This window comes from Pandoraea iniqua (genome assembly GCF_902459685.1).
Lineage (GTDB): Bacteria > Pseudomonadota > Gammaproteobacteria > Burkholderiales > Burkholderiaceae > Pandoraea > Pandoraea iniqua.
In genome coordinates this window covers 344476-401197 of the sequence record NZ_CABPSF010000004.1, presented here as the reverse complement: position 1 = coordinate 401197, position 56722 = coordinate 344476, and the positions used below count along the sequence as shown (strand labels likewise).

52 protein-coding genes and 1 tRNA gene (2 of these 53 running past the window's edge) are annotated in these 56722 nt (G+C 61.9%); 23 read left to right on the top strand and 30 right to left on the bottom strand.

Annotated features, from left to right (window positions below):
- Window positions 1-282: the 3' portion of a transcription elongation factor GreB gene (gene greB / locus PIN31009_RS17490; RefSeq protein WP_058378107.1), read on the top strand. 279 nt of this gene lie to the left of the window's left edge; only the last 282 of its 561 coding nucleotides appear in the window; its start codon lies beyond the left edge, outside the window; its stop codon occupies window positions 280-282.
- A 79-nt stretch (window positions 283-361) separates the two neighbouring features.
- Here the strand turns inward: greB and PIN31009_RS17485 are convergent, their stop codons facing one another.
- From PIN31009_RS17485 to PIN31009_RS17470, 4 genes are all read right to left on the bottom strand, one after another.
- Window positions 362-2782, bottom strand: a complete 2421-nt coding sequence (locus tag PIN31009_RS17485; protein ID WP_150684556.1) for a RelA/SpoT family protein — start codon at window positions 2780-2782, stop codon at window positions 362-364.
- A 63-nt stretch (window positions 2783-2845) separates the two neighbouring features.
- Window positions 2846-3052 carry a DNA-directed RNA polymerase subunit omega gene (gene rpoZ, locus PIN31009_RS17480; RefSeq protein ID WP_039397582.1) on the bottom strand — a complete coding sequence of 69 codons (207 nt, stop codon included), beginning with the start codon at window positions 3050-3052 and terminating at the stop codon, window positions 2846-2848.
- Between the two features lie 100 nt (window positions 3053-3152).
- Window positions 3153-3830 (bottom strand): guanylate kinase, encoded by a 678-nt coding sequence (gene gmk / locus PIN31009_RS17475; RefSeq protein WP_058378105.1) that lies wholly within the window; start codon window positions 3828-3830, stop codon window positions 3153-3155.
- A gap of 5 nt (window positions 3831-3835) precedes the next feature.
- A complete protein-coding gene (locus PIN31009_RS17470; protein WP_174996097.1) occupies window positions 3836-4765 on the bottom strand; it encodes a YicC/YloC family endoribonuclease in 930 nt (309 codons plus the stop codon).
- 179 nt (window positions 4766-4944) lie between these two features.
- Here PIN31009_RS17470 and rph point away from each other — a divergent pair, with 179 nt between their 5' ends.
- Genes rph through hemW form a run of 3 tightly spaced genes read left to right on the top strand, consistent with a single transcriptional unit; the run spans window position 4945 to window position 7519 of the window.
- Window positions 4945-5673 carry a ribonuclease PH gene (gene rph / locus PIN31009_RS17465; RefSeq protein WP_058378103.1) on the top strand — a complete coding sequence of 243 codons (729 nt, stop codon included), beginning with the start codon at window positions 4945-4947 and terminating at the stop codon, window positions 5671-5673.
- Between the two features lie 2 nt (window positions 5674-5675).
- The gene (gene rdgB, locus PIN31009_RS17460) at window positions 5676-6293 is read left to right on the top strand and encodes an RdgB/HAM1 family non-canonical purine NTP pyrophosphatase (protein ID WP_058378102.1); all 618 of its coding nucleotides are present in this window, start codon (window positions 5676-5678) and stop codon (window positions 6291-6293) included.
- 5 nt (window positions 6294-6298) lie between these two features.
- Window positions 6299-7519, top strand: coding sequence for a radical SAM family heme chaperone HemW (hemW, locus tag PIN31009_RS17455; protein WP_150791122.1), 1221 nt, complete (start codon window positions 6299-6301; stop codon window positions 7517-7519).
- Between the two features lie 113 nt (window positions 7520-7632).
- Here hemW and PIN31009_RS17450 read toward each other — a convergent pair whose 3' ends face one another.
- Window positions 7633-9384: an acyl-CoA synthetase gene (locus PIN31009_RS17450; RefSeq protein WP_150791121.1), complete on the bottom strand. Its 1752-nt coding sequence runs from the start codon at window positions 9382-9384 to the stop codon at window positions 7633-7635.
- Between the two features lie 314 nt (window positions 9385-9698).
- Between PIN31009_RS17450 and PIN31009_RS17445 the strand changes: the two genes are divergently transcribed.
- Window positions 9699-9788 (top strand) — tRNA-Ser (locus tag PIN31009_RS17445).
- 199 nt (window positions 9789-9987) lie between these two features.
- On the opposite strand, the gene PIN31009_RS17440 is transcribed toward PIN31009_RS17445, so the two are convergent.
- The 7 genes from PIN31009_RS17440 to PIN31009_RS17410 form a co-directional block, all read right to left on the bottom strand.
- Window positions 9988-10593: a hypothetical protein gene (locus PIN31009_RS17440; protein ID WP_150791120.1), complete on the bottom strand. Its 606-nt coding sequence runs from the start codon at window positions 10591-10593 to the stop codon at window positions 9988-9990.
- A gap of 343 nt (window positions 10594-10936) precedes the next feature.
- Entirely contained in the window at window positions 10937-11770 is an 834-nt protein-coding gene (locus tag PIN31009_RS17435; RefSeq protein ID WP_150791119.1) for a hypothetical protein, read from the bottom strand.
- A gap of 140 nt (window positions 11771-11910) precedes the next feature.
- Window positions 11911-12882, bottom strand: coding sequence for an MvdC/MvdD family ATP grasp protein (locus PIN31009_RS17430; protein WP_150791118.1), 972 nt, complete (start codon window positions 12880-12882; stop codon window positions 11911-11913).
- Window positions 12883-14282: 1400 nt separating this feature from the next.
- Window positions 14283-15641 (bottom strand): MFS transporter, encoded by a 1359-nt coding sequence (locus PIN31009_RS17425; RefSeq protein ID WP_150791117.1) that lies wholly within the window; start codon window positions 15639-15641, stop codon window positions 14283-14285.
- A gap of 94 nt (window positions 15642-15735) precedes the next feature.
- Window positions 15736-16413 (bottom strand): aspartate/glutamate racemase family protein, encoded by a 678-nt coding sequence (locus PIN31009_RS17420; RefSeq protein ID WP_150791116.1) that lies wholly within the window; start codon window positions 16411-16413, stop codon window positions 15736-15738.
- Window positions 16414-16467: 54 nt separating this feature from the next.
- Window positions 16468-17928, bottom strand: coding sequence for an MFS transporter (locus PIN31009_RS17415; RefSeq protein WP_150791115.1), 1461 nt, complete (start codon window positions 17926-17928; stop codon window positions 16468-16470).
- Window positions 17929-18172: 244 nt separating this feature from the next.
- Window positions 18173-19024, bottom strand: coding sequence for a MurR/RpiR family transcriptional regulator (locus PIN31009_RS17410; protein WP_246185727.1), 852 nt, complete (start codon window positions 19022-19024; stop codon window positions 18173-18175).
- Between the two features lie 187 nt (window positions 19025-19211).
- On the opposite strand from PIN31009_RS17410, the gene PIN31009_RS17405 reads away from it, so the two are divergent.
- The 5 genes from PIN31009_RS17405 to PIN31009_RS17385 all read left to right on the top strand — a co-directional run bounded on the left by PIN31009_RS17405 (window position 19212) and on the right by PIN31009_RS17385 (window position 24208).
- Window positions 19212-19988, top strand: a complete 777-nt coding sequence (locus PIN31009_RS17405) for an IclR family transcriptional regulator (protein ID WP_174997246.1) — start codon at window positions 19212-19214, stop codon at window positions 19986-19988.
- Window positions 19989-20022: 34 nt separating this feature from the next.
- On the top strand, window positions 20023-21669 hold the full coding sequence (locus tag PIN31009_RS17400) for an OPT/YSL family transporter (RefSeq protein WP_150791112.1): 1647 nt from the start codon (window positions 20023-20025) through the stop codon (window positions 21667-21669).
- Window positions 21670-21715: 46 nt separating this feature from the next.
- On the top strand, window positions 21716-22657 hold the full coding sequence (locus PIN31009_RS17395; protein WP_150791111.1) for a DUF1177 domain-containing protein: 942 nt from the start codon (window positions 21716-21718) through the stop codon (window positions 22655-22657).
- Between the two features lie 10 nt (window positions 22658-22667).
- Window positions 22668-23357 carry an AroM family protein gene (locus PIN31009_RS17390; protein WP_150791110.1) on the top strand — a complete coding sequence of 230 codons (690 nt, stop codon included), beginning with the start codon at window positions 22668-22670 and terminating at the stop codon, window positions 23355-23357.
- 74 nt (window positions 23358-23431) lie between these two features.
- On the top strand, window positions 23432-24208 hold the full coding sequence (locus tag PIN31009_RS17385; protein ID WP_150791109.1) for an alpha/beta hydrolase family protein: 777 nt from the start codon (window positions 23432-23434) through the stop codon (window positions 24206-24208).
- Window positions 24209-24267: 59 nt separating this feature from the next.
- Here the strand turns inward: PIN31009_RS17385 and trxB are convergent, their stop codons facing one another.
- From trxB to PIN31009_RS17370, 3 genes are all read right to left on the bottom strand, one after another.
- Window positions 24268-25212, bottom strand: a complete 945-nt coding sequence (trxB, locus tag PIN31009_RS17380; RefSeq protein ID WP_150791108.1) for a thioredoxin-disulfide reductase — start codon at window positions 25210-25212, stop codon at window positions 24268-24270.
- Between the two features lie 69 nt (window positions 25213-25281).
- Entirely contained in the window at window positions 25282-26202 is a 921-nt protein-coding gene (locus PIN31009_RS17375) for a GntR family transcriptional regulator (RefSeq protein ID WP_150791107.1), read from the bottom strand.
- A gap of 1 nt (window position 26203) precedes the next feature.
- Window positions 26204-26959 (bottom strand): glutaredoxin domain-containing protein, encoded by a 756-nt coding sequence (locus PIN31009_RS17370; RefSeq protein WP_174997244.1) that lies wholly within the window; start codon window positions 26957-26959, stop codon window positions 26204-26206.
- 362 nt (window positions 26960-27321) lie between these two features.
- On the opposite strand from PIN31009_RS17370, the gene PIN31009_RS17365 reads away from it, so the two are divergent.
- The 9 genes from PIN31009_RS17365 (at window position 27322) to PIN31009_RS17325 (ending at window position 35795) form a co-directional block, all read left to right on the top strand.
- On the top strand, window positions 27322-28290 hold the full coding sequence (locus PIN31009_RS17365) for an ornithine cyclodeaminase family protein (RefSeq protein WP_150791105.1): 969 nt from the start codon (window positions 27322-27324) through the stop codon (window positions 28288-28290).
- Window positions 28277-29470 carry a PrpF domain-containing protein gene (locus PIN31009_RS17360; protein WP_174997242.1) on the top strand — a complete coding sequence of 398 codons (1194 nt, stop codon included), beginning with the start codon at window positions 28277-28279 and terminating at the stop codon, window positions 29468-29470. The genes PIN31009_RS17365 and PIN31009_RS17360 overlap by 14 nt, the downstream gene beginning before the upstream one ends.
- 59 nt (window positions 29471-29529) lie before the next feature.
- On the top strand, window positions 29530-30858 hold the full coding sequence (locus PIN31009_RS17355; RefSeq protein WP_150791103.1) for a dicarboxylate/amino acid:cation symporter: 1329 nt from the start codon (window positions 29530-29532) through the stop codon (window positions 30856-30858).
- 87 nt (window positions 30859-30945) lie between these two features.
- Window positions 30946-31716 carry a trans-aconitate 2-methyltransferase gene (gene tam / locus PIN31009_RS17350; RefSeq protein ID WP_150791102.1) on the top strand — a complete coding sequence of 257 codons (771 nt, stop codon included), beginning with the start codon at window positions 30946-30948 and terminating at the stop codon, window positions 31714-31716.
- A 20-nt stretch (window positions 31717-31736) separates the two neighbouring features.
- Window positions 31737-32378 carry a glutathione S-transferase family protein gene (locus tag PIN31009_RS17345; protein ID WP_174997240.1) on the top strand — a complete coding sequence of 214 codons (642 nt, stop codon included), beginning with the start codon at window positions 31737-31739 and terminating at the stop codon, window positions 32376-32378.
- Between the two features lie 10 nt (window positions 32379-32388).
- Entirely contained in the window at window positions 32389-32769 is a 381-nt protein-coding gene (locus PIN31009_RS17340) for a Rid family hydrolase (protein WP_150791100.1), read from the top strand.
- Window positions 32770-32811: 42 nt separating this feature from the next.
- Complete coding sequence (locus PIN31009_RS17335) at window positions 32812-33942, top strand: NAD(P) transhydrogenase subunit alpha (RefSeq protein WP_150791099.1); 1131 nt, start codon at window positions 32812-32814, stop codon at window positions 33940-33942.
- A 15-nt stretch (window positions 33943-33957) separates the two neighbouring features.
- Window positions 33958-34356 carry an NAD(P) transhydrogenase subunit alpha part 2 gene (locus PIN31009_RS17330; protein ID WP_150791098.1) on the top strand — a complete coding sequence of 133 codons (399 nt, stop codon included), beginning with the start codon at window positions 33958-33960 and terminating at the stop codon, window positions 34354-34356.
- Complete coding sequence (locus PIN31009_RS17325) at window positions 34353-35795, top strand: NAD(P)(+) transhydrogenase (Re/Si-specific) subunit beta (protein ID WP_150684617.1); 1443 nt, start codon at window positions 34353-34355, stop codon at window positions 35793-35795. The genes PIN31009_RS17330 and PIN31009_RS17325 overlap by 4 nt, the downstream gene beginning before the upstream one ends.
- 85 nt (window positions 35796-35880) lie before the next feature.
- On the opposite strand, the gene PIN31009_RS17320 is transcribed toward PIN31009_RS17325, so the two are convergent.
- The 9 genes from PIN31009_RS17320 to PIN31009_RS17285 form a co-directional block, all read right to left on the bottom strand.
- The gene (locus PIN31009_RS17320; protein ID WP_174997238.1) at window positions 35881-36657 is read right to left on the bottom strand and encodes a GntR family transcriptional regulator; all 777 of its coding nucleotides are present in this window, start codon (window positions 36655-36657) and stop codon (window positions 35881-35883) included.
- A 67-nt stretch (window positions 36658-36724) separates the two neighbouring features.
- Window positions 36725-38113, bottom strand: coding sequence for an MFS transporter (locus PIN31009_RS17315; protein ID WP_246185726.1), 1389 nt, complete (start codon window positions 38111-38113; stop codon window positions 36725-36727).
- Window positions 38114-38182: 69 nt separating this feature from the next.
- Window positions 38183-39331, bottom strand: a complete 1149-nt coding sequence (locus tag PIN31009_RS17310) for an FAD-dependent monooxygenase (protein WP_150791096.1) — start codon at window positions 39329-39331, stop codon at window positions 38183-38185.
- Window positions 39332-39365: 34 nt separating this feature from the next.
- A complete protein-coding gene (locus PIN31009_RS17305; protein WP_281355877.1) occupies window positions 39366-40163 on the bottom strand; it encodes a maleate cis-trans isomerase family protein in 798 nt (265 codons plus the stop codon).
- Window positions 40160-40672 (bottom strand): acyl-CoA thioesterase, encoded by a 513-nt coding sequence (locus tag PIN31009_RS17300; protein WP_150791095.1) that lies wholly within the window; start codon window positions 40670-40672, stop codon window positions 40160-40162. The genes PIN31009_RS17305 and PIN31009_RS17300 overlap by 4 nt, the downstream gene beginning before the upstream one ends.
- Window positions 40669-42390, bottom strand: coding sequence for an AMP-binding protein (locus tag PIN31009_RS17295; protein ID WP_150791094.1), 1722 nt, complete (start codon window positions 42388-42390; stop codon window positions 40669-40671). Before PIN31009_RS17295 ends, PIN31009_RS17300 begins: the two co-directional genes overlap by 4 nt.
- 28 nt (window positions 42391-42418) lie before the next feature.
- Window positions 42419-42676 carry a hypothetical protein gene (locus PIN31009_RS28425; RefSeq protein ID WP_343039038.1) on the bottom strand — a complete coding sequence of 86 codons (258 nt, stop codon included), beginning with the start codon at window positions 42674-42676 and terminating at the stop codon, window positions 42419-42421.
- Entirely contained in the window at window positions 42673-43320 is a 648-nt protein-coding gene (locus PIN31009_RS17290; RefSeq protein ID WP_343039037.1) for a VOC family protein, read from the bottom strand. The genes PIN31009_RS28425 and PIN31009_RS17290 overlap by 4 nt, the downstream gene beginning before the upstream one ends.
- Before the next feature lie 57 nt (window positions 43321-43377).
- Window positions 43378-44664, bottom strand: coding sequence for an alpha/beta fold hydrolase (locus PIN31009_RS17285; protein ID WP_150791093.1), 1287 nt, complete (start codon window positions 44662-44664; stop codon window positions 43378-43380).
- Between the two features lie 184 nt (window positions 44665-44848).
- Here PIN31009_RS17285 and PIN31009_RS17280 point away from each other — a divergent pair, with 184 nt between their 5' ends.
- Window positions 44849-45553 (top strand): TetR/AcrR family transcriptional regulator, encoded by a 705-nt coding sequence (locus PIN31009_RS17280; RefSeq protein ID WP_150791092.1) that lies wholly within the window; start codon window positions 44849-44851, stop codon window positions 45551-45553.
- Window positions 45554-45583: 30 nt separating this feature from the next.
- Here the strand turns inward: PIN31009_RS17280 and PIN31009_RS17275 are convergent, their stop codons facing one another.
- The 6 genes from PIN31009_RS17275 to PIN31009_RS17250 all read right to left on the bottom strand — a co-directional run bounded on the left by PIN31009_RS17275 (window position 45584) and on the right by PIN31009_RS17250 (window position 52469).
- Window positions 45584-46765, bottom strand: a complete 1182-nt coding sequence (locus tag PIN31009_RS17275) for an alpha/beta hydrolase (RefSeq protein ID WP_150791091.1) — start codon at window positions 46763-46765, stop codon at window positions 45584-45586.
- A 156-nt stretch (window positions 46766-46921) separates the two neighbouring features.
- Window positions 46922-48313 (bottom strand): FAD-binding oxidoreductase, encoded by a 1392-nt coding sequence (locus PIN31009_RS17270; protein WP_150791090.1) that lies wholly within the window; start codon window positions 48311-48313, stop codon window positions 46922-46924.
- A gap of 127 nt (window positions 48314-48440) precedes the next feature.
- Window positions 48441-48653 carry a DUF1059 domain-containing protein gene (locus PIN31009_RS17265; RefSeq protein ID WP_150685075.1) on the bottom strand — a complete coding sequence of 71 codons (213 nt, stop codon included), beginning with the start codon at window positions 48651-48653 and terminating at the stop codon, window positions 48441-48443.
- Between the two features lie 90 nt (window positions 48654-48743).
- A complete protein-coding gene (locus tag PIN31009_RS17260) occupies window positions 48744-49652 on the bottom strand; it encodes a CoB--CoM heterodisulfide reductase iron-sulfur subunit B family protein (protein ID WP_150791089.1) in 909 nt (302 codons plus the stop codon).
- Complete coding sequence (locus PIN31009_RS17255) at window positions 49649-50614, bottom strand: succinate dehydrogenase/fumarate reductase iron-sulfur subunit (protein WP_174997236.1); 966 nt, start codon at window positions 50612-50614, stop codon at window positions 49649-49651. Before PIN31009_RS17255 ends, PIN31009_RS17260 begins: the two co-directional genes overlap by 4 nt.
- Before the next feature lie 61 nt (window positions 50615-50675).
- Window positions 50676-52469, bottom strand: coding sequence for an FAD-binding protein (locus PIN31009_RS17250; RefSeq protein ID WP_150791087.1), 1794 nt, complete (start codon window positions 52467-52469; stop codon window positions 50676-50678).
- A 247-nt stretch (window positions 52470-52716) separates the two neighbouring features.
- Here PIN31009_RS17250 and PIN31009_RS17245 point away from each other — a divergent pair, with 247 nt between their 5' ends.
- From PIN31009_RS17245 to acnB, 3 genes are all read left to right on the top strand, one after another.
- On the top strand, window positions 52717-54018 hold the full coding sequence (locus PIN31009_RS17245; protein WP_087724841.1) for an MFS transporter: 1302 nt from the start codon (window positions 52717-52719) through the stop codon (window positions 54016-54018).
- Window positions 54019-54157: 139 nt separating this feature from the next.
- The gene (locus PIN31009_RS17240; RefSeq protein ID WP_174996105.1) at window positions 54158-54943 is read left to right on the top strand and encodes an AraC family transcriptional regulator; all 786 of its coding nucleotides are present in this window, start codon (window positions 54158-54160) and stop codon (window positions 54941-54943) included.
- A gap of 220 nt (window positions 54944-55163) precedes the next feature.
- Window positions 55164-56722 carry the 5' portion of a bifunctional aconitate hydratase 2/2-methylisocitrate dehydratase gene (gene acnB / locus PIN31009_RS17235; RefSeq protein WP_150791086.1) on the top strand. The gene runs 1027 nt beyond the window's last position, so the window shows 1559 of its 2586 coding nt (coding positions 1-1559); its start codon is at window positions 55164-55166; the stop codon falls past the right edge of the window.

Below are 56722 nucleotides of genomic sequence, written 5' to 3'. Positions count from 1 at the left end.
CGGCTCGACAATGCCGAGGTCGTCGACACGCGCCGGCAAGAGAACGTCGATCAGGTGTTTTTCGGCGCCGAAGTCACTTATGCCGACGGCAAGGGCGACGAGCACACCATCATGATCGTGGGTATCGACGAGGTCGATCTCGACCGGGGCCGCGTCAGTTGGATCTCGCCGATGGCGCGCGCCATCACCAAAGCCAAGGTCGGCGACACCGTGCCCCTGCGCACACCGGCCGGACTCGAACAGATCGAGATTCTGGACGTGCACTATCCGCCATCGGAATGACGGCAGCCCAAGGTCACTAAAGGGAAATCATTGAAACGCCGACGCAGCGCCAGACTGGCGTGCGTCGGCCGTCATTTCATCAGAAGGGACCGCGCTCGCGGGCAATACGCATCGCGTGATTGGCGTGCAACTCTTCCTGATGCCGTTCACTCGGGCGCTCGCGGGCCACACGCATCACGTCCGGATTCACGCGGATACGGCGCATCACGTTGGCAAGATGCACCCGATCGCTCACCTGAATCAGGAAGCGCAGCGTGGCCGACTCGTCCGGCACCACTTCATCCATGCCGATGTGCACGATGTTCGCGTCCGACGCCGTGATATCGGCCGCCACGCGCGAGAACACGCCACGGTTGTGATGCACCAGCACCTTGATGCCGACATCGAACATGCGGCCCGGCAGCGGTGCCCAGGCCACGTCGATCCAGCGCGTCGGATCTTTGCGATGGATACGGCGCGCGACCGGACAATCGGTCGTGTGGATCGCCATGCCGAGGCCGATGCCGATATACCCCATGATCGCGTCGCCCGGAATCGGGCGGCAGCAGGCAGAGAACTGCACCGACATGCCTTCCGTGCCCGTAATGAGCACCGGCGGGCCGACATTCTCGTCGCCGGTACGCGGGGCATCCGGATCGTCCGGGCTGTCGTCGTTCTCGCCTTCCTTGCCCGACGAGAGCACCGCGAGGCGCTTGGCCATGACGGCCGCCACACGGCGTCCGAGGCCGATGTCGGCGAAGATGTCCTGACGATCCTTGTTGCCGGTCCACTGCGTGAGCTTGTCCCAGATCTCCGGTGAAATCTCGCTCATGGTCAGGCCGTAGCCCTTCAATGCCTGCTCGACCAGACGCTCGCCAAGCTGCACCGACTCGGCAAAGCGCATCGTCTTGAGGTAATGCCGGATCACCGAGCGCGCCTTGCCGGTACGCACAAAGCCCAGCCACGCGGGGTTGGGCTTCGAATACGGGGCGGTAATCACTTCCACGATGTCGCCGTTCTTCAACTCGGTGCGCAGCGGCAGCAACTCGTTGTTGATCTTGACGGCCACGCACTGGTTACCCAGATCGCTGTGCACCGAATAGGCGAAATCGAGCGCCGTGGCGCCGCGCGGCAACGCCATGATGCGCGCCTTGGGCGTAAAGACGTAGACGGCGTCGGGGAACAGGTCGATCTTGACGTGTTCGAGGAATTCGGTCGAATCGCCGGTCTCGCTCTGAATATCGAGCAGCGACTGCAACCATTGATGTGCGTACTTCTGCACATCATTCATATCGGCGCCGCCGTTCTTGTACAGCCAGTGCGCCGCCACGCCCGCTTCTGCAATTTCGTGCATGTGGCGGGTGCGGATCTGAAACTCGATGGGCGTACCGAACGGGCCGACGAGGGTCGTGTGCAACGACTGGTAGCCGTTGACCTTCGGAATGGCGATGTAGTCCTTGAACTTGCCCGGCACCGGCTTATACAGCGCGTGCAGGACACCGAGCGAGAGATAGCACTGCGGATTCGATTCAACGACGATGCGGAAGCCGTAGACGTCGAGCACCTGCGAGAACGAGAGCTGCTTTTCCTGCATCTTGTTGTAGATGCTGAACAGCGTCTTCTCGCGGCCGAAGACGTCGGCACTCACGCCGCCTTCCTTGAGGGCTTTCTCGACCGCGTCGAGAATCTTGCCCACCACCTCGCGCCGGTTGCCGCGCGCGGCCTTGACGGCCTTATCGAGCACGGCGTAACGACGCGGATGGTAATTAGCGAAGCTCAGATCCTGAAGTTCGCGATAGGTATTGTTCAGGCCCAGCCGGTGGGCGATGGGCGCATAGATGTCGAGCGTTTCGCGTGCCACGCGGCGACGCTTCTCGGTCGACGTGACGCCCAGCGTGCGCATGTTGTGCAGCCGGTCGGCGAGCTTGACGAGGATGACGCGCACGTCTCGCGCCATCGCGAGCAGCATCTTGCGGAAACTCTCCGCCTGCGCTTCCTCGCGGCTGCGAAACTCCATTTTGTCGAGTTTCGACAGGCCGTCGACCAGTTCGGCGACTTTCGGACCGAAACGCTCAGCGAGTTCGGCCTTCGTCACGCCCTGATCTTCCATCACGTCGTGCAGCAGCGCAGCCATGATCGACTGTGCGTCGAGCTTCCACTCGGCACAGATCTCGGCAACGGCGACGGGATGGGTAATGTAAGGCTGTCCGCTCTGGCGATATTGGCCCAAATGGGCTTCGTCGCTGAACTGGAAGGCTTCTTTGATTTGCGCGAGTTCGCTTTCCTTGAGGTACTCCCCAAGCATGCCCTTCAGACGGGCAATCGATACGACCTCGTGCTTACGCGGCTGCTCGGGCGTCGCGGTCGGACCGAAGAGGTGCCGATACGACTGTTCGAGCAGTGCGTCGATGTACTGCCGCGTGGCGCTTTCGCCCTTTTTCTTCTTGCGCTCGGGCTTGGGCTCCCCCGCTTTGGGTTCATCCGCAGCGATGGACGTAGCCGGTGATTTCGCGTGACTCATACGTGTACCTGCATCGTCGAGCGGCCCGGAACGTCACATCGCATTAGTGCTGTCTCCCGAAAATCAGAGCGGCACTTTCTTGAGCATCTCGATGCCCACCTGACCCGCTGCGATTTCGCGCAGCGCGACGACGGTCGGCTTGTCCTTGTTGTTCTCGAGCTTCGGCGTGTGACCTTGCGCCAGTTGGCGGGCGCGGTAGGTCGCAGCGAGTGCGAGCTCGAAGCGATTCGGGATTTGTTTCAGGCAATCTTCAACGGTAATTCGGGCCATAAGGAGGTTCCTTCTCAATATAGGGCGTATTCTATCGCAGCCGGCGAACACTCGCGCAAAACGCGAATGCCAGCCAGCGCGCAGCGATACGTAAAACGGGTTATTCGTCTTCCTGCGGCGAGTGAATGCCGAGTTCGATGAACAGTGATTCGTGACGCGCGCGCTGTGACGTGAAGCCCAAACGCGTGGCCGTAACCACCGATTGCAGCTCCGCCAGCGCACGCTGAAAGTCTTCATTGATGATGATGAAGTCCGCTTCCGGCGCGTGAGCCATCTCGCCACCGGCCGCCAGCAAACGGCGCGTGATGACGTTCGGTTCATCCTGACCGCGCTTCTTCAGGCGTTCCTCAAGTGCCGCGATCGACGGCGGCAGAATGAAGATACCCACGGCGTTGATAAAGCGCTTGCGCACCTGCTGCGCGCCTTGCCAATCGATTTCCAGCAGCACGTCGTGACCGTCGCGCATCTGCTCTTCGATCCACACGCGCGACGTGCCGTAGTAGTTACCGTGCACTTCGGCGCTTTCGAGGAATTCCCCCTGCTTGCGGCGTGCGACGAAATCTTCTGCGCTCAGAAAGTGATATTGCACGCCGTCCTCTTCACCGGGACGCGGCGGGCGTGTGGTGCTCGAGATCGACAGACGGATCTCGTCGTCCTGCGCGAGCAGTGCGTTCACGAGCGTGGATTTGCCCGCGCCCGAGGGGGCGACCACCATGAACAGATTGCCGGGATATTCGGCATGCAAGGCGGTTTGCGGGATGGGCGATTGCGGGGACATGCGAGTTACTCCAGGTTCTGCACTTGCTCGCGCATCTGCTCGATGTAGAGCTTGAGCTCCATCGAGGCATCGGCAAGTTCTTTCGAGGCGGCCTTCGAGCCGAGCGTATTCGCTTCGCGATTGAGCTCCTGCATCATGAAGTCCAGCCGTTTGCCCACCAAGCCCCCCTTATCGAGGATGTGGCGGGTTTCCTTCAGGTGAGCATCGAGGCGCGTGAGTTCTTCGGCCACGTCGATGCGCACGCCATACATCGTCACTTCCTGACGAATACGATCGGCAATCTCTTCCTTGCCCGGTGCCGCAGCCCCCTCGGGAATCACGATGCCCAGCGCTTCATGCAGACGATCGACGATCTTCTGCTGATGGCGCGCGACCAGTTCCGGCACGAGCGGTTGCAGGCCCGTGAGGATCGTTTCCATGCGTTCGATACGCTCGATCAGGCTTTGCTTGAGTTGCGCGCCTTCGCGCTTGCGCACTTCGACGAGATCGCCGATGGCGGCGCGGCCTGCATCGATGACAGCTTCGCGCAAAGCTTCGGCCGTGACCGACTCTTCGCCGAGTACGCCCGGCCAGCGCAGAATTTCACCGGTGCGCATCCGTTCCGCATCGGGAAAGAGCGCGAGCACCTGTTGTTCGAGGTCGGCGAGCTGGCGCACAGCGTCGATATTCAGCGCGCCGTTCACACCGCTTTCGGGGCGTTGCACGTTGATGCGGATGTCGACCTTGCCGCGCGAGAGCTTGGCAGTCAGCCCTTCGCGCAGTGTCGGCTCGCACGCGCGCGCCTCTTCCGGCATACGGAAAGCCAGATCGAGAAAGCGCGAATTGACCGTGCGCAATTCGACCGACACGCTCGCGCCTGCGGCTCCATCGGCATGCGCAATGTCGCGCGTGACGCTGGCGTAGCCGGTCATACTATAGATATTGTTGTCTTTCATCGGGGTGACCGGTACCACGCGCCCATGACACTTTGTCAGCGGGACGGAAGCAGCAGCCGGTTTTGCATGCATGGATGAAATGGGATTATCGCATTTTCCGGCCGAAGGGCTGGCGAATCGCGTTTAGCGATACCATTCGGGTATTGCTGCATAAATTCACCCTCGCAGGACACTCACACATGACGCAAATCACCCGCCCGGACGGCCGTGCGCAAAACGCACTGCGCCCCGTGCGCATTACCCGCCAATACACCCGTTACGCCGAAGGCTCCGTGCTCATCGAATGCGGCGAAACCAAGGTCATCTGCACCGCCAGCGTCGAAGAAAAGGTGCCGGGCTTTCTGCGCGACTCCGGTCAGGGCTGGCTCACGGCCGAATACGGCATGCTGCCGCGCGCCACGCACACCCGTAGCGACCGCGAAGCCGCACGCGGCAAGCAAAGCGGGCGCACGCAGGAAATCCAGCGTCTGATCGGCCGCTCGCTGCGCGCTGTGTTCGATCTCGAGAAATTCGGCCCGCGCACCATCCAGATCGACTGCGACGTGCTTCAGGCCGACGGCGGCACGCGTTGCGCCTCGATCACCGGCGCATTTGTCGCCGCACACGACGCCGTGTCGAAACTCATCGCCGACGGCAAGCTCGAAGCATCACCCATCCGCGCCCACGTGGCAGCCGTGTCGGTCGGCATGTATCAAGGCCAACCGGTGCTCGACTTGAACTACGCCGAAGACTCGGCCTGCGACACCGACATGAACGTCATCATGACGAGCGAAGGCGGTTTCGTGGAAATTCAGGGCACGGCCGAAGGCACCCCGTTCACGCGCGAACAAAGCAACGTGCTGCTCGATCTGGCGGATGCGGGCATTCGTCAGTTGATCGACGCGCAAAAGCGCGCGCTGGGAGTGTAACGATGGCCATGCAGAAGATCGTGCTGGCGTCGAACAACCCGGGCAAATTGCGCGAGTTTGCGTCGCTGTTCGAGCCGCTTGGCATCGAACTCGTGCCGCAGGGCATGCTCGGCGTGTCGGAAGCGGAAGAGCCGCACGTGACCTTCATCGAGAACGCGCTGACCAAGGCACGTCACGCGGCGGCCGCCACCGGCCTGCCCGCGCTCGCGGACGATTCGGGGTTGTGCGTGCCGATTCTCGGCGGTGCCCCCGGCGTCTATTCGGCGCGCTACGCCGCGCGTGCGGGTCGTGAAAAGTCGGATGCCGCCAACAACAAGCATCTGATCGAACAACTCGCGCCCCACGCCGACAAACCCGGCTATCGCGATGCGTATTACTTCGCTGCGCTGGTGCTGGTGCGTCATGCCGAAGATCCGCAGCCGATCATTGCCGAAGGCCGCTGGGACGGTGAAATCGTCGACACCCCGCGTGGCGCACACGGTTTCGGATACGACCCGCACTTCCTGATTCGTTCGTTGAATCAGACCGCTTCGGAACTCGATCCTGCCGTGAAGAACGCCCACAGCCACCGCGCTCGCGCGCTGCGTGTGCTGCTCGAAAAGCTGGGCCGGGAGGCGTGAGCGGTATGACTGAATCCACGATGTCCGTACAGAACTTCCTGCGGCCCGGCAAAATCAGCTTGCCGGCCTTGCCGCCGATGTCGCTGTACGTGCACTTTCCGTGGTGCGTGCGCAAGTGCCCGTATTGCGATTTCAACTCACACGAGTGGCGTGGCGCAGGCGGCGCGCAGGCGTTTCCCGAGCAGGCGTATCTCGATGCGTTGCGTCAGGATCTGGAGCAATCGCTGCCGTTGGTGTGGGGGCGCCCGGTGCATACCGTCTTCATCGGCGGCGGCACGCCCAGCTTGCTGTCGGCCGCCGGGCTCGACCGGCTGCTGTCGGACTTGCGCGCACTGCTGCCGCTCGACGCCGATGCCGAGATCACGATGGAGGCAAACCCGGGCACCTTCGAAGCCGACAAGTTCCGCAACTTCCGGGCGAGCGGCATCAACCGTCTGTCGATCGGGATTCAGAGCTTCAACAGCGAGCATCTGAAGGCGCTGGGCCGTATTCACGACGGTGACGAAGCGCGTCATGCCATTGAAATCGCACAGGCGAACTTCGACAACTTCAATCTCGACCTGATGTTCGCGCTGCCGAACCAGACGCTCGCGCAGTGTCAGCAGGACGTGGAAACAGCGTTGTCGTTCTCGCCGCCGCATTTGTCGCTGTACCACCTGACGCTCGAACCAAATACGCAATTCCACAAGTATCCGCCGACCGTGCCCGACGACGACACTGCGGCCGACATGCAGGACTGGATTGCTGAGCGTACGGCGACCGGCGGCTTCGAGCATTACGAAGTGTCGGCTTATGCGCAGCCGCATCGGCGCGCGAAGCACAACCAGAACTACTGGGAATTCGGCGACTATCTCGGCATTGGCGCGGGCGCGCACAGCAAGATTTCGTTCCCGCACCGTGTCTTGCGCCAGATTCGGCACAAGCATCCGCAACGCTTTATGGAAGCGGCCGCTGCTGGCAGCGCCGTCCAGGAAGAGAACGAAGTCGATGCGCGCGATCTGCCGTTCGAGTTCATGCTGAACGCGTTGCGACTCACCGGCGGAGTGAAAAGCGAGTTGTTCGCCGATCGCACCGGCTTGCCGATGTCGAAGATCGCGAAGGGGCTGACGGCCGCCGTCGAAAAAGGCCTGCTCGTTGACGACCCGCAGCGCATTGCGCCGACCGAGTTGGGACAGCGATTCCTGAACGACCTGCAAGGGATGTTTTTGGACCGATCGGGTAGCTAACTGCTGCTACCGTTAGTCGAAATCGTTGTAGAAATGCCCGCCACCTCATGAGAGATGTGGCGGGCATTTTTCATAGGGCGATCACGCATTGAGGCGACGACATCGCCCTGCCCTCACCCCAACGCCGTGCCAATCTCACGCAGCGCCTTTCGAATGATCTTGCCGGTGACGGTCATCGGCAGTTCCGGCAGGAACACGACCTTGCGCGGATATTCGTGGGCGGCGAGTCGCGTCTTCACGAAATTCTGAATTTCACGAGACAGTTCGTCCGACGGATCGAAGCCCTCGCGCAGCACGACGAACGCCTTCACGATTTCCGTACGAAGTTCGTCCGGCTCGCCGATCACGGCAGCGAATTGGACCGACGGATGCCGGATCAGACAGTCTTCGATGGGCCCGGGGCCGATGCGATAGCCTGCGCTGGTGATGACGTCGTCCGAGCGGCCAGTGAACGTGATGTAGCCCTGCTCGTCGACAAAGCCTGCGTCGCCGGTGAGCAGGAAGTCGCCGCGATATTTCTCCATCGTGGCGTCGGGGTTATGCCAGTAGCCGAGGAACATGACCGGGTTCGGCCGGGCAATCGCGATATTGCCGACCGCGCCGACCGGCAGCGGCACACCGTCGTCATCGACGATGGTCACGGCATGACCGCGCACGGCACGTCCGATGGCGCCGGGCAGCGCGGGGAATTCCGACGCGCACGACGACACCACCATGTTGCATTCCGTCTGCCCGTAGAACTCGTTGATGTCGACGCCGAGGTGTTCGCGTCCCCACGCCAGCAGTTCGGGGCCGAGCGATTCGCCCCCGCTGGCGACCGAACGCAGTTGCAGCGGCCAGTGCTCGCGCGGCGACGTAACGGTGCGCAGCATCTTGAGCGCAGTCGGCGGCAGGAACGTGTTGCGCACCCCGTGCCGCGCCATCAGATCGAACGCAGCGACCGGGTCGAACTTCTCGAAGCGTCGCGAGAGCACCGGCACGCCGTGATGCAACGCGGGCAGCAGCACATCGAGCAGCCCGCCGATCCAAGCCCAGTCGGCGGGCGTCCAGATCAGATCACCTTCATGCGGAAAGCCGTTGTGCGAGGTTTCGACACCGGGCAGATGCCCCAGCAACACGCGGTGCGCGTGCAGCGCGCCCTTCGGCTTGCCGGTGGTGCCCGAGGTATAGATGATCAGCGCGGGCGCGTCTGCGCGGGTCTGCACGGGCTCGAAAGCGGCTTCACGCCGTGCGATGGCTGGCCACAGGGCAAGCAAGCCATCTTCGGCGACGCCCCAGTCTTCGTCATCCGAGACGTGGTGATGGGCTTCGGGCAGATCGTCGTGGACGACATAGACGAGTCGCAGGTCGGGCAACTCGCCGCGAATGTCGTCGATTTTGCCGATGCTGGCGAGGTCCGTCACGAGGACGGCGGCACCGGAGTTTTGCAGCCGGTAGGCGAGCGCTTCGGGGCCGAACAACGTGAAGAGCGGCACGGCGATGGCGCCGAGCTTGTAGGCGGCGACGTGGGCAACGAGCGTGGCGGGCGACTGGGGCAGGAAAATGCCGATGCGATCGCCGGCCTTGACGCCATTGGCGCGCCATTCGTTGGCGAGCCGATTGGAGAGTTCTTTTAGTACGTCGAAGGTGAGACGTACGTGCACCCCGTCGGCGCTCTCGTGAATGAGGGCGAGGCGGTTGGAGCCGTCGGCCCACTTATCGCAGACGTCGACGCCGATGTTGTAGAGCGTGGGAATCTGCCATGCGAAGGTGGCTTCGCCGGCGGCATTCGGGATGCTTGGGGAATTTCGGGTATTGATCGCGCGCTCGCCACTGGCGTCATTTGACGTCTCGCGGGCGGCGTCGCGGGAGGTGTCGGCATCCATGCGGTGTCTCCGGGTCATGTCTGGCCTCGCACGGCACGCCGGGAGCGGTCACCGTACGTCTGGAAGCATGATGCATGCCGGACGCGGACAAAACAAGGGGGAGATGGGGGAACTCTTGGATTTAAGCGGGGTGTGAGGCGATTTTGGTGTGTTTGAGGCTTCACATCGGGAGTCGAGCGGGTATAATGCGCGCTGCCGTGCGGTACCGGACTGCGTCGGAAACCCGACGCCGATTCCCCCGGACCGCACGCTTCTCGAAGCCGTCGTTCCAGACGGCATCAACAGCCACGACAGTTGGTCGTGCGCAACGCCCCGGAGGCGTGCCAGAGTGGTTTAATGGACTGGTCTTGAAAACCAGCGAAGGGGTAACCCTTCCGTGAGTTCGAATCTCACCGCCTCCGCCAGAGTTCTTTGTTTTTCCCGGTAGTAGTTGCTAACTTTTGTGGGTGATGCCCGGCAATAATTTTTTGGGTCCCCCGCAAAATTGCTCACTTGCCCTCAACTAGGCTTCACTGCGAGCAACGATGACGACCGATAGCATGCAGGCCGGACGCCACCGCTTGCCTCCGCCCCAAAGCACGCGTCGCTTTACTCAGATATTCGTTATCTCTTCATCTCCCCCGTCAGGACATCTATGGGGACTACCTGATCCAGCTTTTCGTCGTAGGTGACTACAATCATGCGCCCCAGCGGAATTGTGGATTCGAGTCTATTGCGCATAGCTTCGCCCATTGTCCCCAGATTGACGTCTCTCAGCAGATCAAGGAAGCAATCCACACAACGTTCGTACTCTGCCATCGTAATCGGCTTCTTTATGAGCAACTTCAACCTAATCCCACTTGGTGTCTCGCCAACCAGAGAAAAGTAAAGCGAGTACGACTGAACCTCTTTCACCTTGCCCTGAGTACTCATCAACTTGACATCGGGAGCATGTGAACCTGCAACTTTCTGGTACAACTTCTTGAATTGCTCCTTCACCAACAAGTAGTGGTCCTTTCCCATTTCCTGAAAAAAACCACCAAAGTAAGCAGAAGCAACAAAGCCGATCACAAGAGTGGGCATAAGCCACTCAATACCAGCCATCGGGCCAGGTGGGGCCACTGCATGGACTTGAACTTCCACTTCCGGCCACGCCGTTGCTGTGCGGAATTCCTCGAAGCTGCCACTCGGCACCGTGTTTACGTGAATAATCGCGATATGTGGAGGCATATTTTTTGATTGGTGAGCTTTGTCGCGGGAATTTTGCGAAACATCCGGCAGACGGTTTTTATGTCGCGCCGGTCTTTAGGTCGGCACAAGATAGCAGCGGCAATGGCTCGCGTCGGATTTACCGCAAGGTTCATGTCTGCGTCGCCAGCCCGGCCTCAACACCCCACTACTCCGTTGATTTTTTGTTGTCGCCAATTAACTTCAGCTCAGCCGCCAATCCTATGCGTCGGCCATGAATTCATTGGGCTGAGGAAGTGCAGGTGACGCATCAGCACATGCCTCGTAAGTAAAGTTGGAGCATCGAGCCATCCCGTTGTACGCCGAACCGGCAGCGACCCAGACATTAGGATGAGTCCCCCCCAGCGGTCACGGCAGAGGAAGTAGATTCAGGTCCGGGACCACAATCATGCCGAATATGCTTTGGTGGCGTTCGAAGCGATGACCTTGAGGACCGCGACTGAGGAGTATTCAACTTCGCATCGAGTTTTTCTCGAAGCTCTGATTCGGCTTTTAGGCTAGATGCCAATTCTGCCTTCAGGTCATCAACAACCTTATCGTCTGACCGAAGTTTCATCCCCAGATTTGAAGTGATTTCGGTGCAACTCACAAGGTTGGAGTTCAAGCTGACGCCATTTATTCCGTTCGCTGAATTAACGGCCGCCTTTAGATCGCGATGAGATTCCGGGGTCTTCGGGAGTGAAATCGCAAAGACCCAAAGTAAGATTCCGCCGCAGCTCGAAATAATCACCCCCCTCAAGAACATCTTCTCAGCCAAGTACAACCAATTTGCCTTGAGGGTGAGTGAGGGTTCGTTCAGCCGCGCAAGTTCGATAAGATGCGCAGCCCATCTGCGGCGGAAATTCGAGCCCAAAAATCCGAAGCTCTCTAAACTCTTCGAATTAATCACATAGTGAGCTGCGTTTGTACGGACTTTTACTGCATAAATCGCTGAGAGAACCAAGTATCCCAACGCGATCGCGAAAATTATCAGCACCATCAATTTTTGATACAGTGAGCCGCCGAATTTTTCTATCAAAAATGCTGGAAGTGACACGAGAATGCTTGACGAAATTCCCAGACCGGCAAGATATGTTCCCGCCTTGTCTTCAAGGTTTTTCTTACGATCGATCTCACTTTTGTAAATAGCTTCCGACGCTGAAAGATAGCATTGCAGCATATCTTGCTCTGTCGACCTCTTTCCCCGAATTGGTGTCACGGCAGGCTCCCCGGTCGTCGCCCTTCTGTCCGGCCCGTAACGGCTAAGCTCATAAGGAGGGTATAGGACCTCCCACACGCACTTGAGAAAATCTCGCAAGCTCATTGTTTGGTGCCATTGAGAAGGGTGTCACAGAGCGCAGAGCTGATGGGTACTCTAGCCGTCTTCTCGAGCCACCCCCACTCACCATTTGGGTTGATCTCCAGAAAATAAAACTGCCCGGCATGTTCGACTAAGTCGATGGCTCCAAATGTGAGCCCCGCCCGAAAGACAAACTCCCTGCACAGATGCTCGATCGACTCTGGAAGGTCGCACGCCTCGAGACTAACGTTTGCCTCCCGAGTCCTCCAGTCCAACACGGCTTCTTCGTGTTCCCCATCGGACTGACCAATCCGTACGGTGAAAACTGTGTCGCCAATCACGGTAACTCGGTAATCAATCTTCGGCCATATCGCTTGTTGAAAAATGCATGGGGCGATCGACAAGGACTTGTCGTCGTGCAAATCTTCCGCAGTGATAACGTTGGAAAATACAAAGAAGTCCTGCTCCGGCTCCTCAATAAGCGGTGCGTAGAGTGATTTCACCACTAGTCGACCACCTTCGGCCTCACAAAAGTCGCGAATCTCATCACCAATATTTGAGATCAAAGTCCTGGGGACATTAAATCCAAGCTCAGCCGCAAGTTGGAGCTGGTGCAACTTGCTCTCCATTTGACTGGATCTCGCCGGCGGGTTGACCCAACGAACGTTTGGCAGGAGTTCAAGAGATTCGAGACATGAATACCACTGGTCGCTAACAAATTTTTGAATTGCTTCGGAAGGTTTCTGTTCCTTGGGAACAAAGTCATAAGGTTTTCCCGGGCGCCGACACCAAATTGCCGTCACACGGCTCGATAAATCGACGGTTTTCGCTCCTTTACCGACTACGAGTCTCGGCCCCGGCATCCGGACCGTCACACCATCTCTGAGGAGTTCTTCCGTGTTTATGCGTATGAACTCGGCATGACGCGCCTTAAGTTCGCGAACGACGAAATCGACTGTGATGTCCCACTTATTTGAGAGAATAACGATCATCGGATTCGCCTAGCGCCACATCCGCCTGTCCTTGGCGTCTTCGCCCTTTTCGATGTCGGCTTTCTTTGTCATGGGGCCGTTCGTACCAGCTTGGTCGATTGCAAATGGGGCATTGACGTCGCCAGTCCATCGAACCATGTCTTCGGCTTCATCGTACACATATGCTGAATCGGCAGTCGCCCGACCAGGCGACATACAAGGCTTCGCAAATTTCACCAAAAACGGAACAGTTGTCATCCCACACCATTTCATTGTCATTTATGTTTGATATCGCAAATCTTTTGGCAGCCAAAAAATAAAAACAAAGGATACCTATCGATCTGCCGCCAGAGCACCATCATACCTTGTGTCTCTATTAACTTTCCTAAAACTCGAAATTCTCTTTATTTACTTTGCATCCCGATGCAATGAAACGTGAGCTTTCCTAAAACAGTCGGCTGGCGCAGAATCCACAGCGCTTAACGGCATCAGCCTGCCCTCACTTGAACAATTTTTTTCTAACCGAACGGACCTTCAATGGGAATTCTTTGAACGACCGCACTGCGGAGGATGGGACCGGCTGGATGAGATTGGCCGGGCCTAACGAAGCATGGCAACATTGTAGATTCAAAAAATCTCACAACAAATGGTCATCACATTATCCTAATCTTATCTCGCAGGCAATTCCGCAGATAGCGTTCGGTGGTCACAATAGCTTCGTAACCGATTTGCTTCTATTCTGCATACGTATTGCCGACATCGTCAGATTTGTCCGCTCCCGCTTTTCCCAGCAAGTCTCGGCATTTGTACTTTTGTGGCTTTGGCAATCACGCGGCCAGACTGGACTCCTAAACATCGTTTGAATTTACTTAAGGCCGACTCGTCGGTCAGGCTCGTTTGTCACCAGGAATTTCCACATGGATTGTGGTCTGTTGATTGTCTTGCAATCCGATCAATTTTTGCCTTGAGCCAACGAATTACCTGAATTCGACGTTTCGCGTTAGGTGTTCCCTGTTGGGTTGCAAAGCAGCCGTGCGGTACGTCACGCTCACGGATCTTAAGAATGTCGGATGGACGCCGCCCGGCCAGACATGCTAGGTCGAGCGCGTCGCGCGGTGGCTTCCGAGCGTGTTCAGATTCACGCTTAGCGAACATCCCATGATCGCAGTCCCATATACGAGGGGTTAAGGAAAACTTTATTAAGTAAAGGCCTCCGCACTCAATGGCTTCGCTTAGGCTAATGTCCGTAGCGCTACCCGCTGCTCGGCCGCGGGAGTCGGGCGGCTACGGCTCCGACTTTACAGATAGGCCAAAGCAATCCCCCTGACTTTCACAAAGGGACAGGCACTCCCAATGCGGCCACTTCCGTGAGTTCGAATCTCACCGCCTCCGCCAGAGTTTCCTTGCGTTAAGCGCCCGCCTCAAACCAACGCCCCCACCCCACCCGCCTCTTCCCTCCGGCGCAGCCGCCACCAAATCAGCACGGCGACGAACGCTTCGAGCGCCGCCACGATCCAGAGGCCGCCGTTGAAGTTGCCCGTGGCGTCCTTGACGATGCCGAGCAAATACGGCGAGCCGAACCCTGCCAGATTCGCTACCGAGTTGATGAACGCCACACCCATCGCAGCAGCGCCACCGGCAAGGTAAGCATTCGGCAATTGCCCGAACACCGGGATCGCGCCCATCGTGCCCGACACGGCCACGACTAAACACAAGAACGCCGCGACGCCGTTACTTCCTGCAAACACCCCCACCCCCGCCAAACCGCACGCACCGATGAACACCGGAATCGCGCAATGCATCCGTGCCTCGCGACGCTTGTCCGCGCTGTATCCAATCGCAATCTGGAAGATCGCCCCGAACACGTACATCACGCCAACCAACAACCCGATATGCAACGGGTTAGTCGGCCCCAACGCCCGAACGATCGTCGGCGCGAAGAACGAGAGTGTCGCGTTCGCCGCGACGATGCCGAAGTAAATCCCCGTCAGCAGCCACAGCTTCGGGCTGCGCACGGCCAGCATGAAGCTGTGCTCGCGCTTGCCAGCACTTGCGCCGTCGCGATCCAGATCCGCTTGCAGCAGTCGCTTTTCCTGCTCCGACAGCCAACTGGCCTGCTCCGGCTTATCCACCAAGAACCACACGGCCAGCATGCCCGCGAGCACCGTCGGCACGCCTTCGAGCAGGAACAGCCACTGCCATCCCGCCCAGCCGTTCACGCCATGCATCCCGTTGAGGATCGCCCCAGCCAGCGGCGCCCCCACGACCGACGACACCGCCGACGCCGAGATGAACCACGCGAACGCCTTCGCACGCCGATGCGCCGGGAACCAGAACGTGAGATAGAGCAGCACACCCGGTTGGAAACCCGCCTCGAATGCGCCAAGCAGGAAACGCATCACATAGAAATACGCCGGCGAATGCGTGAACATCATCAGCACGCAAATCGTCCCCCAGCCCAACGTAATGCGTGCCAGCGTGCGTCGCGCACCGATGCGCAGCAATAGCCAGTTGCTCGGAATCTCCAGAAAGAAGTACCCGAGGAAGAAGATGCCCGCGCCGATGCCGTACACCGTTTCGCTAAAGCCCAGATCCTGCTGCATTTGCAGCTTCGCGAAGCCGACGTTCACGCGGTCGATCCACGCCAGCATCCACAGCACGAAGATGAACGGAATGATCCGCCACATGATCTTCTTGTAGATCGGGTCGAGCATTTGCTGACTCGGATTCGCGAAGACATTGGTCGCGCCGCCAGTCGGCGACACAGGTTGTTGGTTCATGGCATCTCCTGCCGGGTTCGGCATGCTCTCGTACGTTTTATTACGCGCCATCGACGGCGCGCGTGTTTGCGTTTTTAAGTCGCTTTAAGGGGTTTCAAGCCGCTTCATCAAGACGCATGGCGTGAAGCAAGGCACGACACGCAGCAGGCACTGGCCCGATCACCGGGATAGCGAAGCGCTCGCACAACGCCTGCGCCGCCTCCCCCAACGGCCCGCCGCCGATGACCACGGCCTGCGCACCGTCTTGCGCAATGCAGGCCTGCACTGCGCTGGCGAGACTGTTCTCCAGTTGCGCCGGCACATCCCCCAGCGCCAGCGGGTCGCCCGTCGTAAATCGCGATCCGGTGAAGCTCGCGCCAAGCCCGAGCTTGCGCACGTTCGCCGCAATCGAATCGGCCAACATCGGCGTCGTAGTGGCGATACCGAAACGGCGCCCGCCCTCTGCCGCTTCACGCACGGAGGCCGTGCCGATCCCTACGACCGGCACCTCCAGACGCGCACGCAAGGCCTCCATGCCCGGATCGCCAAACGCACCGACGATCACCCCATCCGCTTGCGACGCCAGCGCCACGATCTGCGGGTCATTTACCGCGTCCGCTGCCACGGCCAGATCCCGCTCGTTGACGATCATCGGGGCACCGCGCGACACCGTCGCCCCGATCACGGTCGGTGGCGACGCCATCACACTGGCGAAATACGATCGGGCGATGTCGACCATCATTTGCGTCGTCGCCGTCGACGTATTCGGGTTGAGGAGCAGTATTTGAGTCATGAAAATCTCGGCGAGTTAGAACTAGTCAAAACAAATCAAAGCACGTCAGGAAAATCAGGATGCAGGCGACGCCTCGGCAGCAGCACGCGCGGTGGCAGGCGTCGAATCGTTCGGTGCATCGCCCGGCGCATCGGGACCATCGATCGGCTTACCGAACGTCTCCGGCGCGAAGGTCAGCGCAATCGCGAACACCGCGTACATCGCCGCCATCATCCCGAACATGCCGCCGATGCCGTATTGGTCGAACACGCGTCCGGCGACCAGCGGCATTGCCGCGCCTGCCAGCGTGCCCAACGCGAGGATGAACGCCGTGCCGAATGCGCGCACTCGCGTCGGATAAAGCTCGGGGGCGTAAATCCAGATGGACGTATTGAGCAGCAGCACACAGAACTGGAAGGCCGCGCCGAACACGAGAATCAGCGGCTGCGATTTCGACAAAAAGCCGAAACACAAACCGATGACGCACGCCGCGATGGCACCGGCCGTCAGGACACGTTTGCGCGGAAAGCGGAAACCGAAATACGACGCCGTGATCGCACCGAGCAAGCTGCCTGACTGCATCACGATGGTGAACAGAAAGCTCTTGTTGAGCGTGTAGCCCTGCGCCATGAGAATCGTCGGCATCAGCGTGAGCACCGAAATCTGCGCGCCGTACGTCATGCAAACGGCGATTCCCACAGCGACAGTGCGCCGCGCCAGCGGTCCGACAAAAACTTCACGCAAGCGCACTTTCTCGGCGCGGTGCTCACCATCCGGCGCTTCGCTCAGATAGCGCTTTTCCCCACCGGCAGACTTGCCGAGCTTGCCGGACGCGAGAATGTTGAGCACACGATTGGCTTCCTCCACCCGGCCTTTGGAGAACAAGAAGCGCGGCGTCTCCGGAATGAAGCGGCGATACAGCAGCACGAAGAATGCTGGCAGCACCAAACAACCGAACAGCCAGCGCCAGCTATCCGGCCCCGGGAAGAACGCAAACACCGCGAGACCGAACGCTGGCGCCAGCATATTGCCGAGCCCGCCACCCGCGACGTTGATCGCGCCCACGGCCACGCCACGGAAGCGCGACGAGCAGAACTCCGCCAGCATCGTGACGGCAATCGAAATCTCGCCGCCCAGACCGAAGCCGACGATGAAGCGCCCTGCGGCGAGCATGCTGTAGTTCGTCGCCAAGGCGCAGATCAATGCCCCCAGCGTGAAGAGCATCAGGTTGATGCTCAGCATGGTGCGGCGTCCGTAGCGGTCGGCGATGTAGCCGGACCCCAATCGCCCGATCGCGGCGGCCCCGAACGTCAGCGTATTGAGAAAGCCGATCTGCGCACCGGAAAGGCCCCAGTACTCGCGCAGCAACGGCCCCACGAGACCGACGGCGTTCTGCTCGAAAACGTCGAACAACACCCCGAACAGAATCAGTGCGAGGATTTTCTTGTGTGACGGCGTCACGCCAATGTCGTCGAGCGCCCGTTCGAGCTGCTGCAACCTTGGTTCCGACGAGGATACGACCACTTCTGCGCCCATCGTAAAACTCCCTGCGCCTCAATTGGCGCCTTGCGACCGATTGCCTCGCCCTCTGATGAACCTTGTTCGGTTAATATTTTTTCAGATTATTTGTTTTTGAAAATTATTTTTCATATCAGGGTTTCACCGGACGTGCGAAGCCCTTGGCGAGAGACGCCAATCGCAGAGATCTATCGGGAAAAGTTAGGAAAAGCTCGATGCCCGGGGCGCTACGGCGCGCAGCATCCCCGTGCAGAAGGCGGACTTAGATTTCGTCCAATGCGTCGTGGAAGGCTTCCACCAGACCGAGATGACGACGCCCCGGATTGCCCGCCAGCGTCATCACTTGCGTCACGATCAGATGGCACAGACCGATCACTGCCGTGTGATTGTCGAGCACGCCCGGCCCTTGCACATCGCATTGCAACGACCACTTCGCGGGCGTCTTTGCCACTACGTTACGCTCCGCTCGCTCGGTGATGTAGACGAGATTCGGGCACGCCTTGGCGAGTTGCGCAACGATGGCCGGCATCTGGCGGATACGGCGGCGCAGCGCGAAAACGATCACAACATCATCCGCGCCGATGCCTGCGAGGTGCTCGCCCAACGTCTCCCCTGCGCCCGGAATCACTTGCGCGCTCGGCACGATTTGCAGCAGTTGCCAGCGGAAATACATCGCGAGCGGATGGCTCGACCGGAAGCCTACGACCCAGACCTTGCGGGCCGCGAGAATGGCCTCGGCGATCTGCGCGATTTCGTTGGATGAGAGGCGTCGATACGTCGCGTCGATGTTGGCAAGACTCTGCTGACGTTGCGCCCCGACGAGATCGTCGGCGACGGCTTCCGTCGCGGGTGTCGTCGCGGCCATCGCCAAGGGCGAGCCCGCGCGTTGCTCCGAGCGCACATGCTTGCGGGCATCGTCGAACGACGCGTAGCCCAGACGTCGCACAAAACGCGTGACGGTGGCGTTGGACACCTGCGCCAGCGTCGCAAGCTCCGACGCCGTGTACCCCGCGAGATCGCCCGGCAGATCCAGTGCGAACTCCGCCAGACGCCGCTCCGATGGCGAGAGTTGATCCAGCTGTTCTCGAATCCTGCCGACGAAAGACTTCTTCACGTGAGGTGCCATAAGCGAGCGTGGTTGGGCGGGCAGTTTAGGGTCGGCTATTGTCGCGCGAATCCGCGCGAATTCGCCATTCGAGGGTAAACAACTAGATCGATTTCATTTTGACGCTCAATTTTGCGGCATAGACTGGATCTCATTAAGTGGAACTCGGTTCCATTTTATGGAACCTAAAACGCACATGAGCATCTTGGAAACCGCAACGGCGGTGCTGCGCCTGATGGCAGCGCGACAAGCCGAAGTCACAATGACCGATCTGGTCGAACGGCTCGACATGCCCAAGAGCACCGCCTCGCGCGTGCTCAAGCAAATGGCCGAAGAAGGGCTGCTGGTCCGAAACCCGACGACGCTGGCCTATCGCCCGTCGTTGTTGCTGCTCGAACTCTCGCATCTGGTGCGCGCGTCGACGCCGCTGATCGAGATGTGCGCCCAAGCGCTCGACGAACTGGGTCAGGAATATGGCCACACGGGCTACGTCTCGGTGCTCGACAGTCACGACGTCGTCGTGCTGCGCGTGCGTCCCGGTTCACAGGCCCTGCGCGCCATGACTAATCCGGGTCATCGTTTGGCGTCGTGGGCGACATCCACCGGCCGCTCGCTTCTCGCGCGCGAGACCGATGACCAGATCCGCGCCCGTTTCCCCGATGGCTTGCCGACCTTGCGCGAAAACGGGCAACCGATTGGCGGCCCCGCCACTCTCGACGCGCTTTTGAAAAAACTTCAGACCGTTCGCGATCTTCGCTATGCGGTGGCAGAGAACGAAGCCCTTTCCGGTGTCTGTTCAGTGGGATGCGCGGTTGCCGATCCCAACAGCGGCGAGTGTTTGTCGTTCTGTATGACGTTTCCCGCCGCGATGCTCCCCGCAGCGGAAATTCAGGCGATTGCGCAGCGCGTGGCCTCCCACGCAGAGCTGATCGGTCGCTCCGTTGGCGATCCGTTCTGGACTTCGCCCCGTTAGTTCGCTAGTCCGCTAGTCCTCTCGATCTCTCACCATGAATACGTCGTCCTCTGCCATTCCGACGCCTCCGGATGCCACGAGCACCGAGGTTCCGCCGCCGCAACATCCGTCGACTTTCTCACCCGCTAACCTGCTGTTGCTCAGCGCCTTGAGCGTGTTCGGCGCGATCATTGGTATCGAACTCCTTGTGAAGCTGGGCGTCACGCCCAATACCGCCATCATCGGCGCGCTGGTGGCAATGATCTGCGCCCGCGTGCCGTTGCGGGCCTTTGCACAATATCGCTCGATTCACGTGCAGAACCTCGCACAAAGCGCGATCTCCGCCGCCACGTTCGGTGCCGCCAACAGCCTGTTGCTGCCGATCGGCATCCCGTTCCTGATGGGCCGTGCCGACCTCGTAATGCCGATGTTCATCGGCGTCTCGCTGGCGATGCTGCTCGACGGCTACATGCTCTATCGCATGTTCGACACCAAGATTTTCCCGGCCACCGGCACATGGCCTCAGGGCGTGGCTGCGGCTGAAGCGATCAAGGCAGGCGACGTCGGCGGGCGTCAGGCGCGCGTGCTCGGTGCCGGTCTTGGCATCGGCATGCTCGGTTCTTGGTTCGGCATTCCGATGTCCGCGTTCGGCACCGCCTTCATCGGCAATATCTGGGCGCTGACCATGCTCGGCCTCGGCTTTCTGCTGCGCGGCTATTCGATGCCGCTGTTCGGTTTCGCCGTCGAGAAGGCCTACATTCCGCACGGCATGATGATTGGCGCCGGTATCGTGGCCCTGCTCCAGATCGTGCGAATGGTCTGGCGCGACCGGCCGGTGCGCAGCGCCGCCGATGTTGCGGCAGAAGTGCACGTGCCCACAGCGGCCGGCACACCGAGTATTCGCCGGTCGTTGCGTTTCGGTGGCGTGGCCTACATCGGTTTGGCGACGCTCGTCGCCTTCGGCGCGGGCCTCTATGCCGACATGTCGCCGGGCATGTTGATCCTGTTCATCGTGTATGCCGCGTTCGCCGCATTCGTGCATGAATTGATCGTCGGGATTGCCGCGATGCACTCGGGCTGGTTCCCCGCCTTTGCGGTCGCCCTCATCACGCTGCTGATCGGCATGTTGATCGGATTCCCGCCCGCGGCGCTCGTGGTGCTGTGCGGCTTTTCAGCCGCCACCGGCCCCGCCTTCGCCGACATGGGTTACGACTTGCGCGCGGGGTTCATCCTGCGCGGCCACGGCAGCAATCCGGCCTTCGAACTCGCCGGGCGCCGGCAGCAACTTATGGCCGCGATGCTCGCGTTCGTCATCGCGATTCCGGTGGTGTACTTCGCGCATTCGAGCTTCTTCGCCAACGGGCAGGTGCCGCCCGTGGCAGCGGTCTACGTGTCCACGATCAAAGCCGGCGTTGCACCGGGAGTGCTGCATTCCCTGATGCTCTGGGCCATTGCAGGCGCTGCCTTGCAGTTCATCGGCGGCCCCAAGCGCCAACTCGGCGTGCTGTTCTCCACGGGGCTGCTCATCGCCAACCCGGCCGCGGGCTGGGCCGTGCTCATCGGGATTGCCCTGCGCTTCGCAATCGAGCGCACCGCCGGCGAGCGCGTACGCAACACCATGGAAGTCTTTGCCGCCGGCATCATCGCGGGCGACGCCATCTTCAGCTTCGGCAGTTCGTTGATCCGCTCGCGCACGCATTGAAGCCGCGCGGACCTAGCCATCTTTTTCTGGAACCTGAATCGTCATCATGAGCTTTAGCCAAACTCTCCAAGTCTTCGAAGCCTTCGACAGCGCCCATGCCTCGGGCCAGACCGTGGTCGACCTGCTCGCCCCCTATGCATCGCACGGTGTCACCGTCGAGGTCCTGAAAATCGAGGGCAAGAAAGGGGCCACCGATTTCGTCAAGATCTGCATTCCCGGTGACGTCGGCAAGCGGGCCGGTGGTGCGGCCCCGAGTCTGGGCATCGTCGGCCGTCTGGGGGGCATCGGTGCCCGCCCTTCACGGATAGGTCTGGTGTCAGACGCCGACGGCGCCATCGCTGCCGTCGCCGCTGCGCTGAAGCTCGCCCATATGCGAACACAGGGCGATGTCCTTGCCGGAGACGTCTTCATCACGACGCATATCTGCCCCGATGCGCCGACGCGTCCGCACGAGCCCGTCGACTTTATGGACTCGCCGATCGACACCGAAGATGTGAACGCCCACGAAGTGTGGGACGAGATGGACGCCGTGCTCTCCCTCGACACCACCAAGGGCAACCGCATCATCAATCACAAGGGCTATGCGATCTCGCCGACCGTCAAGGAGGGCTACATCCTGCGCGTCTCGGAAGACCTGCTGCGGATCATGGAAATGACGAGCGGGCAGCCCGCCGTCACGTTCCCGGTGACCACGCAGGACATCACGCCTTACGGTAACGGCGTCTATCACCTGAACAGCATCATGCAGCCGTCGATCGCCACACGTGCGCCAGTGGTCGGCGTGGCGATCACCACGCAGAGCATCGTCCCCGGCTGCGGCACGGGGGCCAGCCACGAGGCCGATATCGCACTGGCTGTGAAGTTTGCTGTGGAAGTCGCCAAAGAGTTCGGCCGGGGGACTTGCCAGTTTTACGACACCGAGGACTACGCCCGCTTGCTCGCGCTGTACGGCTCGCTCGCTCACCTCTCCAAACGCCAACCTCACTGAGGCATTGCCCATGCGCCAGCACAAACTGGGGACACTGACCATCGGCCAAGCCCCACGCGCCGACATCACGCCGATTCTCGACGCGCATCTGCCGGCCGATGTGCCGGTAGTCCACATGGGCGTGCTCGACGGGCTGGACCGTGACGCCATCGACGCCGCTTTTGCACCGCAGGCCGGCAACGGTGTCTTGATTTCGCGCCTGCTCAGCGGCGATTCGGTGGAACTCGACAAGCCCGCGATTCAGCGTGCATTGCAGGCGAAACTCGACGCGCTTGAGGCGCTGGGCTGCACGGTGGTTCTGATCTTGTGCACGGGGGAATTCGAAGGTCTTGCTTGCCGTCATGCGTGGCTGGTCGAGCCGGACCGCATCGTGCCACCAGCCGCCGCAGCGCTCGCCGGTGAGCGTCAGGTCGGCATCGTAGTGCCGCTTGCCGGACAGATCGAGAGCGAGTTTCACAAGTGGGGAGCACTGCAACGTCCGCCAATCTGCGCCGCCGCGTCGCCCTATGCCACGGGTGCCGAGGGCGATAAAGCGCTAGCCAGTGCCGCACGCACCCTGCGCGAGCAAGGTGCCGAAATGCTCGTGCTCGACTGCATGGGCTTCGTCGAACGCCATCGCGACATCGCGCAGACGGCATCGAACCTGCCGGTCGTGTTGTCGAACACGCTCGTCGCCAGTTTGACCGCCACATTGGTGTAAGGGATCAGCGCCGCCCCGGGGATCACATTCGTCCGTTATCATCCGATCGAATTCACACCGCCAAGGGGGCGGCCATGCGTCTACCTCGCGTCATCCTTTTTGTCATCGCACTCGTCCTGCCCGTCTTCGCGCAAGCCGCCGACGGCTTCGTGCACATCGATGCCGGGAGAGCCAACACCTACGTGCCGGTGTATGCGATGGCGAACCCCAACGCTACGGCCACGCTCATCCTGCTGCCCGGTGGTGACTCGGGCACTGGCCGTGTCAGTAACGGTCAGCCGGGCAGCATGAACTTCCTTGTCCGCTCACGGCAATTGTTTGCGGACGAAGGTTTCAACGTGCTGGTGATGTTCCGGGCCAGTGACTTGCGCACGCTCGATTTCCCGGAGCGCATCAGCAGCGAGCACGTGAAAGAGATCAGCAACGTCGTTGACTATGCCACTCAGACCTTCGGTAAGCCGGTATGGCTCGTGGGAACCAGTCGCGGCACAGTCTCCGGCACCGCTGCCGCGATTGCCCTCGGGAAAGCGCATATCGCAGGACTGGTGTTGACCTCCAGTGTTACCAATCGCAAGGCCGGTGCGATCGGCGCACAAGACATTGACAAGATCGACGTGCCGACGCTGGTGCTTCACCACAAGTTCGATGCCTGCCCGATCTGCGTGCCAAGTCAGGCAGAAGCCATCGTCGGCGGCCTAAAAAACGCGCCCGCCAAGAAGTTCATCCTCGTCGATGGCGGCTCCTCGCCCAAAGGCGATCCGTGCGAAGCCGAGCATTGGCATGGCTACCCTAACTTCGAGGCGCAGACCGTGCGCTTGATTGCCGACTGGATCCGCCATCCGGGCGACTGACGCAGACCTGCCGCGTCAGCACCCTCCGATGGCGCTGTGTGCACGCTAAGCGATGCGCTTCAGTCCAAAGCCTCGAGATAACGCTGCGCGTCGAGCGCAGCCATGCACCCGGAGCCTGCGCTGGTGATCGCCTGACGATAGACGTGATCCTGCACATCGCCAGCGGCGAACACCCCCGGGACGCTCGTCTGTGTCGCCAGCCCCTGATTGCCCCCTTGAGTCACGAGATAGCCGCTCTGCATCTCGAGTTGCCCCTCGAACAAGTCGGTGTTCGGCTTATGGCCGATGGCGATGAATACGCCGTGAAGCGGGACCTCGGTGGCCGCGTCCGCCGCCAGATCGCGAACGCGCAGTGCGCTGACGCCGGACTCGTCGCCCAGCACCTCCTCCAGCACGTGATTCCAGCGAATGTCGACCTTCCCCGACCGGGCCTTCTCCATCAGCCGGTCCACGAGAATCGGCTCTGCGCGAAAGCGGTCGCGACGATGGATCACCGTCACCTTGCTCGCGATATTGGATAAGTTGAGCGCCTCTTCCACGGCAGTGTTGCCACCCCCAACCACGGCGACATGCAGCCCCTGATAGAAAAAGCCGTCACAAGTCGAACACGCCGAAACACCCCGCCCCATGAATTGCTGCTCGGAGGGCAGCCCCAGATACTGCGCCGACGCCCCGGTCGCCACGATCAGCGAGTCGCAACTGTACGAACCGAAATTCCCGGTCAATCTGAACGGCCGGACACTGAGATCTACGCGTCGAATCTGGTCCGAGACGATCTCGGTACGAAACCGCTCGGCATGTTCCTGAAATCGTTGCATCAGCGCCGGCCCCTGCACCCCCGCACCATCGGCGGGCCAGTTCTCGACGTCGAGCGTCGACATCAATTGACCGCCTTGTGTCGGTCCGGTAATCAACAACGGCGACAGGTTCGCGCGGGCGGCATACACCGCAGCGGTATACCCCGCCGGGCCGGATCCGAGGATCAGCACCTTGGCATGTTTCATTTGTGAAGTCTGCAAACGTAGTGCGTAGTCGGGCGGTCCCGACCCGCAGAATGAAGTCAAATCGCGACGCTACGGATTGCCATGCGCACCCGGCACAAACGCCGGGGCCGCTTGCTCGGCAATGTGTCGGCCGGATTCGATGTGATCGCGCATCAGCGTCGCGGCAAAACGCATGTTCCCTGCCTCGATCGCCTCGAGAATGGCGAGATGCTCAAGCGCATCCTGCCGCCTCGGTTCGCGCGCCCTGTCTTGACGGTATTCGATGAGCCGGCGCATCCGGTGAATGCGTCGCACGGCCTGTGAAAAGAAGCGATTGTTCGACCAGTCGGCGAGCGTCTCGTGGAACTCGCGATTCGCCTCGAAGAGATCCGTAGGACTCATGGTGCGATAGCCCTCCTCCGCCACAAATTGCTGACGCTTTCGCAGCCCCAGTAGCTCGTCGGACTTGACAGCAAACGTTGGCGACTGCAATGCGGCAGGCTCCACCGCACCCCGGAACACGTAGCTCTCTTCGTAAGCCGCAAGGGAGTCGATCATCGGCATGAACTGCCAGCCGTGCCCGACCGAGCGCTCAACCCAGCCCTCTTGCTGCATCGTCGACAAGACCCGCAAAACCGCTGTGCGGGGTGCGTCGAACCGGCGCATCAATTCGGCTTCGGAGACGATCTCGGGCAAGTCGTTGGCGAGGCGGGCCCGCGCCATGGCGAGATAGAGCGCGTCATCGCGCTGAACGCCCAGCCCATCCTCGATATCCGTCACCTGACGGGCCAGCGAAAACCCTCGATTGGCGTCGTAGCTCAGCACACCATTGGCGGTGAGATGCCGTAACGCCACGTTGACCGGTGAGCGCGATGTACCGATCCGGGTCGCAAGACTCGATTCGTTCAATCGGTCACCGACCCCCAACGCGTCTTTTCTGGCGATCGCCACAATTTCGCGTACGACACGCTGTTGCGTGGGAGTCAACGGGGTTTCCGGCAGGTCGGTCATCTTATTGCCACAGTGCTTGAGGAATCGGGAGCCCGGCGAACATGTCGGGATTGACCCGCGATTTTACGCCCGGCACGGCTTCGCCCAGCACGTGATCGAGTTGGCGCACATGCTGCGCGGTGTGCCACGTGCTGCGCTCGATCACGGTCGCGGCATCCTGCGGGCCGTAATAGGTTTCGATATTGAAATCGCAATGCTTGTCCGTCTGCTTCTCCCACCACCGCGCGTGGCGCGCAATGATCGGATCGGCATACGCCACGAGATCGGGCACGGTCTGGATATGGTCGAGCACAGCATCGGTCACTTCGCGCGTGTCCGTCATGCCGTCTTCCACCGATCGAAGGAAGCTGTCTGCAATCTGGAAGATGTGATAGCTCAGTTGGCAATAAGTCCGGTCTCGCTCTGCCACCGGGCGCCGGTCGATGAGTTCATCCGGAATCTGAGTGATCAGCCCACGTGCCGCGCCCAGAAAGTACGTCCAGCGCTGCAACAGTTCGGGCACAGGCAAACGCTGATGATTCAGCGTCTTGCCGACGAATGCCGCGACGTCGTTGAGCGACTGGCCAAAAATCGACTCGTCGCCGCGGATGAGCACCGGCACGCTCCGAATCCCCCGCTTCGCCAACTCCCTGAAGGCCTCCGGCTGCTCCTGAATATTGATGGCCTCGAACGGCACATCGAGTTGCGTCAACAACTCCTTCACCTTCACGCAACTGGAGCAACCCGGCTGCCAATACACACGCAATGCTTCCGACATGATGAACATCTCCTTCCAGGGGACGAGGACTAGCCTCTTTCAAAACGATTGAATCAACGCAGCTGACGGCGTATCCGTTGCGTCGGATTGTGTTTTTTGTGAGTATAAAATGCAATTATAAAAACAACAAGGCTTGTTTGTGTAGCACCCCATTCGTCAGGCGCTCAATACAAAACGCCTCATAACTACGCAGTCAATATCAACAACAAGCTGTTTTTAAAGCAAAATATCCCCTCACAGCCTCCCCCGGACGGTCATTGATTTTTGTCTTCTTGACAATCACAAGATCGCGGATCATTCTGCATCCCGGATACAGGATTCACATCGACAGGTCGATGCGATCCCAAACAAGGAACAAACGGATGCTCCACATCACAGATGAATTGATAGACAGGCACGTCACAGCGGAGGACGCGCAGGCCACGTTGCGCGAGAGCTTTCTCGCGTTCGGCCGTGGCGACGCGGCCATGCAGGCGCGTGTGCGCACGCAGGCGAACGGCGTCAAGTTGTCGACGCTCGGGGCGGTGATTCCGACCCAGAACGTGGTCGGCGCCAAGGTCTACACAACGATTTCGGGCCAGTTCTCGTTCGTCATCGTTCTGTTCTCGGCGCTTGACGGTAAGCCGCTCGCCGTTCTCGATGCCAATGCGATCACGCGCTTACGCACGGCGGCGTGTTCCGTTATCGCGGCAAAGCCGTTCGCGATTCCCGGCTCGGCGACCCTCGCCCTCTTCGGCGCCGGCACTCAGGGGCAGCAACACGCGATTCAGCTCTCGCGCGCTTTTCCGATCGAGCAGATTCTGCTTCACGACCCGTACGTGTCGGCAGCGGCAGTCGAGGCACTCGCCATCGCTTGCGACGTGCCGGTGCACATCGCGACGCCGCAAGCGGCCGTCGAGCAAGCCGACATCGTGGTGACGGCATCTCGTTCGACGTCGCCCTTGTTCGATGGCGACTGGCTGAAACCCAACGCGTTCGTGGCCGCCATCGGCTCAAGCCTGCCCACGACGCGGGAGTTGAACGACGCAACCCTCTCGCGGGCGTCACGAGTCGTGGTCGAGTGGAAACCCCAAGCGACAAGCGAAGCCGGCGACATCATTCTGGCGGCGAAGGCAGCCCTTCCGGACGAGAAGCTCATCGAGCTTGCCGACGCGTTGGCGATGCCTCCCGATGCCCCAGCGCCGGGACATCACGGCATCGTCGTCTACAAGTCGGTCGGCGTCGGCCTTGAGGACGTCGCCATCGCGGGACTCGCCTACCAACGTATTGCCGGGTCTGCCGGGCTTTCGGCGCACGCACCGCTTCGGGAGGATCTCCATGCACCCCGGTGACCTCGCCATTCCGGCGGTTTATGTGCGCGGCGGCACCAGCCGAGCCGTGATCTTCAAACGGGATGACCTCCCGGTAGACAGAGACACGTGGCCCGAAATCTTTCGTGCCGTGCTGGGCAGCCCGGACCCTGAAAGCAAACAGCTCGACGGCTTGGGGGGCGGTATCACGTCGCTGTCGAAGATCGCCGTGCTCTCTCCCTCGAAGAGAGACGGCATCGATGTGGACTACTTTTTCGCCCAGATCGACCCGAAGTCCGGCGATGTCCTGCTCGGTGCCAACTGCGGCAACATCTCGTCGGCCGTAGGTCCCTACGCCGTCGATGAAGGCTGGGTACTGCCGGGCCATGGCGAGACGACTGTGCGCATCTTCAACGAGAACACGAACACCCGCATCGTCGCGCGATTCGACAACGACGCTGCGACGCGATCGTTCATCGCCATCTCCGGCGTCGCCGGCAAAGGCGCCCCCATTTCCCTGACGTTCGAGCACCCGGGCGGGTCGATGGTCGGCGACACATTTCCGACGGGGCGGCTTGTGGATGAGATTCGCTTGCCCGACGGTCAAACGCTTGCGGCAACGCTGATCGACGTCAGCATTCCTTGTGTGATCGCGGACGCTAGCGATTTCTGCCTGACTGGCGACGAGACTTACGGGGCTCTGAGCGCGCGGGCGGATATCACACACCGATTGGCCGACCTGCGGTGTGCCGCCGCCATCGCGATGGGCTGCGCGAAGACATGGGACGAAGCGCGCAGCACTTACAAGAACGTGCCCGATGTCGTGCTGGTGTCGCGCCCTGAGGGGTCGCAGACGGGTGTTCGCGCCCGATTCTATTCCTGCGATCAGCCACATCGCGCCGCGCCGGTGACGTCCGCGATGGCACTCGCCGCAGCCGCCTGCCTCTCAGGCACCGTGGCGCACGCGGCAACGCGCGCCGCTGACGTCACGACCGGCCACGCCAGTGGCGCCATCGACATTCATCACCCATCCGGCGTCATGCGCGTCGAAGCCGACATCGATCCGCACAACGGGGATGTCCGGTCGACGGCCATTCTGCGCACGGCGCGACGAATCATGGAAGGCCGGGTCCTCGTACCCGCCCATCTGCGCAGTGCCGCCCTCGCGACACGAGCCACCGGCGCCGCCGCACCCGACGCGCAGCGCGCACCCATCGAATAAACACGCCCGGGGCCGGCAAGACGTCCGGCCGCGCGCAAACAACGTTTCCGGAGACAGACATGAAGCGTCATCATCTTTCAACCTACATATTCATCGGCCTCATTCTGGGCGTGGTCGCGGGATACCTGATCAACATCTACATTCCGCCGGGTGCGAAGAACAAAGAAATCGCCGACGGCTTCAGCGTCGTGGCCGATGTGTTCCTTCGTCTCATCAAGATGGTGATCGCGCCGCTCGTGTTCAGCGGCATTGTCACCGGCATGACGAACAGCGACGGCCCCAAGGAGTTGGGGCGCATTGGCGGCAAGGCCATGCTGTGGTTCGTCATCGCGTCGTTCGTGTCGCTGGGTCTCGGCATGACGCTATCCAACCTCTACGGTCTGGGCGACGGCGTGAAAATGCCGCACTCCGGCGTGCCGGTCGAGTTCAATGGCGCCGTGTTCAGCATGAAGGCGATGGTGGCGAAAATCGTGCCGCAGAGCATTGCGCAAGCGATGGCACAGAACGAAATCATGGCCATCCTGTTGTTCTCGGTGTTCTTCGGATTCGGTCTGTCTGCCGTATGTAAAGCCAACGGCACCAAATCGCTGGTCCCGGTGCTCGAGGACGTGTTTCAGGTCATGATGAAAATGGCCCGATACGTCATGTATTTCGCACCGGTCGGCGTATTCGCCGCCGTGACCGCCGCCATTGCCCAGCACGGCATTTCGGTGTTGCTCGTGTACGGAAAGTTTGTCGGCGGTGTCTACAGCGGCTTCCTGCTGCTGGGGATGTTGATCATTTGTGCAGGCTATGCGTTTCTCGGCCGAAAGGTTTTCGAGCTGATCAAATCGCTGCGTGAGCCGCTGCTTGTCGGGTTCTCGACGGCAAGCAGCGAAGCCGCGTTACCGAAGTTGCTCGAACGTCTCGAGAAGTTCGGCGTGCCGCGCAAGATCAGCACGTTCATTCTTCCGCTGGCCTACTCGTTCAATCTCGACGGCGCGATGATGTATCAGACATTCGCCACCATCTTCCTCGTTCAGGCCTATCACATCGACGTCACCCTCTCGCAGCAATTGGGCATGCTGCTGGTCATGCTGATTGCCAGCAAGGGCAGCGCCGGCGTGCCGCGCGGCTCGCTCGTGATTCTCACCGCAATGCTGCCGACGTTCGGCATTCCCGTGGAAGGCGTCGTGCTGCTGCTCGCCGTCGATATCTTCGTAGACATGGGCCGCACGGTCACGAATCTGCTCGGTAATGGCGTCGCTGCCGCCGCGCTCGCCAAGTGGGAGGCGAAACGCGCCACCAAGGAAGCCGCGCAACCCGGGGCGCAGCTCGTATCGAGCGTGTCGGCATCGCCGATCGAGCACCCCGCAGGGCTCGCCTCCAATCAAAGCGCCATGCGCTGATCGGCCGGGACCGGGGCATGGGCGTCAACGCGCCCTGCCCCGCTCGGTTGCGGCTCTTTCTCCGATCACGACTCTCCTTTTATCGCCATGACATGGTCATCGAAGCAGTACTCGCAGTTTGAACGCGAGCGCACCCGTCCCGTGCGGGATCTGCTGTCTGCCGTTCCAACAACCGAGGCAGCGTTTGTCGTCGACCTCGGCTGCGGCCCGGGCAACTCGACGGAAGTGCTCATCGAGCGTTTTCCGACGGCAGACGTGCTGGGGCTCGACAATTCGCCCGACATGGTGGAAGCCGCGCGCAAGCGGCTCTCCACGACTCGATTCGAGCTCGCGGACATCTACACTTGGCAGGCAACGGCGCCATGCGACGTCATTCTCGCCAACGCCGTGTTCCAGTGGGTGCCGGATCACGCGCACATCCTGCCGAAGATCGCCTCGATACTCGCGCCGGGCGGCAGCTTTGCGCTGCAAATGCCGGACAACCTCGACGAACCGGCACACCGGTTGATGCGCGAGGTCGCGGCCGCGTCTGCGTGGGCCGACAAGTTGCAGCGAGCCGCCGCAGCACGTGCCCCGCTGCCGGACGCGACGTGGTACTACACGCGGCTGCGCAGCGTCGCGTCCCAAGTCGACATCTGGCGCACGACCTATCACCACATTTTGACGGGCGGCTCGTCCGCAGCCGTCGAGTGGTTCAAGGGGAGCGGTCTGCGTCCCTATCTCGATGCGCTGACCGAGACCGAACGCACCGACTTTCTAGGCCAGTACGAGGCACGCATCGCCGAGGCCTACCCCGCCTTACCCGACGGCACCGTAGTGCTGCCGTTTCCGCGACTTTTCATCGTCGCAACCCGATGACCCTTGCCCGAACACCTGCTATGCAAGCTACCTCCCTGCCCCCTTCGACATCCGAATTCGTGACTGTCTGGGGCCGACTCAACTCGCTGAACGTTCAACGTGTGCTGTTCTGCGCGGCCGATCTGGCGATACCTGTGCGGCACATTCCTGCCGGTGGTCAAAGCGGCGGATTGGACACGCCCGAATTTCTCGCCTTGAATCCCAACCGCCTCGTACCCGTACTCAAAGACGGTCCGTTTGTCGTCTGGGAGTCGAACACCATCGTCCGATATCTCGTTCGCGCCTATGGACAAGGTCTCGACGATGCCCGCCACATCGCATTGCAGGACCGGTGGATGGATTGGTACGGCACCGAAATCGGCAGTCACATGACCGCCCTTTGGGGGCATACCAAGCGCGGAAAGCCCTTGCCTGCCGCAACCGCCGAGCACCACTGGCACCGGGCAACCGCGCTATGGAAGATCCTCGCAGATCAGTTGGACGCCGCTCACTTCATCGGCGGCGGCCGCCCCGGCGTTGCCGACTATGCGCTGGGGCCCGCAATTCATCGCTGGCACGGCATGGCCCCACATGCCGGCATCCCGCGAAATCTGACCCGCTGGCACGAGGCGCTTAGCGTGCGCCCGGCTTACCAGACCTACGTTTTGAACGCTCCCCTGTAAGAGAACCCGTATGTTTCCTATCGAACGATTCAACACCACTGAAAAACTGAGCAAGGCCGTCGCGTCGGGCTCGTTCATCTTCGTATCGGGGCAAGTCCCCGACAATGCTGCCGCGTCTGCCTACGATCAGACGCTCGAGGCCATGAACAAGGTCGAGAAGTATCTTGAAGTTGCGGGCGGGAATAGCTCGTCGATGCTGCTCGCCGTGCTGTTCGTCAAAGACCTCGAGCATCTGGAGGAAATCAATCGCGCATGGGGCGACTGGCTTCCCGCCGGCGTCGCGCCGGCACGCGCCTGCGTGCAGGCAACGCCTGCCTCATCGCAGTTCGCGCTTCAGGTCTTCGCCGTGGGCCAAAAGGCATTCGGCACTGACGGGCCTGTGACGGCCTGAGTTTTACAACACGACAGGGGCCCAGACCCCGAGACAATAACCATGCATATTGGCATTCCGAAGGAGACGGTCGGCGGCGAATCCCGTGTCGCGGCCACACCGGAAACGGTGAAGAAGCTGGTAGGCGCAGGGCATCGCGTCACCGTAGAGCGAGGTGCAGGCGATTCGGCCAGCGTCCCCGATGCGGCGTATGTCGCTGCGGGTGCCGCGACCGGTAGCGCAGCTGACGCATTCGGCGCGGAACTCGTGCTGAAGGTACGCGCACCGTCGATTCCCGAAGTCGGCCAGATCGCGCGTGGCGCGGCCGTGGTCGGCATGCTCAACCCGTTCGATGCCGAGAACAACGCCCGCATGGCGGCCGCCGGCATCATCGGCTTCGCACTGGAAGCCGCGCCGCGCACCACGCGTGCGCAAAGCATGGACGTGCTGTCTTCACAGGCCAACATTGCCGGCTATAAGGCTGCGATGCTGGCCGCCAATCTGTATCAGCGTTTCATGCCGATGCTGATGACGGCGGCCGGTACGGTCAAAGCCGCGCGTCTCGTCGTGCTGGGCGCTGGCGTTGCCGGCTTGCAGGCCATCGCTACGGCCAAGCGTCTGGGCGCGGTGATCGAAGCGTCGGACGTGCGTCCGGCGGTTCGGGAACAGATCGAATCGCTCGGCGCGAAGTTCATCGACGTGCCGTTCGAAACCGATGAAGAACGCGAGATCGCTAAGGGCGTGGGCGGTTATGCCCGCCCGATGCCTGCGGCTTGGCTCGCACGTCAATCGCAGCTCGTGCATACGCGTCTCACGCAAGCGGACATCGTCATCTCCACCGCGTTGATCCCGGGCCGTGCTGCGCCGACGCTGATCGCAGAAGACACCGTCAAAGCCATGAAGCCGGGCTCGGTCATCATCGACCTCGCCGCAGGGCGTGGCGCCAACGGCGGCGGCAATTGCCCGCTGTCGGTGGCCGACGAGATCGTGAAGGTGCACGGCGTGACGATTGCCGGTTACACCAACCTCGCTGGCATGGTCGCGGCTGACGCGTCGGCCCTGTATGCGCGCAACGTGCTCGACTTCCTCAAGTTGGTGATCGACAAGGAAAACAAGCTCGTCATCGATACCAACGACGACATCGTCGCCGCGTGCCTGATGTGCCGCGACGGCCAAGTCCTGCGCGCCGCCTAAGGGGGAGACACAAGAATGGAAATGATCAATCACACGGTGATCAATCTGATCATCTTCGTGCTGGCGGTGTACGTCGGCTATCACGTGGTGTGGAACGTCACACCGGCGCTGCATACGCCGCTGATGGCGGTCACGAATGCCATTTCGGCCATCGTGATCGTGGGTGCCATGCTCGCGGCTGGCCTGACCGAAGGCGGTCTGGGCAAGACGATGGGTGTCGTGGCGGTGGCACTGGCAGCGGTGAACGTGTTCGGGGGCTTCCTCGTCACGCAGCGCATGCTCGAGATGTTCAAAAAGAAGGATAAAACACCTGTTAAGGCGGAGCGGAGCGGAGCCTCGTCGAAGGCTAATGCGCCGCATAGCGGCGCGTTAAGCGAAGCGGCCGTAGACACGGCTGAGGGGAACAAGCAATGAGCATGAATCTCGTCACGTTGCTCTATCTGGTCGCGTCGATCTGTTTCATTCAGGCGCTCAAGGGCCTGTCGAACCCGAAGATGGCGCGGCGCGGTAACGCGTTCGGCATGATCGGTATGGCCATCGCGGCCGTCACCACGATCGCCCTGATTTACGAGTTGCGCAGGCTCTCGGGCGGCAACTATTCGGGCCTCGGTCTGATCCTCGCGGGTCTCGTCGTGGGTGGCGGCATCGGTGCATACGTTGCTCGCAAGGTCGAGATGACGAAGATGCCGGAACTGGTCGCAGCCATGCACTCGCTGATCGGTCTGGCCGCCGTCTGTATCGCAGTGGCCGCCGTTGCAGAACCGGCCGCGTTCGGCATCGTGCCGGCCGGTGAAACATTGCTGCCGCCGGGTAACCGTATCGAGCTGTTCATCGGCACGTTCGTCGGCGCGATCACGTTCTCGGGCTCGGTCATCGCCTTCGGCAAGCTCTCGGGCAAGTACAAGTTCCGCCTGTTTCAGGGCGCACCGGTGCAGTTCACGGGGCAGCACACGATCAACCTGCTGCTCGCCATCGCCATGCTCGGCTTCGGCGTGATCTTCTTCCTGTCGCAAAGCTGGCTGCCGTTCATCCTGATGGCCGCCATCGCCTTCGTGCTGGGTGTGCTGATCATCATCCCGATCGGCGGCGCCGACATGCCGGTGGTTGTGTCGATGCTGAACTCGTACTCGGGCTGGGCCGCGGCCGGTATCGGCTTCTCGCTGAATAACCCGATGCTCATCATCGCGGGCTCGCTGGTCGGCTCGTCGGGTGCGATTCTGTCGTACATCATGTGCAAGGCGATGAATCGCTCGTTCTTCAACGTGATTCTCGGCGGCTTCGGCGCACAGGCAGGTGCTGCGGCCGCAGGCGGCGAACAGCAGCAACGTCCGGTGAAATCGGGTTCGCCTGATGACGCGGCGTTCCTGATGAGCAACGCCGAATCGCTCGTGATCGTGCCGGGCTACGGCTTGGCCGTGGCGCGCGCACAGCATGCGCTCAAGGAACTGACTGACAAGCTCACCGAAAAAGGTGTGCAGGTCCGCTACGCCATTCACCCGGTGGCCGGTCGTATGCCGGGTCACATGAACGTGCTGCTCGCAGAAGCCGAAGTCCCCTACGATCAAGTGCTGGAAATGGACGAGATCAACGGCGAATTCGGTCAGACGGACGTGGTGCTCGTGCTCGGCGCGAACGACGTGGTGAACCCGGCGGCCAAGAACGATCCGCAATCGCCGATTGCCGGTATGCCGATTCTCGAAGCCTATAAGGCTAAGACGATCATCGTAAATAAGCGTTCGATGGCCGCCGGTTACGCCGGGCTGGATAACGAACTGTTCTATCTCGACAAGACGATGATGGTGTTCGGCGACGCGAAGAAGGTGGTCGAAGAGATGGTCAAACAAGTCGCCTGACGAGCGGTGTCACAAATCGACAAGGCCCCGGAATTACGTCCGGGGCCTTGTTAATAGCGATCGCCGATGTCGTCACGCCGAAGGTCTACGACGACTGGGCCAGTTCTTGGATGCTCGCCAGCACATGCGCTTCCATCAATTCCGCCGCCGTCGTATGCCGTTTTTCCACCATCGCTTTTACGATGCTCCGATGCGCATCCTGCTTTGCGGCGAGCCGCTTCAGATACGCGTCAGACAACTCAGGACGCTGTTTCACCTTGTTTAACAGCGCCGAGCGGTAGAACAGCACCAGTTTGTTCAGCGATTCCCAGAGGAAAATCAGGTGATTGTTGGCGGCGAATTCGAAGATGGCCTTGTGGAATTCGCTATTGAGCCGAAAGATTTCATCGATCTCATTGCGCGAAAGCGCCGCGTCGGTGAGCGCGAGAATACGCGTGAGATTGTCGGCGTCGGCCTGCGTCAACCTGCGCGAAGCTTCAAGTGTCGCCAACTGCTCCAGTGCGGCACGGCAGGTGTACAACTCCTCCATGTCGCGGTTGCTGACGTTCTTCACCTGATAACCGCCAGCGGACAGCGGCAGCAAAACGCCCTCCTGCTGCAACTTGCGCATCGCCTCTCTGACCGGCGTCCGGCTCACCCCCAGCTTGCCCGCCCATTCCACGTCTTTCAGACGCTCTCCCGGCTGGACCTCACCTTTGATGATCAGGTCCCACAGACGGTCGTGGACCTGATCGAAAAGATGACTCGATTTACTCAGCATCGCCGGAGATTCAGAGACCGTATTCACAGTAGACGTTGGATGAGGGTTGGACGAAAGCGGACTTGCAACAGAATGCAGCCGATGTTCTGCGATAGATCGCACAAGACCATCGCGAGTATATATTAGGCTGTATCCAGTATCCCAACGTCCCGAGTACGATCCCATCGATTTACACGGACTTCGCTGCCAAGTCCGCCGGCGCACCGCCCGCCGCCACATCCACCACCTCCACCACCCTCGCCCGCTTCGCCCCCGCCAGCCAGATCCCCAGCCCCGCCAGCGCCGCCGGAATCGCCAGAATCATGAACAACCCCGCGTTGCTCCACCCTGCGGCGAGCAAAAACGCTCCGCCCAGCGATCCCGCCACCGCGCCGACGCGGCCGATGCCTAGCGCCCACGCCACCCCCGTTGCACGATTGGATGTCGGGTAATACGCCGACGCAATCACGTTCGCGCAGACTTGCGAGCCGCTCACGCAGAACCCCGTCACGAAGATCCCGATCGCCAGCCACACAGCGTTGTCGGCCACCGCCAGCGACGCCACACACACGGCCCCCAGCAGATACGCCACCGCCACCACCTTGTACGGATGGAACCGGTCGATCAGCAGCCCCAGCACGATCGCCCCCAACACCCCGCCGCCTTGCAACAGCCCGCCAAACATCGACGCCTGCTTGAGCGTCATCCCGCTACGCTCGGCCAGAATCGGCAGCCAGTTGATGAGCAGATACAGCAACAGCAAACTCATGAAGAACGCCAGCCACAGCAGCAACGTCCCACGGCGATAGTCGCGGTGAAACAGTTGCACCACCGGCGACGCCGGCAGCCGGTCATCCGACGCCGAATACTGTTGCCCCGCCGTCACGCGAGCCGGTGCCACGCGCTTCAGAATCGCGGCGATCTGCGCCTGCGTGCCGCGGCGGATCGCCAGAAACCGCACCGACTCCGGCAGCGTAAACCACAGCACCGGCACCAGCGCCAGCGGCAACAGCCCGCCAAGCGCCAGCACACCGCGCCAGCCGTAGTCAGCCACCAGATACGCCGTCACCACGCCGCCCAGCGCCGACCCCAGCGAGAAGCCGCAGAACATCAGCGTGAGCAGCGTGCCCCGGCGACGCTCGGGACTGAATTCCGACGTCAGCGTGATCGCATTCGGCATCGCGCCGCCGAGCCCCAGCCCCGTCAGGAAACGCAGCGCGATGAGCCACGTCACGTTCGGCGCGAGCGCCGCCCCGACGCTCGCCGCACCGAACCACGCCACGGACAGTATCAACACCCGGCGGCGGCCAATGCGATCGGCCATCGGCCCGCTACAGAACGCCCCAACCATCAGGCCCAGCAATCCCGCGCTGAACAACGGCCCGAGCGACGCCATCGACAACTGCCATTCCGCACGAATATGCGGCGCAATGAAGCCGATGATCGCGATGTCGAAACCATCCAGCGCCACGATCAGAAAACACATCACGCTGATCATGATCTGAAAGCGCGACACGGGGGCCGCGTTGATGAAGTCCCGCACGTCGACTGACGCCTGCCGGGTGTCGTGCTTGTCCATGAATGTCTCCTGTCCTGATATGACGCTTGTCTGCGCCTTGTTTTGGATGGTTCGGGGTTGTCCTGCCTGCTACGCCGCGTGCTCGCGCAGCGAAGGCTTCACCGCTTCCACCTGTGCGATGAACGCCGGGTCGCGCTGGCGCAGATCCTCGTGACTTACGCGTCCGGTGCGAAGCATGTAGTCGTAGGCGAAGCTCACCGGGTCGAGCTGCATTCGCTTGTCGACCGACTCGTACCAGTCAAGACTGCGTCTCGCCGCATCCTGAAAGCGGTCGGACGCACCGCGTCGGCTTTCCTCAAACGCCGCAAATGCCGCAGGGACATCGTTGCGATTCGCACAAAGCGCCTCGAACAACGCGATAGCGTCCTGCATGGCCATACGCGTTCCCGACCCGAGCGAGAAATGCACGCTGCGCAGCGCATCGCCGAGCAACACCACGTTGCCGTGCGACCACCGCGCATTGCTGACCACACGTGCCTGAAACCAGTTGGAACGGTTCGTCAGCAGCGCATGCCCGCCCAGATCGTCGGCGAAAATCTGCTCGCAGAACGCCCGGCTCTCGTCCTCTGTGGCGGTATCGAGACCGCAGCGCTGCCACGTCTCGGGATCCACCTCAACGAGAAACGTCGAGTGCCCCGGGCTGTATTGATACGCATGCGCCATGAACACGCCATGCGGCGTCTGGCGAAAGATGAGCGACACCGGGTGGAACAACTGCGAAGTGCCGTACCACGCGAACTTGTTGCGGCGCTCGTCGAAGCTCGGCGCGAAATGCTCGGCCATGCGCGTGCGCACTTCACTGTTCACACCATCGGCGGCAATCACGACGTCAGCGTCGGGCAACTGTGCGGGGTCCGTGATGTGACTGTTGTAGCGAACCTCCACGCCAGCCTCTGCGCAGGCTTCTTGCAGCACGCGCAGCATGTCGATGCGCGACGTACGCGAGAAGTGGTTATTGCTCAGGCGCACCGGCACGCCCTGATGGACGATTTCCATGTAGTCGCAGCGCGTATGGTGCGCCGTGAACTTACGGAAGAAAGCCTCATCCGCTTCCTTCAGGAACGCGAGCGCGATGTCGGAGAACACGACACCCCAACCATAAGTGGCGTGCGCGGCATTGCGCTCATGGACGATGATCTCGTCCTCCGGATGACGCTGCTTCATCAACAGCGAAAAGTACAGGCCCGCCGGCCCGCCACCGATGACGGCGATTTTCATGATGAACTCCTTTGTTCTGGGGATAGCAGTGGCATCAAGCGATCCGCACGCGTGCCTTGGCATCGGCACCTGCCAGCAGCGCACCCGCGTCCGGCACCACCGGGGCCAGCCCGAGGTGATCGAGCATCTGACGCACGGTACTCACGGCGGTCGATGTCACGGGCAAGCCCAGTGCGTCCTGCGCGACCTGAATTGCGGGCAGCGACGGCATCTGCACGCAGGCGGACAGCACCACCGCATCCACGTTGGCCGTGTTCAACCGCTTGACGTCGTCGAGCAGTTGCATCGGATCGCGGCGCCCGACTTCCAAGTTGTCTGGAATCTCGAACGACAGTGCGTCGATCACCTCGATACCTTCGTGCTCGATGTACTCGACCACTGCCTGCGTGAGCGGCTTCATATACGGGGCCATCAGCGATACCTTGCGAGCACCTAGCGTTTTCAGGCCGGCCACGAGCGCGCCCGCCGACGTCATTACCGCCGCCTCGCAGTGGTTTTCACGCGCCACGCGGCGCAGGTCTTCCTCGACCTGCCGGTGGTAGCCGGGCCCCATCGCCATGATGGCGACCAGACACGCGGTGCTCATCACGTCCACGCGGGCGTCGGCGAGTTCGGCGGCGCAGCGCAACCCTTCACGGTTCATCGCTTCGAGCTCTTCCTTCACCACGCGATGCATGCGCATGCGGCTCGAATGAAACGTGAAGCGCTCTGGCAAAACCTGCTCGCGTGCACGCAGCATCGCGGGGATCTCAGTCTCCATCGTGGTGTTCGAGCTGGGCACGATCTGGCCGATGCGAAAACTGTGGGAATTACGGAAATTCGTGGATGTCATGGGGTCGGTTCTCCCGCAAATGTGGTCGCGCCTGCCGCTTCGCAGCCCGTTTGGCAGCTCGTTCGGCAGCGCGTTTGGTATTGGTCAAGTGCCTCGCGCAATACGGCTGGCATCTCGATGGACTCGCGCTTGCCGCGCTGGATGCAGACCGGCGTAAGCCGCGCGACGAATGCAATCTCGCCATCGGCCTTGCGTGCGGTCATCAGTAACGTGAAAGTGCGCGTGCGGATACCTTCGACTTCAACGCCGATGTCGAAGGTGTCGTCGGGCCATAGCGAGCGGCGGAAATCGAATTCGAGCGCACGGGTCGGCGTGCCGAAACCATGACGATCCTTCACGGCCTGCGGCGTACCGCCGAAGAGCGATCCGTAGAACAGCTCGGCGACCGAGATGACGTAGTCGGAGAACGTCGCGGTGTAGACGACGCCCGCCGGATCGCACTCGCCCCAGCGCACCCGCCGGCGCACGACGAAGGGCTGCTCGCTCAACACGTATTCGGTGCTGATCATTTGCCCTCCTCTCCGGCATGTGCGGCCGTCGACTCGGCAGACTCCGACGCAATGCGGCCCGCAATCGCCGCACGCAGCGAGGCCTTGTCGACTTTCCCCACCCGCGTGACGGGAAACTCGTCGACCGTCTCGATGCGTTCCGGACACTTGAACTTCGCCAGCCCGTGCCCGACGAGAAACGTCGCCAGCTCAACCACCGTCGGCGCAGCATGTCCGGGCCGAAGAATCAGGTAGACACAGCCCTTCTCGCCGTAGAGCGGATCTGGCATGGCAACCAGCTTGGCGTCGGCCACCGCAGGGTGATGGCTCACGAACGCCTCGACCTCCTCGCAGCCGATCTTCTCGCCGCCGCGATTGATGTTGTCACGCAGGCGTCCTTCGAAGGCGAAGCAACGCACACCATCAACGATGCGCGCCGTCACCATGTCGCCGGTGCGCACAAAGCCGTCCGGCGTGAGCGTCTGCGCCGTCGCTTCAGGGGCGTGGTAATACCCGCGCAGGCTCGACGGCCCACGGAAGCACAACTCACCCGGCGTGCCCTCATCTACCGGCGAGTCGGTGCCCGGGACCAGCACGCGAATCTCGTCGTCCTCACATCCCGACAAGCCCTGCGTGTGGTGTCGAACAGCAGCAGGCAACCCTGCCCCGGCACCCATGAGCAAGCCTTCGGTCGTGCCGTAAAGATTGAAGCAAGGCACGCCGAGATGGTCTTCCAGCGAGTCGGCGCGGCTCATCGTGCCGAACAGTTCCAGCGACGACAGATCGTGCCGGGCGACGTCCTTGTACGCGATCATCTGCGGCGCAACCGGCCCGATCGACAGGCCATGCGTGACGCGATGCATTTCGATCAGCGTGAGCATGCGGGCGATGTCGACGCGCGGCATCAGCACAGTCGTCATGCCGGTGGCAACGGTCGACGCGAGCACATAAAGCTGGCCCGCGTTATGCAGCAGTGGCAACGACCAGATCATGCGGCTGTGCTCGGTCATGCCGATGTGGCGCATCCACGCGAGCGAGTGGCCTAGATATTCCGCATGAAAGCGCGGGATGATCTTCGGCACCCCCGTCGTGCCGCCCGAGAGTTGAAAACTCAAGACGTCTTCACTGCCGATGCGAATGTCGGACAGCACCGCACGGGCTCGTTCAAGCGGCATGGCATCGATCAGTCGCTCGATGCCATGCGCGCCAGTGCTCGCGAAGCTGTCGTTCGCTGCGCGGGCGACCAGCAAGTGTTCGATCGACGGGTGCCGGTCCATCATCTGACGTGCGAACGCGACGAGATCGAAGCTCGAAAAATCCGCCTGCACGAAATAGCCACGAGCGCCCGACTGCGCCGCCAGTTGGCCGATTTCGACTTCGCGGTATTGCGGCACGGCACAAACCGGCACCACACCCGCCTTGTAGGCGCCCATCAGCGCGACAACCGTGTCCACTGTCGTGCCCATCTGGAAGATCGCGCGGTCGCCGGGTCGCAGGCCCAGCTCGATCAGCGCCGCGCCCAGCCGCTCGCTGCGCGCGTCTAGCTCGGCAAAGGTCAGTGTGGCCTCATCGCTGAGATAGGCGGGGCGATCCGGCACACGCGCGGCGGTAGCCCGCAACGCATCGCCAAGGGTCGTATCTCGCCAAGCGTTCGAAGCGAAATATCGCTGCGCCAGTTCGGGCGGGCAATACGTGACGCCGTCAATACGCTGATAAATACGGTGATTAATACCGCTCATGCTGTCTCCTGCATGGTCTGTCGCGAACTTATGCGCGCGGAGCGATCCGCACGATGTCGCGTTCGTAATCGATCCGGCCGTCGAGGCCGCCCGTGAAAAGGCCATACCAGACGGCCGGCTTCAGTCCCAGCGCCCGGCGCTCGAACGCAATCGGCACGTCGCTGGCAATCACCGTGTAGTCGCCGGCCGCCTCGATACGGCATTCAGGCAGTCGCCGCGCCGCGTCGATCAGCGACGCGAATTCCAGCACGTTCAATACGAAAATCTGTAACGGATGGGCGCTCATGACTGACGCTCCTCGCGCAGGCGTTGATTCAGGCGTTGCGCCTTGCGCAGCCAGACGGCGTCGATACACGTGAATGGTGCGCTCCCGTCGCGGGCTTCGTCTTCGATTTCCATCGCAGCCTCAAGCGTGGCGGCAGCATCGCGGGCATCGATGCTCTCCAACGCGCGCAACTTCCGGGTGATCTCGATGAAATAGCCATTCGGGTCGCGGAAGTAAATCGACTCGATCACTTCGTGCGCTGTCTCGGCCGACACCTCGACACCGCGCGCCTCCAGACGGGCTTTCCACGCGTGCAGATCGGCTTGCGTGTCGACCAGCCATGCGGTGTGCGTAGCGTCGAACACGTGATCGTCGGGAAACGGCGCGCTGCCCTGATGGCGAGCGAGCGCCGCGGGCTCGTCACTACCGAGATAGTAGAAAAACGCGATGGTGCTGCCGTTGCCGCTATCGAAAAAGAAGTGCAGAAAGTCGGGGTGCGTAGCAGGCCCCCAGCCGCGTGCGGAGATCGTGTGGATCAGCGGCAGGCCGAGCACGTCGCGATAAAACTCGACGGTTTCGCGCAAGCGCCACGTCGGCCGTGCGGTGTGATCGACACCATGCAGACGCAAGGCAAGATCCGCAGCGGGGATGTCATTCAACTTCATGTCGGGTCTCCCGGAGGTCGGGTAAATAGGTTGGCCAGAAAGGCGTGATCGGTGCCGTCATTGCGGAAAGGTCTCGCGCAGCCAGTCTTGCAAGAGGCGTCCCGCGACGTAGCGCCCAGCTTCGTCCTCAGGCGCGAGCGCGCGGCCATGGTGGTCGCCACGCACGCGCCGATGCGACTTGTGCGTCGTGCCGAGGCTCGCGTAGAGGTCCGCGATCACACTCGGGAAGCACGCCTGATCGCCCGTGTATTCGATGAGCAGCGTCGGCTGCACGATGGCGGCCGCCGTTTTCGAGAGCAGCGCGTTCGACGACAGCCCCGACCACGTCGACAGCCACGCTTCGGGCGAACAGACGCGCCCGAAACCCACCGATCCGTAATTCGATGCGAACGGATCGCTGCCCCACAACGAGCCATAGCGACGGTCCGAAGGGTCAAGCGTCAGGTCGAAGCAGCGCAGGTCGGCGTCGGTACGCCAAACAGTCATCAGCGGGGTGTGAGCGGCCATACGGCGCAGTGTGCCGTCGGCACTGCCGCCTTCGCGCTTCATCCGTTCGCGCGCGCCTTGGCGGGCGGCAATCAGATCGCGGGCCATCGCGTCGAGCCGGGCCACGCGGGCGGTTTGCGCTGCACGGTAGCGCGTGACGAAGTCGGCGTCGTAACGTGACGACGCGGGAGTGCCGGGTTGTCGCGGCACGAAACCATTGGCCGGATCGAACGGGTCGAGCGTCGGATCGACCGACAGCGCGTCGTGCTCGTTGGTAACCGATGGGTCGATACACATTTGCAGCAACGCGCCCTGCCCCGGATGGGGGGCCACGAACACCATGCCGTCGACGACCGGCATGTCGAGCGACGCCAGCTTCGTCGGACGCCCGCCGGGGGTGCGTTCGATGCGCGCGTCCGGCGCCAGACCCGACTGCTGCACATAAAGGGCGTAAAGGCCGCTGCCGCCCGAATTGCCGAGCAGCACGATGCGCTTGAAGCCCGCGTCGCGCAAAAAGCGCATGCCGGCGGCCACGTCGTAGAGCGCAAATTCGTGTTCGAGCCGCATGTCGTTGCCCACCGAGCGCGGCGCCTGCGTCCACGCCGCGAAGCCTGCGTCGACGATGTCCGGAATCAGGTAATGGCACGCCATGAATTCGCGCGGATGCATGATGCAGACCACCGTATCGGGCGACCCGGCGGTGTAGAGCGACCCGCTCGTCGCCGCACCGTCGCCGGTGCGCAGCACCACGTTGCGGGTGCTCGCGCCCAGCGGCAGGTCGCGCGGATTCCAATCCGTGTTCAGAAACCCTGCGGTCGCGCTTTGGCCGTCGCCGCGACCCTGTTGCTGTTGACTCATCTGCCACCTCCTTTTTTTACATACTAGTTTAATTTTTGACGAATGAGTAAACATTTTTACTGAAAATTGACGATGTAGTAAAAACCCGTAAACAACCGTGGCACAGCGCTTTGCGCCGCAAGGGAATTTGGTTAAGGTGTTGGTTTTCTGACGCCTGCGTCAAAAGACGCGCCAGACAGTGGCCATGACCAAAGCACAGACCAAAAGCGACGCGTTGCGGGAAAACATTCTGGAAGTCGCCACGCGACTCTTCATCGACCGCGGGTTCGACGGCACGAGTTTCAACGACATTGCCGACGTCGTCGGCGTCAGCCGGCCGGCGCTGTATTACTACTTCAAGAGTAAGGAAGCGATTCTCGAAGTCCTCACCACGGTGGTCACGCGCGCGGCGGGCGAACTAGCCTCCGAGGCGTTGCCGGAAAACTTGCAGCAACCCTCCGCGATGCTGCGCCATCTCGTGCTGCGCCATGCGCACCTGATCCTCACGCACCCGCTGCAATTTCGTGTTGTCGAGCGCAATGAAGACAACCTGCCGCCCAAGCAGAAAAAGCTGGCCGAGCAGTCCCGCCGCACCGTGCTGGAGCAGTTCCGGCATGCCATCGAGCTGGGGATCGAGCGAGGTCAGTTCCGGGTGATGGATGCGAAGGTCGCCGCGTTTTCCATCATCGGCATGTGCAACTGGACGGCATGGTGGTTCACGCCCGCAGGCCCGCGCAAGGCCGAAGAGATCGCCGAACAGATTGCCGACATGGCATTGCGCACGGTCGAACAGGAGTCCGGGCGGCAACCGGGCGAGCCCGGCGCCGCCGGGGTGATCAAGCTGTTGCGCGAAGATATTGACTTGCTTGAGCGGCACCTCGCCACCGAGCGCGGCAACGCGGCAACGTAACGCGCCTGCCGCGCTCGATCTGATTTCTGGCTATCGGGCCGCGGGCATCAGCGTATTGCGAGTCCGGCAGACAACCTTGGCGTTGTTGGGCGAGCCGCCGACCACCCAGTAGCCATCCACCCGCTTCCACTTATCGCCGGAACGCGCCGGCATGTTGCGCAGCATCAGGTTCTTGATGTCCGTCAGGAGGGGAAGCGTCTCTGCGAAGTAGGCATGCGACGGGAAGTCGTCCGGCAGGTTCGACACTACGTTGTCGATACCGGGGACGACCACCTGCGGGGCCGTTCCGCAGCCGACGCGCGGATAGTCGTGGACATGACTGGACGCCGCCACCGCAAAGTCGTACGGGGAAAGGTAGACCGTCGTTCTGTCCGACACTTTCAGATAGTTCGGTGCGAGTTGCGCAAACAGATCGCGGTCGACGTCGGCAGCGGCGAGGATAATCTGGCCGAACCGGATCCCTCGTTCCGACGAGACCGTGTTCACGCCGGACGCAATCACACGCAGCAATGCCCGATTCCCCATGCTGTGCGCCACGATATGAATCTTTCGCCCATTTGCCGCCTTGGCGACCGTCTCCAGAAACGACCGGAAATACACCTCGCTGGTGTCGACGGTTGCCTCGTCGAAGGTGTATTTGATCACGTCGCTTCTCGCCGCCCATGAGAACAGGAACATGTTGTTCGCCGGCACATCCAGATCAGCGCCCAGTTGCGCCGCGCGCAATGCCGCGTCGTTGAACGAGTTGTTGTAGCCGTGGATGAAGACGACGACATAGCCGTTTTCGGGGCCCGTAACCGGCCGAAGTTCACGTTGCGCGATGGCAAGAAATTGCGCCTCTCCCGGGATTGACTCGAAACGGTTCACCGTCAGCTTCGGATCGCTTCCGAAGTACGTGCCGATGTCCGAGCCCAGCGAGCCCACACGGTGATTTTTAGGGATCGTCACGAACACCCGGCCATAGTGAAGCGCCTCATCCCGGTCGTCGGAGAAGCCCGCCCCGGCAGGCGATGCCTTGCGTGTCGTGCCGAACATGACCGGATAGTCGAATGTCGACGCCGTCGGTCCGGTCTTTAGTGGAATTTCAGCGGTTGTCGGCGGCAGATAGCCCACCGCGCTGAGCGTCTTGTCAGACACCCCTGTTGGCAACGTGCACGCCGCAAGCAGCAGCGTACCCACGAGTACTCCCCCGAGCCCCAAACCCCGTTTCATAGCAGCCTCCGCGATGCGTTGTTCTGACGACAGCTTGCGTGGATAGTGCGGTCCGACAATTTTGCGCAACGCTACCGGAATCTTCGCGCGCCAGCAACTGGGGCAGACGATGACCGGCGATCGACCTGCGCCCGATCGAGGCTGCCCCTGCCAGCATTAATCGCGAGCCGGCTTGATGTTCTGGTTGTGATGGAACAGGTTATGCGGGTCATACCGGGTTTTCGCGGCAACGAGACGCTCATAGTTCGGGCCATAGGCTGCCCCGACCCGGTCCGCTTCGTCCTGTGTCAGGAAATTGACGTAGGCGCTACCCAGTGCGAAAGGCGCGGCCGCGTCGAAAAATGCGCGTGCCCACGCGACACAGCGCGCATCGTCGTCCGGGTCGTCCCAGCGTCCGTGCACGTTCATGACATATTGGGTATCGCGGCTCGGATAAGCCGTAGCATCCGCCGGATAGCGGCTTGCCTGCCCGCCGATCTGCCCGAAGAAGATTTCGCATTGCGGCGACGGCAGCTTGCCAATCGCGTCGATCAACACGTCGAGCAGCCCATCCGGCAAGTCGGCCAGATTGTGCGACTTCCAGTAATTGCGTGCACCGGGCATCAACAGCGGATCGAACGCCTGTTGCCACATGGCATACGGCATCGGGCCGAGGTGCTCGCCATACGGGGTACCGAGGCGGCGCACCGCCGCCAACGCCGCCGGGCCGTCTTCAAGCGCACCGGTGTAGCAGCTTGCAAACGCGACGACCGGTTTGCCGTGGACCGCCTCCGGCAGAAACGGTAACGGCGGTGCAAGGCGCAACACCGCCCATACCGAGAGCTCGTCGGGCATATCGCGCGCGGCAACCCGATAGCTTTTGAGCGCGTCTTTCGCCTGCGCCAACGGCAGTACGACAAGGCCGCCGTACACTTCCGGCCCGACCGGGTGCAGTTGGAACTCGAACATCGTGACGACGCCGAAGTTGCCACCGCCGCCGCGAATCGCCCAGAAGAGGTGCTCGTGCGCATCGGCAGCGGTGTGGACCAGTTCCCCGTCGGCCGTCACGACATCCGCCGACAAGAGATTATCGATCGTCATTCCGTATTTCCGGGTAAGCCAACCGAATCCGCCGCCAAGTGTCAGGCCCGACACGCCGGTCGTCGAGTTGATCCCGAGCGGCGTCGCGAGACCGAAAGCCTGTGCTTCGTGATCGAAATCGCCCAGCGTGGCGCCCGGTTCGACATAGGCACGGCGTGCCGCCGGATCGACACGCACCGATGTCATCGGCGACAAATCGATCATCAGTCCGTCGTCGCACGCCGCCGAGCCGGCGATGTTGTGCGCGCCGCCCCGCACGGCGAGCGGCAGCTTGTTATCGCGCGCAAAGTCCACTGCCCGGCGGACATCGGCGACGCCCGCGCAGCGCACGATCACGGCCGGGTGGCGATCGATCATGGCATTCCAAAGACGTCGAGACCGATCGAAATCGGGGTCGCCGGGCAGCAACACCTGGCCTCTTGCGGACGCGCTCAACGCGCCGATTGCCTCGGTGGATAAGTGGGTCATAAGACACCTCATGCTGTGTGGCCCGGACCTGAGGCAATCGCAGGGAGACTCGATACTTCTCCAAGGCTTTGCCCGCTTGAGAAGAGGGCGACTATGGGCGTCGTCTTTGGTGACTCTGTGTCGCTAATTACCCTTGACGCGGTGCGTCTACGGGAGGGGTGCCGTCATGGAAAAGCGTCTTCAACTGTGAGCGCAACGCCGGCGAATCGGTATGTTTGTGAACTGTGACCGCGTGCTGCACGGCAGCCTCCAGCAATTCACCTTCGGAATCAGCACATAGCGCGACCGAGCAGTTCGTCTCGCTCGGAAACTCCCGGCAATCGATGTATTTTCGGGTCATGATTTTCTCCTCCTTTCTAGGAACAAAATCATTCAGAAAGTATAGGTCGCGGGTGGTGAAATTGTTTCCATACCATGCCATGAACCGGAGTCACGACAACGCCGGCGGAACCCGCCGCACGCCCTTAACCGGCACAACGTGCCGCTTGAGACCGAGCGCCGCCGCGTCGATGCCTAATGCCAGCCCGACAAGCTGTGGCAAATGCAGCACCGGCATATCGAGCGAGGTGTTCAGATCGCGCGCCATGTCGTCCTGATAAGTGTCGAGCACCGTATGACACAGCGGACACGGCGTCACCATTGCGTCCGCCCCCGCCGCTTTGGCCGATGCCACGTGGCGCCCGCTGAGTTTGATGGGAATCACATCGCTTTGCGCCGAGCAGTGGAAGCCGCAGCACGCCGTTCTGCCGGAATAATCCACCGTCGTGCAGCCCAGTATCTGTGCGAGTGTTTCGATCGATCTGACGTCACGCGCATCCGTATCACCGAATACCGACGGCGGCCGGACGATGTGGCAGCCGTAGAACGCTGCGATTCGATGTTCCGACAACGGTGTTTTCACAAGCGAGCGCAACCGCGCCTCCCCCACTTCCTCCAGCAGATACCAGAGAAAGTGCGTCACACGTGCCGTGCCCCGGTAGACCAGCCCCTCCTCCGCGAGCTTGCGGTCCACACGCGCACGCAACGCCGGGTCGTTGTCGACGCGCTGTTTCGCTTCGATCAGGTTCAACGTACAGGTATTGCAGATCGTCATGAGATCGAGGCCTTTCGCCTCGGCCAGCGCGATGATGCGCACGTTGAGCGCCACGAAGCGCTCCGGGTCGGCCGCACGAATCTCGCGACTGCCGGTGCAGGTGGCGGAACTCAGCGTTTCGAGCGTGATGCCCAGCCGGTCTGCCACGGCATGGGTGGCCTCCAGTAACTCGCCACAAGTGGTACGTGCGCTGCATCCGGGATAGAAGGCGATTTGCATGTCGGTGCCTTGGTGGAATGAACTCATTTAAAGAAAATTCGCCGGATCGTCTTGATGCCGTCCACCGGCCGGCGCAGTAGCGCCGCCAATGGGCTGACCTTGCCGCGCAGCATCAGCTTGAACGTGCGGCCGGGGCGTTGCAGCACGGCGCGCCAACCGCGCGTGCCGAGCACCAGCAGCATGGGCTCGATACGTCCGCGTCGCGCGACGATGTCCATGAACGTGCGCGCATGCGGCGACGCATCGCGGGACTGCGCATAGGCCAGTTGCTTGAGCGGTTCGATGGCGGCACTCACGATGGGTATGTGCGCGGGACAAACGGCTTCGCACTGATAACAAGACACGCAATGGTGAACGTGCGCTTCTTCCAGAATGGCTTGCAGACGCGGCGCATCGTCGCGGGCGTCCAGCGCGACGCGGGCCAGATGCACCAGCGGCGCAGGCCCGGCAAACGCAATGTCGTCGGGAAAATCGAGCACCGGGCATGCCGAATAGCAGGCCAGACAACTCAGGCAGTCCATCGTGGCGCGCAGCGTCGCGGCGTTGGCCGCATCGATCGGCTCGGGAAACCCGCCATACGGCTTCGATCGCTGAAGCCAAGTCTGCAACGACACCAGCTTCGCTTCGGCAGGCGCGCGGTCAACCGCCAGATCGCGAATCAGCGGCAGATGGCGCAGCGGCTCGATATGCATCTCGGCTTCGGCCGCCTCCCAGCAAGCGAGCACTTCGCGTCCGTTCATCCGCACAGCGCAGGTGCCGCACTTCTTGGTGCCGCAATACCATCGAAAGCCGATGTCCACGGCGAGCGCTTCCTGCACGTAGTTCAGCGCGTCGATAATGCGCATGTGCGGCACCCCCGGCACCGCGAACGTCTCGACGTAGGGCGCCGCGTCCGTCTCCGGATCGAAGCGCGAGATGTGCAGCGTCACCGTCGTCAGTTCACTGCCGCTGCCAATGTCACCCCGAAATTGCCTGACGTCCGAATGCATGGGTCCCCTCTGCGCGAATGGATGGTTATGGATGAATGGTTGAGGCCGGGATGACAGCGGGTTACCAAGGCACGCTGAAATACTCCTGCCGGTCGAACCCCGGCGCGATGCCCCCTGCCGGATAGCGCTCCTTCCTGAACCGGTAGTCGCTACCATCGCGCGCCACGATGTTCTTGCACTGCCACGCGGTGTTGTCGACATACGGGAAGTCGGTGCGATAGAAGCTGCCGCGGCTCTCCTCGCGCTTCAATGCGCTTTGCAGCGTGACTTCGCATACATCAATGAGGTTGTGAACATCCAGCGCATCCAGCCACGCCGTGTTGAAGCGCCGCGATGCACTCGGCGGTGTCATGCGCGGCAACTCGCGCTCGCGGAACACGGCGAGTCGGGCCAGTCCCTCGCGCATCGCATCCCCGCTCTTGATCAGGCCGTAGGCTTCGCCCATCGCATCCCAGACGCCGGTCTTGACGTGCATGGGGGCCAGAGGCTGCTGACCGCTGCCGCCCGCCCCCGCACCTGTGCGCAACGCTTCGACCCGTTGCTCCTCCGCACGGATCTGCTGCTCCGTGAGGTCGTCGTGGCGATGGCGGTCGGGCAAGCCCCCGGCCACCGACTCCGCTGCCAGCCCGCCGTCATAGATGGCAACCGCCAGACTTCCCGTCACGTGAGCGCCCACGCCACCCGCCACCCACAAGCCGTCGACGCTGGTGCGCATCGAGTGCGGGTCGGACTCGATCCCTCCCTGCCGGTAATGCATCGTGGTGCGCGCTTCGACTTTGTCACGCGTAATGTCCAGCCCCAGCTTTTCGAATGCGGAACCGGCGTATTGATAACGCCGCAGCACATCGGCGTCGACGTGGCTGTAAGACGTGTAATAGCCGCCGCTAAAGCGCGCCTTGCCCGCGAGCACCTGCTGCGTGAGCCGTTTCACCTGAAGCGAGTACGGCGCGAGTGCGGCAGGGGCATCGCGTGCCTGCTCGAAGAAGCATTCGCCCTGCGCGTTGTACACACGCGAACTCTGGTCGGTCCCCACCAGCGGGTTCGGGTACACGTGCAGGCGCTGCCACGTCGGCGGGTTCGCGAAATCGCTGATGTGCCAGAACTGCATCTCCAGATTGGTCATCTCGGCCCCCGCGCGCAGCGCCAGCGCGATGCCGTCGCCGGTCTGCTCGCGCGTGCCTGTGGAGCGGCGCACCAGCCGGTCCGCGTGCCCCGTCGCCATGACGACCGCCTTCGCATGCACGGCAAACATCTCGCCATGCACATAGTCCAGCGCCGTCAGGCCACAGACTTCGCCGTTTGCGTTGCGCAGCAGCGCCGTGACCATGCATTCCTCATGCATCGGAATGCCTCGGGCTTGCAGTTGCTTACGCCGGATATCCATCAGCAGAATGCCGGTCTGCCCTTGCATGGGCGCGACCGCCCAACGCACGGGCGAGTGGCTCATCGCGATCTGGCCGTCGGCCTCGCGCGAGAACAGCAACCCCAGCGATTCCATCTCCGGATAGAACGTGTTCTCGATCCAGTGACCGGCGGCCGCCAGATACGACTGATCGACAAGAAAGTGGCTGTAGTACTTCGCGAAAAATTCGAGCGAGGCGGCCGCGTTCTGGTCGGTGCCGCCGAGCATCTTCGAGCCGACGATGACTGCGCCCGCCATGATCGACGCACCGCTCTTGCCGACCAGCCCCTTGGAGATCAGCATCGGCTTCAAGCCCAGATCGTGCAGGCGCAGGGCGGCATAGGTGCCAGCCCCGCCGCCGCCAACGACCACTACATCGCAATGGATCACCCTCATCGCAGCAGCGCCCTCCTCGGGCCGGTTGTCGAAACGTGTGAAATGGAATGTGACCATTGTGGGCAGGCCGCCCGGCACCGATGCAGCGATCGGGACACGTCATCCACCAAAGCGGCCAATGTGCGCGGCGCGGCAAGAACGCATCAAAACACTCCCGGACGAGGCGAGCCGCCCCGGTAGAAAATTTTGTCCGCTTTGCGATATGTGTTGTCCCGCGCGCGGTGTGTCGGGCGGACAAGTCACGCTAAGGTGAACAGGGCCGTAAAACACATAACAACGACTATCTGGTATGAGGAGACACACCATGGATGCGACCCTGCAAGCCGTCGCCCGCAACGAGCGCGGTTCGCCGGCGAAGTCGGTCATCTTGGGCGCCGGAATCGGCAACGCGCTCGAGTGGTACGACTTCGCCTCGTTCGTGCTCTTTTCGCGCTATTTCTCGACGCAGTTCTTCCACGCCGAAGATCCGACTGCCGCCTTCCTGTCGACGCTGGCCGTCTTCGCCGTCGGCTTTTTGCTGCGCCCCATCGGCGGCATCTACTTCGGCTGGCTCTCCGACCGTCGTGGCCGCCGCTTTGCGATGGTGGCCTCGATGGCCGTCACCGCCGCCGGGTGCCTCGTGATCGCGGTGTCGCCCACTTACGCGTCCATCGGCCTGATGGCCCCGGCGCTGCTCGTGTTCGGGCGCCTGCTTCAGGGCTTCGGTCTGGGCGGCGAGATTGGCGCATCGTTCACGTTCCTCGTGGAAAGCGCGCCCGTGAACCGGCGCGGCTTGTGGTCGAGCAGCATGTTCATCGCCATTACCGGCGGCTCGCTACTGGCCACGGCCGTCGGGCTGGTGCTCACGCAGGTGTTCTCCGCCGACGAGATGACCCGGTACGGCTGGCGCATCCCGTTCTTCTTCGGCACCGCTCTCGGGGTCTATGCGTTGTTCCTGCGTGGCCGCCTGAAAGAAACCTCCGCGTTCGAACAGGAGCAGAGCGAAGCGCGCGCCGGCGTGCCGACGCAGCCGATGGCGCAGGCCATCTGGGAACACCGCACGTCGGTGCTGCGGATCATTGCCCTCACGGCCGGACCGACGTTGACGTTCAACACATGGATGTCGGGGGCGATCACGTTTGCCACCCACTTCAAGGGGGTCGATGCGCGTCAGGGGCTATGGGCGCTGTGCATCGGCTGTCTGGTCTATATGGCCGTGCAGCCGTTCTGGGGCGCACTCTCCGATCGCATCGGGCGCAAGCCCAACCTGCTGCTGGGCGCGGGCGGATCGGCGCTGGTCATCGTGCCGGCGCTGATGCTCATCGACGGCTCCTTTGTGCGGCTGACGCTGGCGATCTGCATCGGGCTGGTCGTGCTGGCCGCGTGGACCGCCATCGCCCCGGCGGTCTATGCGGAATTGTTCCCCACGCGCATTCGCGCCACCGGCGTCGCCATCCCCTACTCGCTGACGGTGGCGATCTTCGGCGGCACCGCCCCGTACCTTCAGAACTGGCTCGCGGATCACGGCCATCTGGGGTGGTTTGCCGCGTATCTGATTGCGCTCAACCTGCTGACGGTGGCGGCCGTCCTCTGGATGCCGGAAACGCGCGGGCGAGCGCTCGAATAACCATTGCCAATCCGGCTGTTGCAGGCTGGAGGGCCGACCTCCAGCCTCGTCCGCCTCGTGTTAACCCCCATGTCCTGCAACCGACGTTAAGGAAAGAATGAAACGCGCATTCCTTTCCCCTGAAGCCAGGTGGCACGTCATGCAGACCCGAATCATCACCGCACAGGATGTCGAGTTCTTCGAGTCGCGAATCTCGCCCGCGCCCATGGTCGGGCTGGCGTTCGAGTTTCCGTCCGGTGGCGGTGTCGAGCCGCACGTGCATCCCTACGGGCAAGTCCTGTTCGGCAGCGAAGGCATCATGACCGTGGACACGCCTCGCGGCACTTGGGTCGTGCCCCCGCAGCGCGCTGTCTGGATTCCGCCAATGACGCTGCACGCTGTGCGCCTGCGTGCGTCGTTCGGCATGCACAACCTGCTGATCTCGCCGCACGTCGTGGCCGACCTGCCGAAGACCTGCGAACCGCTCGTCGTCTCGAACCTGATGCGCGAACTGATCCTGCGCGCCGCTGCCACCGACGAGCCCATGCTGCGCAAGCGCCACGTCGACAAGTTCTTCGAGATCATCCGCGACGAGCTCGAATTCAGCGATGAGATTCCGCTCTCGCTCGAAATTCCGCGCGAACGGCGCCTCGCCCGCCTGTGCACCGAATTCCTGCGCGAGCCGTCCGACAACCGCACGTTGCAGGAATGGGGCGATCACGTCGGCGCCAGCGCACGCACCCTCTCGCGGCTGTTTACCCGCGAACTCAACCTCACCTTCGACGAATGGCGCCGCCACGTGCGCCTGCAAGAGGCGCTTTACCGGCTGGCCGAAGGCCGGGCCGTCTCGGCGGTCGCCAACGAACTCGGCTACGAAAGCACGACCGGTTTCATCGAAATGTTCCGCAAATCCCTCGGACGCACGCCCGGCCAATACTTCGCCTGAACCCGCACCGGCGCCCGCGTCCGGGCCTGCACCGCCCCCCTTGAAATCCACGCCGCCCGGCATCGCCCGGGCAACTGTTGCTTTTTCAACTCTTATATAAGACATAAGACATTTGACCTTATGAGTTGTGGGGACTAAAATCGCGGGCAAAGCAGTGTCCGGAACACCCATGGAGGCCCACAAGGCCTTCTCCTGAAACTCAATACCAGCAGGTCCCCAAATGCTTGAAAACTTTCGTGCTCACGTGGCCGAACGCGCCGCACTCGGTATTCCTCCCCTGCCGCTGTCGGCTCAACAGACCGCCGAACTGGTGGAACTGCTGACGAATCCCCCCGCCGGCGAAGAACAGACGCTGGTCGATCTGATTACCCACCGTGTGCCCGCCGGCGTGGATGAAGCCGCCCGCGTGAAGGCCGGTTTCCTGGCCGCCGTGGCCAAGGGTCAGACGCCGTGCGCGCTGATCTCGCGCGCCCGCGCGACCGAATTGCTCGGCACGATGCTGGGCGGCTACAACATCGCCCCGCTGATCGAGTTGCTCGCCGACGCCGAAGTGGGTACCGTGGCTGCCGACGCGCTGAAGAAAACCCTGCTGATGTTCGATCAGTTCCACGACGTCAAGGAACTGGCCGACAAGGGCAACGCCAACGCGCGCGCCGTGCTGCAAAGCTGGGCTGACGCCGAGTGGTTCACCAGCCGTCCGGAAGTGCCGCAAAGCCTGACGATCACCGTGTTCAAGGTCACGGGCGAGACCAACACCGACGACCTGTCGCCGGCCCCTGACGCCACCACGCGCCCGGACATCCCGCTGCACGCGCTGGCCATGTTGAAGAACACGCGTCCCGGCATCACCCCGGAAGAAGACGGCAAGCGCGGCCCCATCAAGTTCATCGAATCGCTGAAGGACAAGGGCCATCTGGTCGCCTACGTGGGCGATGTGGTCGGCACGGGCTCCTCGCGCAAGTCGGCGACCAACTCGGTGCTGTGGTTCACGGGCGAAGACATCCCGTTCGTGCCGAACAAGCGTTTCGGCGGCGTGTGTCTGGGCAGCAAGATCGCCCCGATCTTCTACAACACGATGGAAGACGCCGGCGCCCTGCCGATCGAACTCGACGTGTCGCAAATGGAAATGGGCGACGTGGTTGAACTGCGCCCGTACGACGGCAAGGCCCTCAAGAACGGCGAAGTGATCGCCGAGTTCCAGGTCAAGTCCGACGTGCTGTTCGACGAAGTGCGCGCCGGTGGCCGTATTCCCCTGATCATCGGCCGTGGCCTGACCGCCAAGGCACGTGAAGCACTGGGTCTGGCCCCGTCGACCCTGTTCCGCCTGCCGCAGCAACCGGTCGACAGCGGCCGTGGCTTCTCGCTGGCCCAGAAGATGGTTGGCCGCGCGTGCGGCCTGCCGGAAGGTCAAGGCGTGCGTCCGGGCACGTACTGCGAACCGAAGATGACCTCGGTCGGCTCGCAAGACACCACGGGCCCGATGACCCGTGACGAACTGAAGGATCTGGCCTGCCTGGGCTTCTCGGCCGACCTCGTCATGCAGTCGTTCTGCCACACCTCGGCGTATCCGAAGCCGGTGGACGTGAAGACGCACCGCACGCTGCCGAACTTCATCAGCACGCGCGGCGGTATCGCCCTGCGTCCGGGCGACGGCGTGATCCACTCGTGGCTGAACCGCATGCTGCTGCCCGACACCGTCGGCACCGGCGGCGACTCGCACACCCGCTTCCCGATCGGCATCAGCTTCCCGGCAGGGTCGGGTCTGGTCGCCTTCGCCGC

What these genes read in the sequence shown, in the direction of transcription:
- PIN31009_RS17360 (WP_174997242.1), top strand. Translation starts at nt 28,277, where the DNA reads ATGCACCCCGGTGACCTCGCCATTCCGGCGGTTTATGTGCGCGGCGGC.
- tam (WP_150791102.1), top strand. Translation starts at nt 30,946, where the DNA reads ATGACATGGTCATCGAAGCAGTACTCGCAGTTTGAACGCGAGCGCACC.
- PIN31009_RS17485 (WP_150684556.1), bottom strand. Translation starts at nt 2,782, where the DNA reads ATGAGTCACGCGAAATCACCGGCTACGTCCATCGCTGCGGATGAACCC.
- PIN31009_RS17290 (WP_343039037.1), bottom strand. Translation starts at nt 43,320, where the DNA reads ATGAAGTTGAATGACATCCCCGCTGCGGATCTTGCCTTGCGTCTGCAT.
- PIN31009_RS17285 (WP_150791093.1), bottom strand. Translation starts at nt 44,664, where the DNA reads ATGAGTCAACAGCAACAGGGTCGCGGCGACGGCCAAAGCGCGACCGCA.
- PIN31009_RS17430 (WP_150791118.1), bottom strand. Translation starts at nt 12,882, where the DNA reads ATGATCGTTATTCTCTCAAATAAGTGGGACATCACAGTCGATTTCGTC.
- PIN31009_RS17275 (WP_150791091.1), bottom strand. Translation starts at nt 46,765, where the DNA reads ATGAAACGGGGTTTGGGGCTCGGGGGAGTACTCGTGGGTACGCTGCTG.
- PIN31009_RS17325 (WP_150684617.1), top strand. Translation starts at nt 34,353, where the DNA reads ATGAGCATGAATCTCGTCACGTTGCTCTATCTGGTCGCGTCGATCTGT.
- PIN31009_RS17245 (WP_087724841.1), top strand. Translation starts at nt 52,717, where the DNA reads ATGGATGCGACCCTGCAAGCCGTCGCCCGCAACGAGCGCGGTTCGCCG.
- PIN31009_RS17305 (WP_281355877.1), bottom strand. Translation starts at nt 40,163, where the DNA reads ATGACATCCACGAATTTCCGTAATTCCCACAGTTTTCGCATCGGCCAG.
- PIN31009_RS17335 (WP_150791099.1), top strand. Translation starts at nt 32,812, where the DNA reads ATGCATATTGGCATTCCGAAGGAGACGGTCGGCGGCGAATCCCGTGTC.
- PIN31009_RS17365 (WP_150791105.1), top strand. Translation starts at nt 27,322, where the DNA reads ATGCTCCACATCACAGATGAATTGATAGACAGGCACGTCACAGCGGAG.
- PIN31009_RS17260 (WP_150791089.1), bottom strand. Translation starts at nt 49,652, where the DNA reads ATGAGTTCATTCCACCAAGGCACCGACATGCAAATCGCCTTCTATCCC.
- PIN31009_RS17340 (WP_150791100.1), top strand. Translation starts at nt 32,389, where the DNA reads ATGTTTCCTATCGAACGATTCAACACCACTGAAAAACTGAGCAAGGCC.
- PIN31009_RS17255 (WP_174997236.1), bottom strand. Translation starts at nt 50,614, where the DNA reads ATGCATTCGGACGTCAGGCAATTTCGGGGTGACATTGGCAGCGGCAGT.
- PIN31009_RS17250 (WP_150791087.1), bottom strand. Translation starts at nt 52,469, where the DNA reads ATGGTCACATTCCATTTCACACGTTTCGACAACCGGCCCGAGGAGGGC.
- PIN31009_RS17390 (WP_150791110.1), top strand. Translation starts at nt 22,668, where the DNA reads ATGCGCCAGCACAAACTGGGGACACTGACCATCGGCCAAGCCCCACGC.
- PIN31009_RS17300 (WP_150791095.1), bottom strand. Translation starts at nt 40,672, where the DNA reads ATGATCAGCACCGAATACGTGTTGAGCGAGCAGCCCTTCGTCGTGCGC.
- PIN31009_RS17395 (WP_150791111.1), top strand. Translation starts at nt 21,716, where the DNA reads ATGAGCTTTAGCCAAACTCTCCAAGTCTTCGAAGCCTTCGACAGCGCC.
- trxB (WP_150791108.1), bottom strand. Translation starts at nt 25,212, where the DNA reads ATGAAACATGCCAAGGTGCTGATCCTCGGATCCGGCCCGGCGGGGTAT.
- PIN31009_RS17375 (WP_150791107.1), bottom strand. Translation starts at nt 26,202, where the DNA reads ATGACCGACCTGCCGGAAACCCCGTTGACTCCCACGCAACAGCGTGTC.
- rph (WP_058378103.1), top strand. Translation starts at nt 4,945, where the DNA reads ATGACGCAAATCACCCGCCCGGACGGCCGTGCGCAAAACGCACTGCGC.
- PIN31009_RS17470 (WP_174996097.1), bottom strand. Translation starts at nt 4,765, where the DNA reads ATGAAAGACAACAATATCTATAGTATGACCGGCTACGCCAGCGTCACG.
- PIN31009_RS28425 (WP_343039038.1), bottom strand. Translation starts at nt 42,676, where the DNA reads ATGAGCGCCCATCCGTTACAGATTTTCGTATTGAACGTGCTGGAATTC.
- PIN31009_RS17345 (WP_174997240.1), top strand. Translation starts at nt 31,737, where the DNA reads ATGCAAGCTACCTCCCTGCCCCCTTCGACATCCGAATTCGTGACTGTC.
- PIN31009_RS17240 (WP_174996105.1), top strand. Translation starts at nt 54,158, where the DNA reads ATGCAGACCCGAATCATCACCGCACAGGATGTCGAGTTCTTCGAGTCG.
- PIN31009_RS17270 (WP_150791090.1), bottom strand. Translation starts at nt 48,313, where the DNA reads ATGACCCACTTATCCACCGAGGCAATCGGCGCGTTGAGCGCGTCCGCA.
- PIN31009_RS17295 (WP_150791094.1), bottom strand. Translation starts at nt 42,390, where the DNA reads ATGAGCGGTATTAATCACCGTATTTATCAGCGTATTGACGGCGTCACG.
- PIN31009_RS17330 (WP_150791098.1), top strand. Translation starts at nt 33,958, where the DNA reads ATGGAAATGATCAATCACACGGTGATCAATCTGATCATCTTCGTGCTG.
- gmk (WP_058378105.1), bottom strand. Translation starts at nt 3,830, where the DNA reads ATGTCCCCGCAATCGCCCATCCCGCAAACCGCCTTGCATGCCGAATAT.
- PIN31009_RS17435 (WP_150791119.1), bottom strand. Translation starts at nt 11,770, where the DNA reads ATGCTGCAATGCTATCTTTCAGCGTCGGAAGCTATTTACAAAAGTGAG.
- PIN31009_RS17400 (WP_150791112.1), top strand. Translation starts at nt 20,023, where the DNA reads ATGAATACGTCGTCCTCTGCCATTCCGACGCCTCCGGATGCCACGAGC.
- PIN31009_RS17355 (WP_150791103.1), top strand. Translation starts at nt 29,530, where the DNA reads ATGAAGCGTCATCATCTTTCAACCTACATATTCATCGGCCTCATTCTG.
- hemW (WP_150791122.1), top strand. Translation starts at nt 6,299, where the DNA reads ATGACTGAATCCACGATGTCCGTACAGAACTTCCTGCGGCCCGGCAAA.
- PIN31009_RS17405 (WP_174997246.1), top strand. Translation starts at nt 19,212, where the DNA reads ATGAGCATCTTGGAAACCGCAACGGCGGTGCTGCGCCTGATGGCAGCG.
- rdgB (WP_058378102.1), top strand. Translation starts at nt 5,676, where the DNA reads ATGGCCATGCAGAAGATCGTGCTGGCGTCGAACAACCCGGGCAAATTG.
- PIN31009_RS17315 (WP_246185726.1), bottom strand. Translation starts at nt 38,113, where the DNA reads ATGGACAAGCACGACACCCGGCAGGCGTCAGTCGACGTGCGGGACTTC.
- PIN31009_RS17265 (WP_150685075.1), bottom strand. Translation starts at nt 48,653, where the DNA reads ATGACCCGAAAATACATCGATTGCCGGGAGTTTCCGAGCGAGACGAAC.
- PIN31009_RS17280 (WP_150791092.1), top strand. Translation starts at nt 44,849, where the DNA reads ATGACCAAAGCACAGACCAAAAGCGACGCGTTGCGGGAAAACATTCTG.
- PIN31009_RS17385 (WP_150791109.1), top strand. Translation starts at nt 23,432, where the DNA reads ATGCGTCTACCTCGCGTCATCCTTTTTGTCATCGCACTCGTCCTGCCC.
- PIN31009_RS17415 (WP_150791115.1), bottom strand. Translation starts at nt 17,928, where the DNA reads ATGGGCGCAGAAGTGGTCGTATCCTCGTCGGAACCAAGGTTGCAGCAG.
- PIN31009_RS17420 (WP_150791116.1), bottom strand. Translation starts at nt 16,413, where the DNA reads ATGACTCAAATACTGCTCCTCAACCCGAATACGTCGACGGCGACGACG.
- PIN31009_RS17450 (WP_150791121.1), bottom strand. Translation starts at nt 9,384, where the DNA reads ATGGATGCCGACACCTCCCGCGACGCCGCCCGCGAGACGTCAAATGAC.
- PIN31009_RS17310 (WP_150791096.1), bottom strand. Translation starts at nt 39,331, where the DNA reads ATGAAAATCGCCGTCATCGGTGGCGGGCCGGCGGGCCTGTACTTTTCG.
- rpoZ (WP_039397582.1), bottom strand. Translation starts at nt 3,052, where the DNA reads ATGGCCCGAATTACCGTTGAAGATTGCCTGAAACAAATCCCGAATCGC.
- PIN31009_RS17370 (WP_174997244.1), bottom strand. Translation starts at nt 26,959, where the DNA reads ATGTCGGAAGCATTGCGTGTGTATTGGCAGCCGGGTTGCTCCAGTTGC.
- PIN31009_RS17440 (WP_150791120.1), bottom strand. Translation starts at nt 10,593, where the DNA reads ATGCCTCCACATATCGCGATTATTCACGTAAACACGGTGCCGAGTGGC.
- PIN31009_RS17425 (WP_150791117.1), bottom strand. Translation starts at nt 15,641, where the DNA reads ATGAACCAACAACCTGTGTCGCCGACTGGCGGCGCGACCAATGTCTTC.